Source organism: Streptomyces sp. NPDC002054, from assembly GCF_040296685.1.
In the GTDB taxonomy this organism is placed as follows: domain Bacteria; phylum Actinomycetota; class Actinomycetes; order Streptomycetales; family Streptomycetaceae; genus Streptomyces.
This window is the reverse complement of sequence record NZ_JBEOXT010000008.1, coordinates 170050-226154: the sequence shown is the minus strand read 5'-3', so window position 1 is coordinate 226154 and position 56105 is coordinate 170050. Positions and strand designations below refer to the sequence as shown.

Sequence of the window (56105 nt, the reverse complement as noted above, 5' to 3'; positions counted from 1 at the left end):
GGGCTTGGGCTTCGGGGTCGGAGTCGGAGTGGGCTTGGGCTTCGGGGTCGGGGTCGGCTTGGGCGTCGGGGTCGGTGTGGGGGTTGGCGTCGGCGTCGGCTTCGGTGTGGGGGTGGGCGTCGGGGTCGGCTTGGGGGTGGGCTTTGGCTTGGGCTTCGGCTTTGAGGGTGGGGTCGGCGTGTTCGGGACCTCGTAGGTGCCCTTGTCGTAGTACGCGAACCAGGACTTCACCGTCAGCAGGTATTCCGTCGACCGGTTGTAGGAGAGGATCGCCCGGTCCAGGTCGGCGCCCACCCGCAGGTCACGGCTGCCGGCGCACAGATAGCGCCCGGCCGCCAGTGCCGCGTCGTACACGTTGTTGGGGTTGCGGCGGCCGTCGCCGTCCGCGTCCTGACCCCAGGCCGCCCAGGTGGACGGGATGAACTGCATCGGCCCGACCGCCCGGTCGTGGACCGTGTCGCCGTCGTAGGCCCCGCCGTCCGTGTCGCTGATGTTCGCGAAGCCGTTGCCGTTCAGGACGGGGCCCAGGATCGGGGTCAGGGTGGTGCCCGCGGCGTCCACCCGGCCGCCGCGGGCCTGGCCCGACTCGACCTTGCCGATGCCCGCGAGGAGTTGCCAGCGCAGCCCGCACCCGGGGTCGGTCGCCGTGACCGTCTTCTCCGCCTTCCGGTAGGCGGCGAGGACGGTGGCGGGTATCCCCCGGGCCCCCTCCCCCACACCGGTGAGGACCACCGGCTGCGTCCGCGGCGCGCCGCCCGCCCCGCCCGCCGGTGCCGGGCTCGGCGTGAGCGTGGGCGTGGGTGTGGGGGCCGGGGCCGGGGCCGGCGGTGCGTCGTCCAGGACCACGGCCGGTGGTTCGGGGCTGACCAGCGGCGGGAGTTCGGTGAAGTAGGCGGAGTCGCCGCCGTAGCCGCCGCGGCCGTCGGCGGCGGGTACCGGTGGGGCCGCCGCCCGGGCGGTCCGCCCGGTGCCGCCGCCGGTCGCCTGGGATGCCGTCAGCACGGCGCCCACGAGTGCGGCGGCCACGGCGGCCACCCCGCCCCTGCGCAGCCCGCGCCCGAACCGAGCCGTCCTGGTCATAACGAACCCCTCCCCCTCGACTCCCCCTCGATGTCCGCGTGACCCTATGTCAGCAAGGCGCCAGAGGAAACGTTCTGGCCTGCGCGTTCACCGTTTTTCCACGAGTCGGGAACCGGCCCGCATACTGGGCGCGTCCGTCAAGAGGGAAAGAGGTTCCATGCCGTTCACTCTCAGCCATGCCGCTGCCGTACTGCCGGGAATCCGGCGGAACGGACACGGCCGGGGCCCCTTCCTGGCCTCGGCGTTGGTCATGGGATCGTTCGCGCCCGACATGACCTACTTCGCGGCGAGTGTGATCCCCGGAGCGATGGGGTTCGGCTCTGTGACCCACTCCCTGGCCGGGGTGCTGACGATCGATGCGGTCATCACGGCCGCGCTGGTCGGCAGCTGGCTGCTGTTGCGCGAGCCGATGACCGCCCTGCTGCCCGCCGCCTGGCGCGGGCGGGCGTACGCACTGCTGCGCGGGGCGCGGTGGCCGGGCGGACGTCCGCCGGTCCGGCTCGCCGCCGCCTTCTACCTCTCGGCGGTGACCGGTTCGCTGACGCATGTGGGGTGGGACGCCTTCACCCACCTCGACCGGTACGGGACGAACGCCCTGCCCTGGCTGTCCGGCTACTACGGGGGCTTCCCCCTCTATACGTATCTGCAGTACGGCAGTTCCGTGCTGGCGGCCGGCGCACTGCTGTGGTTCCTGGGCTCGGCACTGCGCCGGCTGCCGGCCGGGGCGGCACCCGCTTCGGTTCCGGTGGCGGGCCGGGCCGACCGGGTGGCCGCGCTCGTGCTGGTGGGCGGGAGCGTGGCGGCCGGGGTGACCTTCCGCGTGCTGCGCTGGTACACGCACTTCGACCGGATCCACACCCCGCTCGACATCGTCCCGACCGTCTGCTTCGGCGCGGGCAGCGGGCTGATGGCAGGGCTCGTGCTGTACGCCGCCCTGTTCCGGCTGCGCCACCGCGGGCGGGACCAGGACCAGGACCCGGGCCAACAGCACCCGGCCCGGGAGCGTACGCAGACGCCCGGGTCGCCCGCCCCCGCCGGCCGGCGGTAGGGGCGGGGCGCCCGGGCGTCCGTACGTCATCTCAGTGCGCGGCGGACTCCCAGTCCGCGCCCACGCCCACCGAGACGTCGAGCGGGGCGCGCAGGTCGACGGCGGCGGCCATCTCCCGGCGGACCAGCTTCTCGACCTTCGCCCGCTCGCCGGGGGCGATCTCCAGCACGATTTCGTCGTGCACCTGGAGCAGCATCCGGGACTTCAGCCCCGCCTCCGCCACGGCCTTGTCCACGCGGAGCATCGCCACCTTGACGATGTCGGCGGCGGTGCCCTGGATGGGGGCGTTCAGCGCCATCCGCTCGGCCGCCTCACGGCGCTGCCGGTTGTCGCTGTTGAGGTCGGGCAGGTACCGGCGGCGGCCGAAGACGGTGGCCGTGTAGCCGGTGGCGCGGGCCTCGTCGACCACGCGCTGGAGGTAGTCCCGGACCCCGCCGAACCGCTCGAAGAAGGTGTCCATCAAACCGCGCGCCTCGGCGGGCTCGATGTTCAGCTGCTGCGCGAGGCCGAAGGCGGACAGCCCGTACGCCAGGCCGTACGACATCGCCTTGATCTTGCGGCGCATTTCGGCGTCGACCGCGGACCGCTCCACGCCGAACACCTGGGAGGCGACGGTGGTGTGCAGGTCCTCCCCGGAGAGGAAGGCCTCGGTCAGGCCTTCGTCCTCGGAGAGGTGGGCCATGACGCGCAGCTCGATCTGGCTGTAGTCGGCGGTCATCAGGGACTCGAAGCCCTCGCCGACGACGAATCCGCGGCGGATGGCCCGGCCCTCGTCGGTGCGCACCGGCACGTTCTGCAGGTTGGGGTCGGTGGAGGACAGGCGTCCGGTCGCGGCCACGGTCTGGCTGAAGGTGGTGTGCACCCGGCCGTCCGCGGCGATCGTCTTGACCAGGCCCTCCACGGTGACCCGCAGCTTCGCCTGCTCCCGGTGCCTGAGCATGATCACCGGAAGTTCGTGGTCGGTCTGGGTGGCCAGCCAGGCCAGCGCGTCCGCGTCGGTGGTGTAACCGGTCTTGGTCTTCTTGGTCTTGGGCAGGTCCAGCTCGCCGAAGAAGACCTCCTGGAGCTGCTTGGGCGAGCCGAGGTTGAACTCGTGGCCCACCGCCGCGTGCGCCTCCTTCACCGCCTGCTGCACGGCGCCCGCGAACTGCTGCTCCATGGCCTCCAGGTGGTCGCGGTCGGCGGCGATGCCGTTCCGCTCCATCCGGGCCAGCAGCTCGGAGGTGGGCAGTTCCATGTCGTGGAGCAGGGCGGTGGCGCCGACCTCCTCCAGCTTCTCCGTGAAGGCCTCGCCCAGGTCCAGGACGGCGCGGGCCTGCGCCATCAGGGCCTCGGCCTCGGCGGTCTCGTCCGCACCGAAGGCCAGCTGGCCGTCGGCGGCCGGCGGCTGGAGCTCCCGGCCGAGGTATTCCACCGACAGCACGTCCAGGGCGAAGGAGCGGCGGCCCGGCTTGACCAGGTAGGCGGCGAGGGCGGTGTCCATGGTGACCCCGGCCAGGGCGGTCCAGCCGTGCTCCGGGAAGACGCGCCACAGGCTCTTCGCGTTGTGGACCACCTTCGGCCGGGAGGCGTCGGCGAGCCAGCCGGTGAAGGCCCGCTCGTCGGCCTCGTCCAGCTCGGCCGGCTGGAACCAGCAGGCCGCGCCGTCGGCGGCGGCCAGCGCGATCTCGGCGACGCTGCCGGTGCCCAGCATCCAGCTGTCCACCGTGGAGATCCCGAGCGGGCCGCCGGCGTGCGCCTCGAGCCAGGGCGCCAGCTCGCCCGCGGACAGCACGGACCCGTCCAGCTCCACCCCGGCGGCCGGCTCCGGCGCCGCCGCCTGCTCGGCGCCCGGGTCCACCGCCAGCAGCCGCTCGCGCAGCGAGGCGTTGCGGATCTCCAGCACGTCCAGCACCCCGGTCACGGCCGAGCGGTCGTACGGCAGCCGCTCCAGGTCGGCGGGGGTCCGGCCGAGCTCCACGTCCTTGACCATCTCGGTCAGGACCCGGTTCAGCTTCACCGCCTCCAGGTGGTCCCGGAGGTTCTGCCCGGCCTTGCCCTTGACCTCCTCGGCGCGCTCCACGAGCTCCGCGAAGGACCCGAACTGGTTGATCCACTTCGCCGCGGTCTTCTCGCCGACGCCCGGGATGCCGGGCAGGTTGTCGGACGGGTCCCCGCGCAGCGCCGCGAAGTCCGGGTACTGCTGCGGGGTCAGCCCGTACTTCTCCTCGACCTTCTCCGGGGTGAACCGGGTGAGCTCGGAGACGCCCTTGGTCGGGTACAGGACCGTGGTGTGCTCGGACACCAGCTGGAAGGAGTCCCGGTCGCCGGTGACGATCAGCACGTCAAAGCCGAGGGCCTCGGCCTGGGTGGCCAGCGTGGCGATGACGTCGTCGGCCTCGAAGCCGTCCACCGCGAACCGGGGCACGGCCATCGCGTCGAGCAGCTCGCCGATCAGCTCGACCTGCCCCTTGAACTCGTCGGGGGTCTTGGAGCGGTTCGCCTTGTACTCGGGGAACTCCGTCGAGCGCCAGGTCTTGCGGGACACGTCGAAGGCCACCGCGAAATGCGTGGGCGCCTCGTCGCGCAGCGTGTTCGCCAGCATCGACGCGAAGCCGTAGATGGCATTGGTCGGCTGGCCGCCCGCGGTGGTGAAATTCTCCGCGGGCAGCGCGAAGAACGCCCGGTACGCCAGGGAGTGCCCGTCCATGAGCATCAGGCGGGGGCGGTCCGCTGCGGTCGTCTGGTCGGTCTTCTTCGATGCTGAATCTGCCACGCCCCCGATCCTAGGCGCCCCCACCGACAATTCCTCCGTCGGCGATGTCCGCGGGGCGTGACAGGATCGGTGTCCACGACAGGACTGCTCAAAGGGGAGCGACATGGCCGCCAAGCCGCCCGCAGGTGATCCGGTACAGGACGCGCCGCAGGTCGCGCCGCCCCAGCATGCCGCGGCAGGCCTGCCCGCCATCGGCCACACCCTGAAGATCGCCCAGGCCCAGATGGGTGTGCGCCGGACCGCGCAGACCCTCCTCAAGGTCAACCAGAAGAACGGCTTCGACTGCCCCGGCTGCGCCTGGCCCGAGGGCGACAAGCGGCACACCGCGGAATTCTGCGAGAACGGCGCGAAGGCGGTCGCCGAGGAAGCCACGCTCCGCCGGGTCACCCCGGACTTCTTCGCCGCGCACCCGCTGGCCGACCTCTCAACCCGCTCCGGCTACTGGCTGGGCCAGCAGGGCCGGATCACCCAGCCGATGTACCTCCCCGCGGGCGCCGACCGGTACGAGGCGGTCACCTGGGAGCGGGCCTTCGAGATCATCGCGGAGGAGCTGACCGCCCTCGGCTCCCCCGACGAGGCCCTCTTCTACACCTCGGGCCGCACCAGCAACGAGGCCGCGTTCCTCTTCCAGCTCTTCGCCCGCGAGTTCGGCACCAACAACCTGCCGGACTGCTCCAACATGTGCCACGAGTCCTCGGGCTCCGCGCTCACCGAGACCATCGGCATCGGCAAGGGCAGCGTCTCCCTGGAGGACCTGCACCGCGCCGACCTGATCATCGTCGCCGGGCAGAACCCGGGCACCAACCACCCGCGCATGCTGTCCGCGCTGGAGCAGGCCAAGAACGCCGGCGCGAAGATCATCTCGGTGAATCCGCTGCCCGAGGCCGGCATGGAGCGCTTCAAGAACCCGCAGACCCCGCTGGGCATGCTCAAGGGCACCCCCCTCAACGACCTCTTCCTGCAGATCCGCATCGGCGGCGACCAGGCCCTCTTCCGCCTCCTGAACAAGCTCGTCATCGAGGCCGAGGGGGCCATGGACGAGGAGTTCATCCGGGAACACACCCACGGGTTCGAGGAGTTGGCAGCCGCCGCCAAGGACGCCGACTGGGCCGAGACCCTCACCGCCACCGGCCTGACCCGGCCCGAGATCGAACGCGCCCTGGCCATGATCCTCGCCTCCAAGCGGACCATCGTCTGCTGGGCCATGGGCCTCACCCAGCACAAGCACGGCGTCGCCACCATCCGCGAGGTCGTCAACCTGCTGCTGCTCCGCGGCAACATCGGCCGCCCCGGCGCCGGCGTCTGCCCGGTCCGCGGCCACTCCAACGTCCAGGGCGACCGCACCATGGGCATCTTCGAACGCCCCGCCCCCGCCTTCCTCGACGCCCTCGACCGGGAATTCGGCATCACCTCGCCCCGGCACCACGGCTACGACGTGGTCCGCTCCATCGAGGCCCTGCGCGACGGCAAGGCCAAGGTCCTCTTCGCGATGGGCGGCAACTTCGTCGGCGCCACCCCCGACACCGAGGTCACCGAGGCCGCGATCCGCCGCGCCGCCCTGACCGTGCACGTCTCCACCAAGCTGAACCGCTCGCACGCGGTCACCGGCCGGCGCGCCCTGATCCTGCCGACCCTGGGCCGTACCGACAAGGACGTACAGGCCTCCGGCAAGCAGTTCGTCACGGTCGAGGACTCCATGAGCATGGTCCATTCCTCCCGCGGCAACCTCACCCCCGCCTCCCCGCACCTGCTCTCCGAGCCGGCCATCGTCGCCCGGATGGCGCGCGCCGTCCTCGGCACCGCCTCCCGGACCCCCTGGGAGGAGTTCGAGCGGGACTACGCGGCCATCCGCGACCGGATCTCCCGGGTGGTCCCGGGCTTCGAGGACTTCAACACCAAGATCGCCCGCCCCGGCGGTTTCACCCTCCCGCACGCCCCGCGCGACGAGCGCCGCTTCCCGACGAAGACCGGCAAGGCGAACTTCACCGCCGCCCCCGTCGAGTACCCCGAGGTCCCCGAGGGCCGGCTGCTGCTCCAGACCCTGCGCAGCCACGACCAGTACAACACCACCATCTACGGGCTCGACGACCGCTACCGGGGCATCACCGGCGGTCGCCGGGTGGTCCTCGTCCACCCGGCCGACGCGGCCGAACTGGGCCTCGCCGACGGCTCGTACACCGATCTGGTGAGCGAGTGGAAGGACAGCGTGGAGCGGCGGGCGCCCGGCTTCCGGGTGGTGCACTACCCGACCGCCCGGGGCTGCGCGGCGGCGTACTACCCGGAGACCAACGTGCTGGTGCCGCTGGACTCGACAGCGGACGTCAGCAACACCCCGGCGAGCAAGTCCGTGATCATCCGCTTCGAACCGGCCGCCTCCAACCCCACCCCCGAGCAAGCGCTCGCTCAGTAGGCTGGTAAGAAGACTGCGTTAACGATCGTTGACGCAACCAGAAACGGAGACGGCCCATGGGCGAGCAGCACGCGGTGAAGTTCCCGCAGGAGGTCCTCGACGAGTACGCAGCCCTGGGCATCGACCTGCCCTCGCTGTTCTCGGCGGGCCACCTCGGCGAGCGGATGGACATCCGCATCCTGGAGGCCGCGCCCGAGCGCGTGGTCGGCACCATGCCGGTCGAGGGCAACACCCAGCCCTACGGCCTCCTGCACGGCGGCGCCTCCGCCGTACTCGCCGAGACCCTCGGCTCGGTCGGCGCCATGCTGCACGGCGGCCACACCAAGATCGCGGTCGGCGTGGACCTGAACTGCACCCACCACCGGGGCGCCCGCTCCGGCCTGGTCACCGGCACCGCCACGCCCGTCCACCGCGGACGCTCCACCGCCACGTACGAGATCGTCATCACCGACGAGCAGGACAAGCGGATCTGCACCGCCCGCCTCACCTGCCTGCTGCGCGACATCAACGAGTAACAGCCGGGAAACGAACGACTGTTGTCACCGCGCCGGTGGCGGTCTAGCGTGCCCGCATGGGTACGGGACCGGCACCGGCGCGGGGCTCGACGGCGGCCCGCGCGGCATGCGCGGCAGCCGCCCTCACCGTTCCCCCGACCGGCGGGCCCTGGGGATGAGCCACACAGGCAGCGGCGGCACGGGCGGCCCCGACGCGGGCGACGCAGGCAGCTCCGGCACGGGTGGCATCGGGCCGATCGAGCCCGGTGAGGGGACCGCGGAGCGGCTGGTCCCGCTCCCCCGTCCGCCCCGCGCCCTCGCCTTCCTGTCCCCCTCCCGCCGCCGCCTCGTCCTGCCGGTCGCCTTCGTCGCCGCCTCGGCCGGTGGGCTCGCCGGTTACCTCTGGGCCCGGCCCGCGCCCGCCCCGCCCGCCGAGCCGTTACCCCCGGCAGCACCCTCCCAGCGGGTCTCGCTCCGGTATGGGGACCCGGTGGCCGCGACCTCCGCCGACACCGCCTTCGCCTTCACCGTCCGTATCCGTACCTCCGGCGGGCCGCCCGTGACCGTGGAGGCCATCAGCCAGCCCTCCCGAGCACTGGGCGTGACGATCCGCCCCACCCTGCCCGTGGTCGTGGCCACCGGCGAGGCCCGGGAAGTGATCGTCGAGATTCGAGTGGCCGATTGCGTGCATGTAGCACGGAATTCCGGGCTCCCATTTCTGGAAGTAACCCTGAGTAATGAGCGCCAGAAAGAGGCGCACAGTTACATCCTCGGTGACCGGTATGCGGCGGACCTTTCCGCCGCCCTGACCACGGCGTGTCCCGCAGATCGAGACCGACCCCTACCCGAGAAGTCATGACCAAAACCCGCCAGACGCCTGGGATGTCAGGACTAAAACCAGCCGACACTCATGCCCGTCTCACTATGCAGACACGACGAACCGCCCGGAATTCCCCCGTTCCACCCCCACAGATCCGCTATGTATTACGCCGTGGCATAACAAGAGAGTCACATCATTGGCCTGAGCCCTCCATATCCTCCGGTCCGCCGCCTAGAGTCACGGCCAGTCACCGCGACCACCGGCGGATTCCTTCCAGTTCGGTTTCCCGCGATCGACTCGGTGCGTCCCAGGGGGGACGCCGTGCCTGGAAAGGACTGCTCGTGCGTCAACGTAAGCTCATTGCCGTGACCGCCGCACTCGCCGCGGGAGCCCTCACGCTCACCGCCTGTGGATCGCGCGACGAGGGCAACAAGGCCGGCGACAGCGCCGGCGACGTCACGGTCGTCATCGGCGTAGACGCCCCGCTGACCGGTGACCTCTCCGCCCTCGGCCTCGGCATCAAGAACTCCGCCGACCTCGCAGCCCGCACGGCCAACGAGAAGAAGTACGTCAAGGGCGTCACCTTCAAGATCGAGGCCCTCGACGACCAGGCGCAGGCCTCCTCCGGCCAGCAGAACGCCACCAAGCTCGTCGCCAACAAGGACGTCCTCGGCGTCGTCGGCCCGCTGAACTCCTCGGTCTCCGAGTCCATGCAGAAGGTCTTCGACGACGCGAAGCTGGCCCAGATCTCCCCGGCCAACACCAGCCCGTCCCTGACCCAGGGCCCCAAGTGGGCCGAGGGCCAGAAGACCCGCTCCTACAAGAGCTACTTCCGCACCGCCACCACGGACGCCATCCAGGGCCCGTTCGCGGCGCAGTACCTCTTCAACAAGGCGGGCAAGAAGAAGGTCTTCATCATCGATGACAAGAAGACCTACGGCGCAGGCCTCGCCGGCACCTTCAAGGGCGAGTTCACCAAGCTCGGCGGCGCCGTCGCCGGCGAGGGCCACATCGACCCGGAGAGCAAGGACTTCTCCGCGATCGTGACCCAGGTCAAGAGCTCCGGCGCCGACGTCGTCTACTACGGCGGCGAGTACCCGGCGGCCGGCCCGCTCAGCAAGCAGATCAAGGCGGCCGGCGCCAACATCCCGCTGGTCGGCGGCGACGGCATCTACGACAAGAAGTACGTCGAGCTGGCCGGCGCCGGCGCGGCCGGCGACCTCGCCACCTCCGTCGGTGCCCCGGTCGAGACCCTCCCCTCGGCCAAGGACTTCATCGCCAACTACGAGAAGGCCAACTTCAAGGACCCGTTCGCGGCCTACGGCGGCTACTCCTACGACTCCGCCTGGGCGGTCATCGAGGCCGTCAAGAAGGTCGTCGAAGGCAACGGCGGCAAGCTCCCCGACGGCGCCCGCGCCAAGGTCCTCGAGGCCGTCCAGGGCGTCTCCTTCGAGGGCGTGACCGGCAAGGTCTCCTTCGACGAGTTCGGCGACGCCACCAACAAGCAGCTCACCGTCTACAAGGTCGAGGGCACCGAGTGGAAGTCCGTCGAGTCCGGAACCTACGGCGGCTGACCCCCACCCGCTAGCCCACTGAGCGGCTGGCACCCCACCCACACCTGCCGCGCGGGGCGCGCAACATCAAGCGCCCCGCGCGGTGTCACATCCGTCGAAAGACTCGGAGGACTGCGGTGCACGAACTGCCGCAACAGCTGGTCAACGGCCTGCTACTGGGATCCATGTACGGGCTCGTCGCCATCGGCTACACGATGGTCTATGGCATCGTCCAGCTCATCAACTTCGCCCACGGCGAGATCTTCATGGTCGGAGGATTCGGAGCCCTCACGGTCTGGCTGATGCTTCCGGGCGGCACCACCATGTGGGTCGCACTGCCGCTCATGCTCATAGGCGCCATCATCGTCGCCACCCTCATAGCCGTCGGAGCAGAACGCTTCGCCTACCGGCCACTCCGCAGCGCGCCACGGCTCGCACCACTCATCACCGCCATCGGCCTCTCCATCGTCCTCCAGCAGGCCGTATGGGCCTGGTACCCCGACGCGCGGTCCTCCATCGTCTTCCCCGAGATCCCCGGCGGCCCCTTCCACCTCGGCAGCATCACCATCCAGACCGGTGACCTCTTCCTGCTGATCGCCGCCCCCATCTCCATGGCGTTCCTCGGCTTCTTCGTCAAGAAGACCCGCACCGGCCGCGGCATGCAGGCCACCGCCCAGGACCCGGACACCGCAAAGCTCATGGGCATCAACACCGACCGCATCATCACGGTCGCGTTCGCCCTCGGCGCGGCCTTCGCCGCCGTCGGAGCCGTCGCCTACGGCCTCAAGTACGGCGAGGTCAACTACCGGATGGGCTTCATCCTCGGCCTCAAGGCCTTCACCGCCGCCGTTCTCGGCGGCATCGGGAACATCTACGGCGCGATGATCGGCGGCCTGGTCCTCGGCCTCGCCGAGACCCTCACCACCGTCTACATCGACGAGATTCCCGGCATGTCGCAGCTCGGCGGACAGTCCTGGGGCAACACCTGGGCGTTCGTCCTCCTCATCCTCGTGCTCCTCTTCCGGCCACAAGGCCTGCTGGGTGAGCGCGTGGCGGACAGGGCGTGAGAACCATGACGACCATCACCGCGGACACCGCAAAGACCACCACGGCAGACGACAAGGGCTTCATCGGCATCCCCGAGAAGACGGCCCGCGCCCTCGCCACCGCAGGCGGCCTCCTCACCGTCGCCTCCTGCTTCCTCTCCTGGACGTGGACCGCCGCCTTCCCCGGCGACCTCACCGTCTACGGATACCCCGGCGGCCTCCAGTGGCTCGTCCTCGTCGGCGGCGCCCTCACCACCCTCTTCGGCCTCGCCTCCTACGGAGTCAAGGGCCTGGGCTGGCTCGCCCCCGCCGGCACCGACGCGGCCATCCGGCTCTCCGCCCTCGCCGCGTTCGCCACCGCCTGGTACACGATCATCGCCATCGTGCTCAAGCTCGGCGCCCTCGTCGACCTCGAGCCCGGCGGCGCCGTCGTCGCCCTCACCACCCTCATCACCCTCCTCGGCGCCCTCGCCCTGCCCTTCAAGCGCCCCGCGCTCGAAGCGGCCGACCCCGACGACGGCCCCTGGGACCAGTTCAAGCACGGCGCCGCCAACCGGTGGACCACCGCCAAGGCCGCCTTCGCCGCCGGCACCCCCACCCCGGCCCGCGCCCTCCCCGCCTCCGTCGAGATCCTGATCATCGCCGCCGTCCTGGCCTTCGGCCTCGGCGTCTTCACGTACGGCATCACCACCCCGTACCAGGAACTCTTCATCGGCTTCCTCATCACCGCAGGCTTCGGCTTCGCCGCCCTCAACAAGGCCGGCCTCGTCGCCCGCTTCACCACCCTCACCACCAAGCACCGCAACGTCGCCCTCATCGGCGCCTTCGTCGCGGCAGCCGCCTTCCCCCTCACCCAGACCGACGACCAGTACGCGACCCTCGGCGTCAACATCCTCATCTTCGCCACCGTCGCCCTCGGCCTGAACATCGTCGTCGGCCTCACCGGCCTCCTCGACCTCGGCTACGTCGCCTTCCTCGGCGTCGGCGCCTACACCGCGGCCCTGGTCTCCGGCTCCCCCAACTCCCCCTTCGGCGTGCACTTCCCCTTCTGGGCCGCACTCCTCATCGGCGCCGCCGCCTCCATGGTCTTCGGCGTCCTCATCGGCGCCCCCACCCTGCGCCTCCGCGGCGACTACCTGGCCATCGTCACCCTCGGCTTCGGAGAGATCTTCCGCATCTCGATGAACAACCTCGACGGTGTCTCCGGCCCCGACGTCACCAACGGCCCCAACGGCATCGCCGGCATCCCCAACATCAACCTCTTCGGCTTCGACTTCGGCGCCCCCCACACCCTCGCCGGATTCACCATCGGCCGCTTCGCCAACTACTTCCTGCTGATGCTCCTGATCACCCTCCTGGTGGTCCTGGTCTTCCGCCGGAGCGCCGAATCCCGCATCGGCCGCGCCTGGGTCGCCATCCGCGAAGACGAAACCGCCGCCGAAGCCATGGGCATCAACGGCTTCCGCGTCAAGCTCATCGCCTTCGCCCTCGGCGCCACCCTCGCCGGCTTCGCCGGAGCCGTCCAGGCACACGTCAACTACACGGTCACCCCCGACCAGTACGTGTTCGCCAACGCCGTCCCGCCGAACTCCGCCTTCCTGCTCGCCGCAGTCGTCCTCGGCGGCATGGGCACCATCTCCGGACCCCTCGTCGGCGGAGCACTGCTCTTCCTGCTCCCCAACAAGCTCCAGTCGCTCGGCGAGTTCCAGCTCCTCGCCTTCGGTATCGCGCTCGTCATCCTGATGCGCCTGCGCCCCGAGGGCCTCATCCCCAACCGGCGCAACCAGCTCGAGCTCCACAAGGACCTCGAAGCGCCCACAGTCCTCGGCAAGACAGGGGCCTGACCCATGACGACCACCACGACCGAAACGGTCCTGGACGCCCGCGGCGTCACCATGCGCTTCGGCGGCCTCACCGCCGTCAAGAACGTCGACCTCACCGTCAACAGCGGCGAGATCGTCGGCCTCATCGGCCCCAACGGCGCCGGCAAGACCACCTTCTTCAACTGCCTCACCGGCCTCTACATCCCCACCGAGGGCGAAGTCCGGTACAAGGGCACGGTCCTGCCCCCCAAGTCCTTCAAGGTCACCGCGGCCGGCATCGCCCGCACCTTCCAGAACATCCGTCTCTTCAACAACATGACGGTCCTGGAAAACGTGCTCGTCGGACGCCACACCCGCACCCGCGAAGGCCTCTGGTCCGCCCTCCTGCGCCTGCCCGGCTTCCACAAAGAAGAAGCCGCCAGCCGCGACAAGGCCATGGAGCTCCTCGACTTCATCGGCCTCGCCGACAAGGCCGAGCACCTCGCCCGCAACCTGCCGTACGGCGACCAGCGCAAGCTCGAAATCGCCCGCGCCCTCGCCAGCGACCCCGGCCTCATCCTCCTGGACGAGCCCACCGCCGGCATGAACCCGCAGGAAACCCGGGCCACCGAAGAACTCATCTTCGCCATCCGGGACCAGGGCATCGCCGTCCTCGTCATCGAGCACGACATGCGCTTCATCTTCAACCTCTGCGACCGCGTCGCCTGCCTCGTCCAGGGCGAAAAGCTCATCGAAGGCACCGCCACCGAGGTCCAGAGCGACGAGCGCGTCGTCGCCGCCTACCTCGGCGAACCCTTCGAAGGCGCCCCCGGCGCCGAAGAAGCCGCCGAGGTCGAAGCCGCGGAGATCGAAGCCGCCGAAGCCATCGCCGAGGAGTCCGCCCCCGCGGACACCGCGGACGACACCCCGGCGGACGCCCCGGCGGACACCGCGGCGGACAGCACCACCAGCACGGACGGAGAGGCCAAGTGACCGCACTCCTGGAGGTCGAGGACCTCCGCGTCGCCTACGGCAAGATCGAAGCCGTCAAGGGCATCTCCTTCAAGGTCGAAGCCGGCCAGGTCGTCACCCTCATCGGCACCAACGGCGCAGGCAAGACCACCACCCTGCGGACCCTCTCCGGCCTGATCAAGCCCAAGGGCGGCCAGATCAAGTTCAACGGCCGGTCCCTCAAGAAGGTCCCCGCCCACCAGATCGTCTCGCTCGGACTCGCCCACTCCCCCGAGGGGCGGCACATCTTCCCGCGCATGACGATCGAGGACAACCTGCTCCTCGGCGCCTTCCTCCGCAAGGACAAGGACGGCATCAACCGGGACGTCCAGCGCGCCTACGATCTCTTCCCGATCCTGGGCGAGCGCCGCAAGCAGGCGGCCGGCACCCTCTCGGGCGGCGAGCAGCAGATGCTGGCCATGGGCCGTGCGCTCATGTCCCAGCCGAAGCTGCTGATGCTCGACGAGCCCTCCATGGGCCTGTCCCCGCTGATGATGCAGAAGATCATGGCGACCATCAGCGAACTCAAGGCCTCCGGGACCACCATCCTGCTGGTCGAGCAGAACGCGCAGGCCGCGCTCTCGCTGGCCGACCAGGGCCACGTCATGGAGATCGGCAAGGTCGTCCTGTCCGGCCAGGGCCGCGACCTCCTCACCAACGAGGACGTCCGCAAGGCCTACCTCGGCGAGGACTGACCTCCCGCCGCCCAGGCCGCCGCACGACTGAGGCCCGGCTCCCTCGGGGGAGCCGGGCCTCGCGCGTTGCCCAAGGTCACCCCTTGGCGGCGTTCTTCTTCTCCTCGGCGTCCTCGATGACGGCCTCGGCCACCTGCTGCATGGACATCCGCCGGTCCATGGACGTCTTCTGGATCCACCGGAACGCGGCCGGCTCGGTCAGCCCGTACTGCGTCTGCAGCACGCTCTTCGCCCGGTCGACCAGCTTCCGCGTCTCCAGCCGCTGCGAGAGGTCGGCGACCTCCTTCTCCAGCGCCTTCAGCTCCGAGAACCGCGACACCGCCATCTCGATGGCGGGCACGACATCGCTCTTGCTGAACGGCTTCACCAGGTACGCCATGGCACCGGCGTCCCGGGCCCGCTCGACGAGGTCGCGCTGCGAGAACGCGGTGAGCATGAGGACGGGGGCGATGGACTCCTCGGCGATCTTCTCGGCCGCGGAGATCCCGTCGAGGACGGGCATCTTCACATCGAGGATCACCAGATCGGGCCGGTGCTCCCGCGCCAGCTCCACGGCCGTCTGCCCATCGCCGGCCTCACCGACGACGGAGTAGCCCTCCTCCTCCAGCATCTCCTTGAGGTCGAGCCGGATGAGCGCCTCGTCCTCGGCGATGACGACGCGGGTCGTCAGCGGGGGGACATGCGACTGGTCGGCGTCGGGCGTGGGGGTCTCGGGGGCGGTCACTCGGGCTCCTCGTTCAGGGCAGGTGCTGCTACATGAGCCTACCTAGCTCCTGTATGTTTGGAGCACGGAGGGTGTTGTGTACCCTTCGTTTCGAAGGGGCCCCGGTAGCCCAGCGGTAGAGGCCATGGATTCAAAACCCATACAGCGTCGGTTCGAATCCGACCCGGGGTACTTCTCCTTCGATTTCAAGGATCTGCGCCCGATTGGGGATCTTCACTCGTCACGGTGAACAGATCTTCGAGGCCCCCGCGTGAGAGCGAATCCCGGGCGAGCCTTCGAGCATGGAGCAGCACAATCCTTCGGTACGCGAGGAAGCCCTCGCCCTCCTCCGCCGAGGCGTCCCCAACCGCACGGTGGCCGAACGTCTCAACGTGCCTCGCGGCACGGTCGGGTGGTGGCGCCATCAGGACCGCAAGGCCCGCGGCGAAACGTACGTCCGGCCCCACGACTGCCCGAGGTGCACGGGCGGCGAGTTCGACCACGCCGCCTACGCGTACCTTCTCGGGCTGTACCTCGGCGACGGCCACATCATCTCGAAGCGGAAGCAGCACCACCTCTCCATCTACTGCACCCGCTCCTGGCCCGGCCTCGTCGACCAAGCCGAACGGGCGATGCATCGCGTGATGGCCATGCCTGCGGTGAACAGACGGATCAACAAGGGCTGCGTGGAGGTCAAGTCCTATACGCAGCACTGGACCTGCATGTTTCCGCAGCACGGGCCGGGCAAGAAGCACGAGCGGCGCATCGCGCTCGAGCCATGGCAGCAGGAGATCGTGGACGCCCACCCCTGGGAGTTCATCCGGGGGCTGATCCATTCCGACGGGTGTCGGATCACCAACTGGACCGTCCGCAACGGCAAGCGCTACGAGTACCCCCGGTACTTCTTCACCAACAAGTCCGACGACATCCGGAAGCTCTGCACGGACACGCTCACCGCGGTCGGCGTCCAGTGGACGGTCCTGGCCAGGGGTAGCGACCCCTTCAATGTGAGCGTCGCTCGCAAAGACTCGGTCGCCCTTATGGACACCCACGTCGGCCCCAAGCACTGAGCCCGGGGCCCGGATGGGTCAGCGGAGCGTGTCGCCGATGTGGTGGACGCGGACCAGGTTTGTGGAGCCGGGGACGCCGGGCGGGGAGCCGGCGGTGATGACGACCACGTCGCCCGGGACGCAGCGGCCGATCCGCAGGAGTTCCTCGTCGACCTGGGCGACCATCGCGTCGGTGGAGTCCACGTGCGGCCCGAGGAAGGTTTCCACGCCCCAAGTGAGGTTGAGCTGGGAGCGGGTGGCCGGCTCGGGGGTGAAGGCCAGGAGGGGGATCGGTGAGCGGTAGCGGGAGAGTCGGCGGACGGTGTCGCCGCTCTGGGTGAAGGCGACCAGGAATTTCGCGCCGAGGAAGTCGCCCATTTCGGCCGCGGCGCGGGCGACCGCCCCGCCCTGGGTCCGGGGCTTGTTCCGTTCGGTGAGCGGCGGGAGGCCCTTGGCGAGGATGTCCTCTTCGGCGGCGGCCACGATGCGGGACATGGTGCGGACGGTTTCGACGGGGTGTTTGCCGACGCTGGTTTCGCCCGAAAGCATGACGGCGTCGGTGCCGTCGATGATGGCGTTGGCGACGTCGGAGGCTTCGGCGCGGGTGGGGCGGGAGTTGTCGATCATCGAGTCGAGCATCTGGGTGGCGACGATGACGGGTTTGGCGTTGCGCTTGGCGAGCTTGATGGCGCGCTTTTGGACGATGGGGACGAGTTCGAGGGGCATTTCGACGCCGAGGTCGCCGCGGGCGACCATGATGCCGTCGAAGGCGGCGACGATCTCGTCGATGTTCTCGACGGCCTGGGGCTTTTCGATCTTGGCGATGACGGGGAGGCGGCGGCCTTCCTCGGCCATGATGCGGTGGACGTCGGTGATGTCGTCGGCGCTGCGTACGAAGGAGAGGGCGATCACGTCGGCGCCGGTGCGCAGGGCCCAGCGGAGGTCTTCGACGTCCTTGGTGGAGAGGGCGGGGACGGAGACGGCGACGCCGGGGAGGTTGAGGCCTTTGTGGTCGGAGACCATGCCGCCTTCGATGACGGTGGTGTGGACGCGGGGGCCTTCGATGGCGGTGACCTGGAGGGTGACGCGGCCGTCGTCGACGAGGATGCGTTCGCCGGTGGTGACGTCGTCGGCGAGGCCGTCGTAGGTGGTGCCGCAGATGTGGCGGTCGCCTTCGATGTCTTCGACGGTGATGGTGAACTCGTCGCCGCGTTCAAGGAGTACGGGGCCTTCGCGGAAGCGGCCGAGTCGGATCTTCGGGCCTTGAAGGTCGGCGAGGATGCCGACGCTGTGGCCGGTCTCGTCGGAGGCCTTTCGCACGCGCTGGTAGCGCTCCTCGTGTTCGGCGTAGGTGCCGTGGCTGAGGTTGAGGCGGGCGATGTCCATTCCGGCTTCGACCAGGGCCTTGATCTGGTCGTATGAGGCGGTGGCGGGGCCCAGGGTACATACGATTTTTGCTCGGCGCATGGGGCCGAGGGTATGCCCTACCGGGCGGTAGGAAATGGGGTGCGGGTGTCCGTCCAACAACCTTTGGGCGAAAGCTTGTTGACATGTATTGAATGGGCGCGGGGGTGCTCTGATGAGCACCCCCGGGCGGTGTGTCAGAGCTGTGGCGGGGTCATGGTGAAGCGGGCGTTGACCTGGGCGTAGACGGTCTGGCGCTGGGGTTCGAGGTCGAGCGGGGGTGCGGCGGCTTCTTCGGTGGCTCCGTAGGCCATGGAGCGGAGCATGCCGCCTTGGGCGGCCATGGCGACGGGGGCGGCGTTCTCGGCGCCGAGGTCGGCGAGTTCGACGAGGGCGGCGAGGCGGGCGCCGAGGGCTTCGGCGTATTCGCGGGCGCGTTGGACGGCTTCGAGGACGGCTTGGCGGCGGGCTTGGCCGTGGGCGGGCGAGTCGGGGCGCAGGGCCCACCAGGGGCCGTCGATGCGGGTGAGGTCGAGGTCGGCGAGGCGGGTGGTGAGTTCGCCGAGGGCGGTGAAGTCGTTGAGTTCGGCGGTGATGTGGACGCGTCCGTGGTAGGCGCGGATGCGTTCGCCGCGGCCGTGGCGGGTGAGTTCGGGGGTGATGGAGAAGGCTCCCGTTTCGAGCTTTTCCACGGGGTCGCCGTAGCTCTTGATGAGGTCGAGGACGGCGTTGTTGCGGCGGGTGAGGTCTTCGAGGGCGGTACGGCGGTCGGTGCCGCGGGCGCTGACGCTGATGCCGATGCGGGCGATTTCGGGGTCGACTTCGAGGTGGGCCTCGCCGCGGACGGCGACGCGGGGCACTTCGGGGGTTCCGTAGGGCTGGGCGGGCGCTGCGTCTGAGGTCATGAACATCACTCTCGCACTGTCACTCGTTGGGGGGCAGAATCTACGCGCGTTGTTCAGTGTTCACGCCTCAAAGGGGAGATGGCATGGCGTTCGATCGCAGGACGTTTCTGGGGACCACGGCCGCCACGGGTGCGGCCGTTGCGCTGGCGGGGGGCGCGGCTGCGCCGGCTGCCGCTGCCGCCACCGCGCACGGTGGCAGGCCGCCGCGGAGGTACTCGTTCACGGTGATGGGTACGACCGATCTGCACGGGAATGTCTTCAACTGGGACTACTTCACGGACAAAGAGTTCGACGACAAGGCGCACAACGACGTCGGTCTGGCGAAGATCTCGACGCTGGTGGAGCAGGTGCGTGCGGAGAAGGGGCGGCGGAATACGCTGCTGATCGATGCGGGTGACACGATCCAGGGCACCCAGTTGTCGTACTACTACGCGAAGGTGGATCCGATCACGGCGCGGCGTGGTCCGGTGCATCCGATGGCGCAGGCGATGAATGCGATCGGCTATGACGCGGCGGCGTTGGGGAACCACGAGTTCAATTACGGCATTCCGGTGTTGCGGAAGTTCGAGGAGCAGTGTGATTTCCCGCTGCTGGGGGCGAATGCGCTGGATGCGAAGACGGCGCGGCCGGCGTTTCCGCCGTACAGCATGCACCGGCTGCGGACGCCGTGCGGGCGGGATGTGAAGGTGGCGGTGCTGGGTCTGACGAATCCGGGGATTGCGATCTGGGACAAGGCGAATGTTCAGGGGAAGATGACTTTCCCGGGGCTGGAGGAGCAGGCGGCGAAGTATGTGCCGCGGCTTCGGTCGCTGGGCGCTGATGTGGTGATCGTGTCGGCGCATTCGGGTTCGAGCGGGACGTCTTCGTACGGGGATCAGCTGCCGTATGTGGAGAATGCGGCGGGTCTGGTCGCGGAGCAGGTGCCGGGGATCGACGCGATCCTGGTGGGGCATGCGCACACGGAGATTCCCGAGTACCGGGTGAAGAACAAGGCGACGGGCAAGGATGTGGTGCTGTCGGAGCCGTTGAAGTGGGGGCAGCGGCTGACGCTGTTCGATTTCGAGCTGGTGTGGTCGCAGGGCCGGTGGACGGTGGAGCGGGTGTCGGCGAAGGTGCTGAACTCGAACACGGTCGCGGAGGACCCGAAGATCACGCGGTTGTTGTCGGACGAGCACCACAAGGTGGTGGCGTACGTGAACCAGGTGATCGGGACGTCCACGCAGGCGATGGTGTCGGCCGAGGGTCCGGTCAAGGACGTGGCGATCATCGATCTGATCAACCATGTGCAGGCGGAGACGGTGAAGGGGGCGCTGGCCGGTTCGGAGTGGGCGGCGCTGCCGGTGCTGTCGCAGGCGTCGTGTTTCTCGCGGACGGCGGCGATTCCGGCGGGGCAGGTGACGATCCGGGATGCGGCGGGCCTGTATCCGTTCGAGAACACGCTGGAGGCGCGGCTGCTGACGGGTGCCCAGCTGAAGGACTATCTGGAGTATTCGGCTCGGTATTTCGTGCGGACGGCGCCGGATGTTCCGGTGGATCCGGCGAAGCTGACGAACGCGGAGGGCACGCCGGACTACAACTATGACGCGGTGTACGGGCTGACGTACGAGATCGACATTGCGCAGCCGGTGGGGTCGCGGATCACCGGGTTGTCGTTCCGGGGCGGTCCGGTGGATCCGGCGGCGCAGTTCGTGCTGGCGGTGAACAACTACCGGGCGTCCGGTGGCGGGGCGTTCCCGCATGTGGCGGGGGCCCGGCAGTTGTGGGCGAACTCGGATGAAATCCGTAACACGATCATTCAGTGGGTGAAGGCGAAGGGGACGGTGGATCCGGCGCAGTTCGCTTCGGTGGACTGGCGGCTGACGCGGGCCGGGGTGCCGGTCTTCTAGGTCCTGTCGGTCCTGTCGGTTCTGTCCGTCCGGGATCAGAAGTGTTCGACGAGTGGGAGCAGTTCGCCGGCTGCCGGTGGGCGGTGCTGTTCCCGCTGGTCGAGGCCGAAGGTGGTGAAGGCGGTGCGGGCCGGCTGGGGGTAGGGGTCTTTGCCGGTGAGGGTGTTGAGGATGGCTGCGCTGCGCCAGGCGGCGAGGCCGAGGTCGGGGGCGCCGACGCCGTGGGTGTGGCGTTCGCCGTTCTGGACGAAGACGGATCCGGTGACGGCGGGGTCGAGGATCATGCGGTGGTTGCGATCGATGCGGGGGCGGTCGGCGGAGTCCCTGCGGAGGTAGGGGTCGAGGCCGGCCAGCAGCGGGCTGAGCGGTCGTTCCCGGTAGCCGGTGGCGAGGACCACGGCGTCGGTGGTGAGCCGGGAGCGGGTGCCCTGCTGGGTGTGTTCGAGGTGGAGTTCGACCTTGGTGGTGGCGAGGCGGCCGGCGGTGCGGACGGTGACGCCGGGGGTGAGGACGGCGTCGGGCCAACCGCCGTGGAGGGTGCGGCGGTAGAGCTCCTCGTGGATGGCGGCGATGGTGTCGGCGTCGATGCCCTTGTGGAGTTGCCATTGGGCGGGGACGAGCTGGTCGCGGACGGGTTCGGGGAGGGCGTGGAAGTAGTGGGTGTAGTCGGGGGTGAAGTGTTCGAGGCCGAGCTTGGAGTACTCCATGGGGGCGAAGGAGGGGGTGCGGGCGAGCCAGGTGAGGCGTTCGCGGCCGGCGGGGCGGGAGCGGAGCAGGTCGAGGAAGATCTCGGCGCCGGACTGGCCTGATCCGATGACGGTGACGTGTTCGGCGCCGAGGATGCGGGCGCGGTTGTCGAGGTATTCGGCGGAGTGGATGACGGGGACGGTGGGGGCTTCGGCGAGGGGGCGGAGCGGCTCGGGGATGTAGGGGGCGGTGCCGACTCCGAGGGCGAGGTGGCGGGTGTGGGTGCGGCCGAGGGCTTCGGCTTCGCCGTCGGCGTCGAGTTGGGTGAAGTCGACTTCGAAGACGTCGTGTTCGGGGTTCCAGCGGACGGCGTCGACCTGGTGGCCGAAGTGGAGTCCGGGGAGCCGGTCGGCGACCCAGCGGCAGTAGGCGTCGTATTCGGCGCGCTGGATGTGGAAGTGCTCGGCGAAGTAGAAGGGGAAGAGGCGTTCCTTGTGCTTCAGGTAGTTGAGGAAGGTCCAGGGGCTGGTGGGGTCGGCGAGGGTGACGAGGTCGGCGAGGAAGGGGACCTGGAGGGTGGCTCCGTCGATGAGGAGTCCGGGGTGCCAGCGGAAGTGGCGGGACTGGTCGTAGAAGGCGGTGTCGAGGCCGCTGCCTGACCATTCGCGCTGCTGGAGGCCGTGGGCGAGGGCGGCGAGGGAGAGGTTGAAAGGGCCGATGCCGATTCCGACGAGGTCGTGGGGTGCATCGAGCTGGGCGGTCATCGGTGGGTACCTTCCGCTTCCGGGACGTGTCCCAGGACGCGCACCAGCGTGTCCAGGTCCGCTGCCGTGGTGTGGGGGTTGAGGAGGGTGGCCTTGAGCCAGAGGCGGCCGTCGGCGGTGGCCCGGCCGAGGACGGCGTGGCCGCCGTGGAGGAGGCTGCGGCGGAGGGCGGCGAGGTCTTCGTCGCGGGCGCCGGCGGGCCGGAAGAGGACGGTGCTGAGGGTGGGCGCCGAGTGGAGTTCGAAGCGGGGGTCGGCTTCGAGGAGTCGGGCGAGCCGGCGGGCGGCTTCGAGGGTGCTGTCGATGAGCTGGGCGAGGCCGTTCCGGCCGAGGGCGCGGAAGGTGGCCGCGATCTTGAGGGCGTCGGCGCGGCGGGTGGTGCGCAGGGAGCGGCCGAGGAGGTCGGGGAGGCCGGCTTCGGTGTCGTCGGTGGCGTTGAGGTAGTCGGCCTGGTGGGCGAGGGGGGCGAGGAGTGTGTCCTCGGGGACCGCGAGGAGTCCGGCGGCGATCGGCTGCCAGCCGAGTTTGTGCAGGTCGAGGGTGAGCGAGCGGGCGCGTTCGATGCCGTGCAGGGGGGTGCGGTGGCGGGGGTCCGAGCTGAGGGCGAGGGCTCCGCCGTATGCGGCGTCGATGTGGAGGTCGGCGTGGTGCCGGTCGCATACGTCGGCGAGGGCGTCGAGGGGGTCGATGAGGCCGGCGTCGGTGGTGCCGGCGGTGGCGGTGACGAGGGTGGGGCCGGGGTGGCCGGCGAGGGCCTGCTCGGTGAGGGCCCGGTCGAGGGTGGCGGGGTCGAGGATGCCGGTGGGGGTGGGGAGGGTGCGGGGGGTGGGGAGGCCGAGGAGCCAGGCGGCGCGGGGGATGGAGTGGTGGGCGTTGGCGCCGTGCAGCACGGTGAGGGCGGGGCCGTGGCGTTCCCGGGCGAGGAGCAGGGCGAGCTGGTTGGACTCGGTGCCGCCGGTGGTGAGGAGGGCGTCGGCGGTGGGGTGGCCGGGGTAGAGGGCGGCGGCGAGGGCGCGGGTGAGGCGGGCTTCCAGGGTGGAGGCGGCGGGGGCCTGGTCCCAGGAGTCGAGGGAGGCGTTGAGGACGGAGGCGGCGAGGTCCGCGGCGGCGGCGAGGGCGAGGGGCGGGGTGTGCAGGTGGGCTGCGCAGAGGGGGTCGGCGGGGTCGGCGGAGCCGGCGGCGAGGGCGTGGACGAGGGTGCTGAGGGCTTCGGCGGTGCCGGTGCCGGTGGTGGGGAGCGGGTCGCCGAGCGCGGCGATGCGGTCGGTGACGGCTTGGGGGCCGCCGGCGGGGAGGGGGCCGTGGCGGTCGCGGGCGCCGGCGTGGAGGGCGTCGAGGACGGTGTCGAGGAGGGGGCGCAGGGCGGCAGGGCCTTGGGCTCCGCCGGCGAGGGGTGGGAGCGGGCCGTTGTGCGCTGGCATGGGGTCGTCCTCGGGGGCGGGCGGGGTGGGGTGGGGGCCCCGTTTGGTGCAACGAGTGGGTGGGGGTGGAGGTAACCGCGGGTTCCGGCCATCCGGTCGGCCCCGGCGGGGGTCCCGCTGCGCGGAGCCCTCCCCCACCCCGCCCCTTCCCGAAACCGGGGACTCCGCCCCCGGCCCCCCGAACCGCCAGGGCTCCGCCCGGCGGCCCTTACCGGGGCACACCCCGGGCCTGTGCCGGGGCGCGCCCCGGTGGCCCACCCCGGGCTCCGCCCGGAACCGACACGGGGCTCCGCCCCGCACCCCGGTGCGCGCCCGGCCCCCGCCCGGTGGCCCACCCCGGGCTCCGCCCGGAAACCCAATGCGGGGCTTCGCCCCCCGACCTCGGTGGGCACCTGGCGGCCCTTACCGGGGCTCCGCCCCGGGCCTGTGCCCGGGCTCCGCCCGGAACCGATGCGGGGCTCCGCCCCGGACCCCGGTGGGTGCTCGGGCTTCCGCCCAGCGCCCTTTCCGGGGGCTCCGCCCGGGGCCTGTCCCGAGCTTCGCCCGGAAACCCGATGGGGGCTCGGCCCCCGACCCCGGTGGGCGCCCGGCAGCCTTACCGGGGCGCGCCCGCCCCGGGCCAGCGCCGGGGCTCCGCCCGGCGGCCCACCCCGGGCTCCGCCCGGAACCGATACGGGGCTCCGCCCCGGACCCCGCGGGCTGCCCGGGCTCCGGCCCGCAGCCCTCGCAGGAGGCGGGCCCCGCCCCGGGCCAGCGCCCGGCCCCCGCCTGGCGGCCCGTGCCGGGCTCCGCCCGGGACCGATGCGGGGCTCCGCCCCGGGCCCCGCGGGTTGCACGGGCTGCGCCCGGCAAGCCTTCTGGGGCTTCGCCCCGGAACCGAGAGCGGGGCTTCGCCCCGGCCCCCCCCCCCAGGGGTCAGCGGCGGGTACGCATGGCGCGGGTGAGGTCGTCCAGGTGGTCGGTGAGTTTGCGGCGGAGGAGGGGGAGGACGTCGTCCTGCTTCAGGCAGGTGCGGGCCAGCTGGAGGTTGTCCTCGTCGATGGCGTATGCCGGGAACGCGTGGCGGCCCGCCGCTTCGGCGATGGCGGGGCCGCGGCGGGCGGCGAGGGCGACCGCGTCGGGGTAGAAGCGGGGGACGTAGGAGCGGACGAGGTCGGACTGTTCGGGCTGCCAGAAGCCCTGGGCGGTGGCGGCGAACAGGTAGTTGGACAGGGTGTCGTCGTGGAACATGCGGTTCCAGGCGGCGGCCTTGGCCGCCTCGTCGGGCAGGGCGGCCCGGCAGCGGGCCGCGCCTTCCTGGCCGGTGGCGCTGGGGTCGGCGGCGAGGGCTTCGGCGATGTCGGGTTCGCCGATCGCGCCGAGGACGGCGAGCCGGGCGAGGATGCGCCAGCGCAGCTCGGGGTCGAGTTCGGGGCCGCCGGTGACGGTGCCGTCGGCCAGCCAGGCGGCGATGGTGTCGGGCTGGGTGGCGCTGTCGATGAAGGTGCGGACCGCGGCGAGGCGGAGCCCCGGTTCGGTGCCGGAGGTGGTGGCCGTGCTGGTCCAGTCCTCCGAGGTCAGGCCTTCCGTACGGCGGATCAGGGCGCGGGCGATGGAAGTGATGAGGGTCAGCGCCGCCGGGCGGTCGGTGGCGGGGAGGTAGCGGTCGGCGATCTGGGTGCGGGCGAAGCCGAGGACGCCCTGGACGATGGCGAGGTCGGTCTCCGCCGGGAGGTGCGCGTGGGCGGTCTCCAGGTAGGCGGCGGGGTCGAGTTCGCCGTCGCGGACCATGTCACGGAGGGCGTTCCACACGACGGCGCGGGTGAGCGGGTCGGGGATGGCCGAGAGCGAGCGCAGGGCCGTTTCTGCGGAGGTCTCGTCGAAGCGGATCTTGGCGTAGCCGAGGTCGCCGTCGTTGAGGAGGAGGAGTGCGGGGCGGGGTCCGGCGGCGGAGATGATCTCGTCGGAGGGGACGTCGAGGTCGAGGTGCTCGCGGAGTTCCAGCCTGGCGTCGGGGGTGCGGTCGTACAGGCCGGCGGTGATGCGGTGCGGCCGGCTGCCGTTGCGGTCGACGGTGAGGGTCCAGCCTCCGGTGCTCTCCTGGACCCGGGGGGTGAGGGTGTCGATGCCGGTGGTGCGGAGCCAGGTCTCGGCCCAGGCGTGGACGTCGCGGTCGGTGTGGGCGGCCAGCGAGTCGACGAAGTCGGCGAGGGAGGCGTTGGCGAATTTGTGGCGGGCGAAGTGGGTGTTGATGCCGGCCAGGAAGTCCTTCTCGCCGAGCCAGGCGACGAGCTGGCGGAGCGCGGAGGCGCCCTTGGCGTAGGAGATGCCGTCGAAGTTGAGGAGGGCGGCGGCGGTGTCGGGGACTCCGTCGGGGTCGGGGGCGACGGGGTGGGTGGAGGGCCGCTGGTCGGCGTCGTATCCCCAGGCCTTGCGGGTGATGCCGAATTCGGTCCAGGCGCCGGTGAAGCGGGTGGCTTCGGCGGCGGTCTGGTAGCCCATGTATTCGGCGAAGGACTCGTTCAGCCAGATGTCGTCCCACCAGCGGAGGGTGACGAGGTCGCCGAACCACATGTGGGCCATTTCGTGGGAGATGACCATGGCGCGGGTCTGGCGCTCGGTGTCGGTGACGGCCGAGCGGAAGATGAACTCGTCGCGGAAGGTGACGAGGCCGGGGTTTTCCATGGCGCCGGCGTTGAATTCGGGGACGAAGGCCTGGTCGTAGGAGTCGAAGGGGTAGGGCTCGGTGAATTTCTGCTGGTAGCGGTCGAAGCAGGCCTTGGTGACGGTGAGGATTTCCTCGGCGTCGGTGTCCAGGTGGGGGGCCAGGGACTGGCGGCAGTGGATGCCGAAGGGCAGTCCGGCGTGTTCGGTGGTCACCGAGTGCCAGGGGCCGGCGGCGACGGCGGCCAGGTAGGTGGAGATGACGGGGGTGGCGGCGGACTGCCAGATGCCGGCGCCGTCGGTGTCGCGGGTGCCGGTGTGTTCGGTGATGCCGTTGGCGAGGACGGTCCAGCCGGCCGGGGCGGTGACGGTGAACTCGAAGACGGCCTTGAGGTCGGGCTGGTCGAAGGCGGCGAACACGCGCTGGACGTCGTCCATGAACATCTGGGTGTAGACGTACGTCCGGTCGTCCGCCGGGTCGGTGAAGCGGTGCATGCCCTCGCCGGTGTGCGAGTAGCGCATGCGGGTGTCGACGCGCAGCTCGTGCGGGCCCTCGGTGAGGCCGGTGAGGGGCAGCCGGTTGTCGGTGAGGGTCGCCGGGTCGACGGGGTTGCCGTCGAGGGTGGCGGAGCGCAGCTCTTCGGGTTTCAGTTCGACGAAGGTGTCGCCCGCTGCGCGTGTGGTGAAGCGGATGACGGTGGTGGAGTCGAAGGTCGTGTCTCCGCCGGTCAGGTCGAGGGTGACCGTGTAGCGGTGGACGTCGAGGAGCTGAGCACGGTGGTGCGCTTCGTTGCGCGTCAGTACGGGCATGGGGCCCATGCTGCCCGACGGAGCGGCCGGGCCACAGGGGCCTCCGGACGCCTTATTCTTCGCCCGCAGCGATCGTCTCGTGGTGGCGGATGACCTCGGCGATGATGAAGTTCAGGAGCTTCTCGGCGAAGGCCGGGTCGAGTTTGGCGTTCTCGGCGAGCTGGCGCAGCCGGGCGATCTGGCGGGCCTCGCGGCCGGGGTCGGCGGGGGGCAGCTGGTGCCGGGCCTTGAGGTGGCCGACCTGCTGGGTGCACTTGAAGCGTTCGGCGAGCATGTAGACCACGGCCGCGTCGATGTTGTCGATGCTGTCCCGGAGGCGGGCCAGTTCGGCGACCACCTCGGGGGCGGTCAGGTCCTCGGCGGTGAGGGCCTCGGCAATCACGTCGTCGCTGCTGTTCATGGTTCCCGAGCTTACGTGGCCGGGCCGGGGGGTTTCGTGTCCGGCCGGTCTGTGAGACGGCTTCCTCGAGCGGTGGGCGAGGCGGGCTCTTGGCCGGTCAGGGCCGTCCGGGGCGGCTGTCCCCGTGGTCGTCCGTACGGGCGTCCCGGCGGTCAGGTGAGTGGGAGGACGGCCGTGACCGTCCAGCCGCCTTCGGGGGTCGGGCCGGCCGTGAGGGAGCCGCCCATGGCCTCGGCGCGTTCGGTCATGCCTGCCAGGCCGTAGCCGCCGCCGCGGGCCTGGTCGGAGAGGCGGGCCGGGCGACCGCCGTCGTCGGCGATGCGTACCTCCAGGCCGGCCGGGACGGTGCGCAGGCCGATCCGGACGGCGGTGGCGGTGGCGGCGTGCTTGGCGATGTTGGTGAGGGCTTCGAGGACGATGCGGTGGGCGGTGGCGGCGACCTCGGCGGGCAGTCGGGCGTCCAGGCCGTTCTCGATGGAGAGGACCACGGGCGGGCCGGTGGCGGAGAACCGTTCGGCGAGCTCGCGGAGCTCCTGGAGGCCGGCGACGGGGGCGGTGCCGGCCGGGCCCTCCTCTTCGCGGAGGACCTTGACCAGGCGGCGCATGGAGCCGAGTGCCTCGTCTCCGGCCCGTTCGATGCGGGCGAAGATCGCGTCGGCGCGGGCGGGGTCCGGGTCGGCGGCCACCTGGGTGAAGCGGGCGGCGCGGGCCTCGACGACGATGCCGGTGACGTGGTGGGCGACCAGGTCGTGGAGCTCGCGGGCCAGCTCCAGGCGTTCGGCGGTGCGTACGGCGTGGAGATCGCGGACGCGCTGGGCGGCCTGGAGCCGCAGGAGGAGGGAGTAGCCGCCGACGACCACGGTGAGGACGGAGAAGAGGAGGGAGAAGCGGCCGGGGTCGACGTCGCGGACGGGTACGGCCATGCAGCCGAGGCCGAGGAGCGGGCCGAGGACGGCGGCGGTGCGGGTGGGGGCGCGCAGCAGGACTCCGCTGAGGAGGACGAGGAGGGCGACGGCCTCGCCGATGCCCCAGACCACGATGGGGCGGTTGGTGAGGATGAGGGTGAGGGTGGTGGTCCAGGTGACGGCGGCGGCGAAGGCGGCCCGGCGGATCAGGGACAGCCCCGGCCAGGGAACGGCGCTGAGGCAGACGAGGAGGCCGGAGGTCCAGACGACGGCGTGGGGGAAGGTCGGCTGGCGGGCGAGGAGGATGCCTTCGAGGGTGACCAGGCCGAGGAGGACCGCGGTGAGGGCGACGCGGGCGCACGTGGCGGCGCGGGGGTGGCGTCGGGCCCAGCCGGCGAGGGGGCTCATGGGATCGCGGGGCTCAGCGGGCTGATCGGGTTCATCGGGCTCATGGGGCTCATGGGCTCAGAGGGTGGTCGCGGCCAGGCCGCTCTCCCAGGCCCAGGCGGCGATCTCGACGCGGTTGCGGGCGCCGAGTTTGACCTGCACGTTGGCCAGGTGGGTCTTGACGGTGGAGAGCGAGACGTACAGCTCCCCGGCGATCTCGGCGTTGGTGAGGCCGCGGGCGAGGCAGCGTACGACCTCGCGCTCGCGTTCCGTGAGGGGTTCGGCGGGGTGTCGGGCGGCGGCGGCCGGAGTGCGGGGGGCCATCTCGCGGAGCAGGCGGACGGTGATGGCCGGTGACACCAGGGAGTCGCCGACGGCGGCGGCCCGGACCGCTTCAACCAGCATGGCCGGGCTGGCGTCCTTCAGGAGGAAGCCGGAGGCTCCGCCGTGGAGCGCCGCGTGGACGTACTCGTCGAGGTCGAAGGTGGTGACGATGACGATGCGGGGTGTGCTGCTGCGGCCGGCGAGGCGGCGGGTGACTTCGAGGCCGTCCAGTTTCGGCATGCGGATGTCGAGGAGGAGGACGTCCGGCCGGTGTTCCTCGACGGCGGCGAGAGCGGCCTCGCCGTCCACGACGTCGGCGAGGACGGTGATGTCGGGCTGGCTCTCCAGGATCATCCGGAAGCCGGTTCTGACCATGGCCTGGTCGTCCGCGATGACCACGCTGATCGTCATGCGCTGCCTGCCCCACTGTCGCCCGGTGCCTCTGGATCCTTCGGATCCTTCCCATGGGACCGGGCCTGGGTGTGGCCCGCAACCGCGGAGCGGGATGCCTCGTCTTTCCGGCCGGTCCGGGACCGGTCGGAAAGACGAGGCGGGTGTGCCGTTACAGCGTGGCCGCGGCGTTCTTGATGGCGGTGGCGAAGGTGGACACCTCGGTGTAGACGCCGGGGTAGTCGGGGCGGGCGCAGCCGATGCCCCAGCTGACGATGCCGACCTGGATCCAGGCGCCGGCGTTGTCGCGGCGGAACATGGGGCCGCCGGAGTCGCCCTGGCAGGTGTCGACGCCGCCCTGGTCGAGCAGGCCGGCGCAGATCTCCTCGCCGGGGATGATGTCGCCGCTGTAGGCGGCCTGGCAGTCGGCGTCGGAGACGAAGGGCACGGTGGCCTTCAACAGGTAGCGCTGCTGGCCGCCGCCCTCGCGGGCAGCTCCCCAGCCGGCGACGGTGAAGGTGCCGTTGTTGTACTGGGTGGTCTCGGCGATCTTGAGGGTGGGCAGGTTGATCGGCTGGGCGAGTTTGATGAGGGCCCAGTCCTTGCCGGAGCCGTTGTAGCCGGGGGCGCGGAGCACCTTGGTGGACTTGACCTTGATGGCGCTCCCGCTGTTGAGGTCCACGACGCCGGCGGTGGCGGTGATGGAGGTGTTGTTGCCGCTGGCGCCGACGCAGTGGGCTGCGGTGAGGACGATCTGCTGGGTGTAGAGGGCGCCGCCACAGCCCATGGAGAGGCGGACCATGAAGGGGAACTCGCCCTGGGCGGCGCGGGTGCCGCCGACGACCGGGGCGGTACCGGCGCTGGCGGTGCCGGGCTGGAGGCTGACGGCGGCCAGGGCTATGGCGCCGGCGGCGAGGGAACGCTTGAGGAAGCGGGTGTAGGACACGGTGAACACGCTGCCTTTCGTGGGGGGTTGGGCCGTGCGGTTCGTGCGTGTGCACGTCATCGGGTGAATGACGTTTCTGACGGGTCCATGTCACAACAACCGGCGGTGCGCCAACAAGACGGTGTTTTTGGCCAATCTCCGGCAAGGTTTCCGGTCCGGGGGGCGGCATGACGCAGAACCGCGGGCGGAACAGCCCTGTCGAGCACGGGTTTCCGCATCTGGCGACCGTCCGGGCGGCCCTCACCGCCCTGCACCGGCGGCTGTCCCGGGACGGCATCCAGGCCTACGCCACCGGATTCGCCCCGGCCGACGCCGCCTTCACCGACTCCGACGACCTGTACCTGGGCGCCCAGCGGGTGGCCGCCGCGGTCGTCCGCCACCTGCAGCTGCCCGATGCCCGGATGGTCATCGCCTACCGGTCCATGGCGGAGGCCGCCACCGTCGAACTCACCGCCGGCCCCGAGTACTTCATCGAGGTCAACGACCGGTTCCGGACCCACCGGCGGGATCTCGCCGCGGCCCTCGCCCACGAGGTCACCCACGTGCTGCTGCACCGGCTGGGCCTGCACTTCCCCGGCACCGGCACCGGCACCGGCGCCGACGCCGACGCCGATGGCACCCCGGCCGACGAGATCCTCACCGACACCGCCGCCGCCTACCTGGGGGCCGGCTGGCTGCTGCTCGACGCCTACCGGGAGGACGCCCTCGGCCACCAGAAGCTCGGCTACCTCACCCCGGAGGAGTTCGGGTACGTCCTCGCCAAGCGGGCCGCGTTCTTCGGGCCCGCCGCCGACCCGTCCGTGCTGTTCACCAGCCCGCAGGCGTACGAGGCGTACGTCCGCGGAGCCGCCCTCGCGCGGCGGGACCGGCAGCGGCCCCCGCTGGCCGCGGCCGGCCCGGTGGCGCGCCGGCGGTACGCGCGGGCCCGGCGGGCCGGGGCGGCGGCAGCCCCGGATGGGGCGCCGTACCGCTTCGAGGGCGCCGGGGCTGAGCTGCGGGTCAGCTTCCCCTGCCCGGTGTGCGAGCAGCGGGTCCGGGTCCCGGTCCGCGGGCGGCTCCGGGCCCGCTGCGCGCTCTGCGGCACCGTCCTGGACTGCGACACCTGAACGGCCGGAAACCCCCGCCTGCTTCGGTTCAGCGAAGGGGCGCAGTGGGTAGAAGACCCGCATCGCACAGATCAGGCATCGGACCCGACCCCTCGCCAGGGGGCCGGGCCCGAGTCGTTTCCTGCGGGTTGGCTACGTGCGGGCGAGGGCGCGGCGGGGCAGCGTGAGGCAGAGGACGGCGCAGAGGACGAAGCCCGCCGTCACCCAGGGCATCGCCGCGGCCATCGCACGGCTCGGCCCGCCCTCCCCCAGCGCCCCGAAGAACACCGTGCCGATCACCGCCGCCCCCAGCGCCCCGCCGAACTGCTGGGCGGTGGAGAAGATCCCGGACGCGCCGCCCGCGATCTCCGCGGGCACGGCCGAGAGCACCACGTTGACCAGCGGGACCACCAGGAAGCCGAGCCCGGCACCGGCGATCAGCAGGCCGGGGACCAGCGGCCAGGCGCCGGTGTGGGTGGCGTCGCCGGACCGGGTGACGGCGTACCAGACCCCGGCGAAGCCACCCGCCATCAGCAGGGCGCCGGCGGCGAGGACCAGGCGTCCATGGCGGGCGGCGAGGGTATCGGCGACGGGTGCGGTGAGGAAGCCGCCGACCGAGAAGGCGACGGTGACCAGCCCGGCCTGCATCGGGGTGTAGCCCTCGCCGCCCTGCAGCCAGAGCGCGAAGATCAGGAAGAAGCCCTGCATGCCGACGGCGAAGAGCAGTTGGACGGCGAGGCCCAGCGAGAAGGCCGGCAGGCGGAAGGCCCGGGCGGGCAGCAGCGGGGCGATGGCGCCGCCGCGCCGGCGGGCCTCCAGGACGCCGAGCCCGGTGACGGCCAGCACGCCGGCGGCCAGGCACAGCCAGCCCCACAGCGGCCAGCCGTTGGACTGCCCCTGGACGAGCGGGAGCACGATGGCCACGAGTCCGGCGGCAAGGACCAGGCTGCCGAGGAGGTCGGGGCGGCCGGCGCCGCGCTCACGGGTGGCGGGGACCAGGACCGCGCCGGCGACCAGCGTCAGGAGGGCCACCGGCACATTGACGAGGAACACCGACCGCCAGCCCCAGCCGAACAGGTCCGCGTCGGTGAGCAGGCCGCCGAGCAGCAGGCCGATGGCGGAGGCGAAGCCGGCGACGGCCCCGTACAGGCCGAAGACGGCCCCGCGTTCCCTGCCGTGGAAGAGGGTCCGGAAGGAGCCGAGGACCTGCGGCATCAGCAGGGCGGCGGTGATCCCCTGGAGGGCCCGGGCGGCGATCAGCTGCCCGGGGCTCTGGGCTATGCCGCAGGCGAGGCCGGCCAGTCCGAAGCCGGCGGTGCCGGCCAGGAAGAGCGCCTTGCGGCCGTACCGGTCGCCGAGGTGGCCGGAGACGATCAGGGTGGCGGCGAAGCCGAGCAGGTAGGCGGAGACGATCCACTGCAGGGCGCTTTCGGAGGCGTGCAGCTCGCGGCCCATGGAGGGCAGGGCGACGTTGACGATGGTGACGTCGAGCAGGTCCATGAGCGCGGCGACCATCATGACGACGGCGGCGGCCCAGCGGCGCGGGTGTGCGGACACAGGATGCGATGAGGGCATGGCGGGCTCCCAAAGTCTTTCGTTCGGACGAACGAAAGACTGACACCCACCCTTCCCTGATCGCAAGTCTTTCGTTCGGGCGAACTAAATACTTGGTACGATGGCCCCATGAGCGAAGAAGCGCAGGCGCACCGGGCCGCGGTACTGGAGGAGCTCAACCGGGCCGGCCGGGAGACCAGCGCGGTGACGGTCATGTTCCACACTGCGGTGGCCGAGCGGCGCGGCCTCGGCGCGACCGAGACCAAGACCCTCGACCTGCTCCAGCGCAACGGCCCGCTCACCGCCAAGGAGCTCGCCCAGCACTCGGGCCTGGCCCCGGCCTCGGTGACGGGCCTGGTGGACCGGCTGGAGCAGAAGGGCTACGTGCGCCGGGTCAAGCACCCGACGGACAAGCGCCGGGTGCTGGTCGAGGTCCGGCCGGAGAAGATGCACGAGCTGGCCCCGGTGTACGCGGACTGGGCCCGCGAAGTCGCGGAGCTGTGCGAGGAGTTCACCACGGAGGAGCTGGAGACGGTGATCCGCTTCTTCCGCGGCTCCAACGAACGCCAGCTCCGCGCGGCAGCCCGCCTCTCGGAGTCCTGACCCCGCCCCCCGGACAGGGCCTAGCGCGCCCCGTACACCGGCAGCGGGGGCTCTGCGTCCGCCAGCAGTTTCAGCGTGACCTCGCCCGCCTCCGCCGGGGTCCAGCGGGAGCCGCGGTCCGCCGTCGGGCCCGGGTGCCAGCCCTGCATCACCGTGATCCGGCCGCCCTCCGTCTCGAAGACCCGCCCCGTGACCCCGGCCGAGGCCGCGGAGCCCAGCCAGACGACCAGGGGCGAGACGTTCTCCGGGGCCATCGCGTCGAAGGCGCCGTCCGCCGGCGCCGCCATCGTCTCCGCGAAGGTCCGCTCGGTCATCCGGGTGCGGGCGGCCGGGGCGATCGCGTTGACCTGGACCCCGTACCGGCCCATCTCGGCAGCCGCCACCAGGGTCAGCCCCACGATGCCGGCCTTCGCCGCGCTGTAGTTGCCCTGCCCCACCGAGCCCAGCAGGCCCGCCCCCGAGGAGGTGTTGACCACCCGGGCCGCCGCCTCGCGCCCCGCCTTCGCCTCGGACCGCCACCAGGCCGCCGCCTCCCGAAGCGGCAGGAAGTGCCCCTTGAGGTGGACCCGCATCACCGCGTCCCAGTCGTCCTCGTCCAGGTTGACGAGCATCCGGTCGCGCAGGAACCCCGCGTTGTTGACCAGGGTGTCCAGCCGGCCGTACGTGTCGACCGCGCAGGCGATCAGCGAGGCCGCGCCCGCGCCGGTGGCGATGTCCCCGCCGTGCGCCACGGCCGAGCCGCCCGCCGCGAGGATCTCCGCCACCACCTCCTGGGCCGGGCCGCCGGAGGAGCCGCCCCCGTCCGGGCCCACCCCCAGGTCGTTGACCACGACCTGGGCGCCCTCGGCCGCGAACGCCTTCGCATGGGCCCGGCCCAGCCCCCGGCCCGCACCCGTCACGATCACGACCCGGCCTTCGCACATTCCCGCTGGAGTCTCGGTCATCTCAGCTCTCCTTGTTGACAGTTGCCGCATCCAGAAACGCGGGGCGCTCCCCGCCCCCGTGCACCAGCAGGCTCGCCCCGCTCACGTACCCCGCCCGGTCCGAGGCCAGGAACACCGCCGCCGCGCCCACATCGGCCGGCTCGGCCAGCCGGCCCAGCGGGACCGTCGCCCCGACCGCGGCGATCCCGGCCTCGTCCCCGTAGTGGAGGTGGGCGAGTTCGGTCCGCACCATGCCGAGGACCAGCGTGTTCACCCGTACCTCGGGGGCCCATTCGACGGCCATCGAGCGGGCCAGGTTCTCCAGACCCGCCTTGGCCGCCCCGTACGCCGCCGTGCCCGGCGAGGGGCGGGTGCCGCTGACGCTGCCGACCATCAGCACCGAGCCGCGGGCCGCCCGTAGGTGCCCGAACGCCGCCAGCGAGGCGGTCAGCGGCGCGAGCAGATTGAGTTCCACCACCCGCGCATGGCGTTCCGCCTCGCCCTCGCCCAGCAGCCGGTACGGGGTCCCGCCCGCGTTGTTGACCAGGCAGTCGAGCCGTCCGTACGCCGCGCCGACCGCGTCGAAGAACTCCTGCACGGCGGCCGGGTTCCGCAGGTCGACCTCCCGGTAGGCGGCCTTCCGGCCCGCCGCGGACACCGGTTCCGCCGGCGGTCTGCGGGCGCAGACGACGACTTCCGCGCCGGCTGCGAGGAACGACCGGGCGATGCCGGCGCCGACCCCCCGGGTGCCGCCGGTGACGACAACGACCCTCCCGTCGAGCTCCATGGGCTGCTACCTTCCTCACCTAACAAATGTTTGGTGGAAAGGTAGCTGATCCTCTCATGGGTGTCTCCACCTCAAGCCCCGACAAGGGCATCGCACTGGTCACGGTCGACTTCCCACCCGTCAACGCCCTTCCCGTCCAGGGCTGGTACGAGCTCGCCGACGCCCTGCGCGCCGCCGGCCGCGACCCCGGGACCCGGTGTGTGGTCCTGGCCGCCGAGGGCCGCGGCTTCAATGCCGGCGTCGACATCAAGGAGATGCAGCGCGACACCGGCCACGGCGCCCTGATCGGCGCCAACCGGGGCTGCTACGAGGCCTTCGCCGCCGTGTACGAATGCGAGGTGCCCGTGGTGGCGGCCGTCAACGGCTTCTGCCTGGGCGGCGGGATCGGCCTGGCCGGCAACGCCGACGCGATCGTGGCCGACGAGGACGCCACCTTCGGACTGCCGGAACTGGACCGCGGCGCCCTCGGTGCCGCCACCCATCTGGCCCGGCTGGTCCCCCAGCACCTGATGCGCGCCCTCTACTACACCTCCCGCACCGCGACCGCCGCCGAACTGCACGCCCACGGCTCGGTCTGGAAGGTCGTCCCGCGCGGGGAACTGCGCGCCGCGGCCCTCGAACTGGCCGCCGAGATCGCGCGCAAGGACGGCTACCTGATCCGCCTGGCCAAGGCCGCCATCAACGGCATCGACCCCGTCGACGTGCGCCGCAGCTACCGCTTCGAGCAGGGCTTCACCTTCGAGGCCAACCTCAGCGGGGTCGCCGACCGGGTCCGGGACACCTTCGGGAAGGAACCGCGTTCATGACCGACAAGAGCATGACGTGCGAGGACGTGGTCGGGCAGCTGCACAGCGGGATGACCCTCGGCATCGGCGGCTGGGGTTCGCGCCGCAAGCCGATGGCCCTGGTGCGGGCACTGCTCCGGTCCGAGATCACCGATCTCACCGTGATCTCGTACGGCGGCCCGGACATCGGCCTGCTGGCCGCCGCCGGCCGCATCCGCAAGCTGGTCGCCCCCTTCGCCACCCTCGACTCCATCCCCCTGGAACCCCATTTCCGGGCCGCCCGCGAGCAGGGCACCCTCCAACTCACCGAGCTCGACGAGGCCATGTTCATGTGGGGCCTGCACGCCGCCGCCAACCGGCTGCCCTTCCTGCCCGTCCGGGCCGGCCTCGGCTCCGACCTCATGCGGGTCAACCCGGAGCTGCGCACCGTCACCTCCCCCTACGCCGACGGCGAGGAGTTCGTCGCCGTCCCCGCCCTGCGCATGGACGCCGCCCTGGTCCACCTCAACCGCGCCGACCGCCTCGGCAACGCCCGGTATCTGGGCCCCGACCCCTACTTCGACGACCTGTTCTGCGAGGCCGCCGACGCCGCGTACGTCTCCTGCGAGCAGCTGGTCGAGACCGCCGAACTCGCCAAGGCCGGGCCCCCGCAGTCCCTCCTCGTCAGCCGCCACTGCGTGACCGGCGTGGTGGAGACCCCGAACGGCGCCCACTTCACCTCCTGCACTCCCGACTACGAACGTGACGAGGCCTTCCAGAAGCTGTACGCCACCACCCCCTGGCCCGAGTTCGCCGCCCGCTTCCTGTCCGGAGCGGGCGAGCGCGACTACCAATCCGCCGTCCGCGCCTGGCACGAGGAGCAGCAGTGATCACCCGCCCCGAATACTGTGTGATCGCCTGCGCCGAGGCCTGGCGCGACAACGGCGAGGTGCTGGCCAGCCCGATGGGCCTCATCCCGGCCTTCGGGGCCCGGCTCGCCAAGCGCACCTTCTCCCCCGATCTGCTGCTGACCGACGGCGAGGCCATGCTGGTCGGTCTGGACGGCACCGTCGAGGGCTGGCTGCCCTACCGCCGCCACCTGACGATGGTGACCGGCGGCCGGCGGCACGTGATGATGGGCGCCAGCCAGATCGACCGGTACGGCAACCAGAACATCTCCTGCATCGGCGACTGGCAGCGGCCGACCCGCCAGCTCCTGGGCGTGCGCGGGGCACCCGTCAACACCCTCAACAACCCGGTCAGTTACTGGGTGCCGAAGCATTCCACCCGGGTGTTCGTGGAACGCGTGGACATGGTCAGCGGGGTCGGGTACGACCGGGCCGCCGCGGCCGGGCCGTCCGCCGCCCGCTACCACCGGCTGCCCCGGGTGGTGTCCGACCTGGGCGTGTTCGACTTCGCCACCCCCGACCACCGGATGCGGCTGGCCTCCCTGCATCCCGGGGTCACCGTGGAGCAGGTCCGGGCGGCCACCGGGTTCGAGCTGGAGGTCGCGGCGGAGGTCCCGTACACCCGGGAGCCCACGGCCGCGGAGCTGCGGCTGATCCGCGAGGTGATCGACCCCAAGGGCCTGCGGGACCGCGAAGTCCGGGCCGCCTGATGGAGACGGCACTCACGAAGCTGGTCGGGGTCCGGTATCCGATCGTGCAGACCGGAATGGGCTGGGTCGCCGGTCCCCGGCTGGTGTCGGCGACGGCGAACGCCGGGGCGCTGGGCATCCTGGCCTCGGCCACCATGACCCTGGAGCAGCTGCGGTCGGCGGTGCGCGAGGTCAAGTCCCGTACGGAGCAGCCCTTCGGGGTCAATCTGCGGGCGGACGCCGGGGACGCGGCCGAGCGGGCGCGGCTGATCGTCGACGAGGGCGTGCGGGTGGCCTCCTTCGCGCTGGCGCCGTCCTGGGAGCTGATCGCCCGGCTCAAGGACGCAGGCGTGGTGGTGATCCCGTCCATCGGGGCCCGCCGGCATGCCGAGAAGGTGGCGGGCTGGGGCGCCGACGCGGTGATCGTGCAGGGCGGCGAGGGCGGCGGTCACACCGGGGACGTGGCCACCACCGTGCTCCTCCCCCAGGTCGTGGACGCCGTGGACATCCCGGTGGTCGCCGCGGGCGGCTTCCACGACGGCCGCGGCCTGGTCGCCGCCCTCGCCTACGGCGCGGCCGGGGTCGCCATGGGCACCCGGTTCCTGCTGACCTCCGACTCCACCGTCCCGGACCCGGTCAAGGCGCGGTATCTGGCGGCCGGGGTCAAGGACGTCACCGTCACCACGGCGGTGGACGGGCTGCCGCACCGGATGCTCCGTACCCCGCTGGTCGATTCCCTGGAGCGGGCGGGTCGCGCCGGGGCGCTGGTCCGGGCGGTCCGGCATGCGGCCGGGTTCCGGAAGGTCTCCGGCCTGTCCTGGGCGCAGCTGGTCCGGGACGGGCTGGCGATGAAACACGGCAAGGACCTGTCCTGGAGCCAGGTCCTGCTCGCCGCCAACACCCCCATGCTCCTGAAGGCGTCCATGGTCGAGGGCCGTACGGACCTCGGTGTCATGGCATCCGGCCAGGTCGCGGGCGTGATCGAGGATCTCCCGTCGTGCGCGGAGCTCGTGGACCGCGTCATGGCCGAGGCACACGCAGTACTGCACTCGCTCCGCACCCTGCCTCCACCAGGGTGATCCCCCTTCTCCGCAAGGAGTCGTCAAAGATGAGCCGTGCCCGAATCCGCCTGGCGACCGCGGTGATGCTCTCCGCGCTCGCCATCGGGACTCTTCCCGCCGCTGCGCACGCCGAGCAGGCGCCTCTCGGCCCGGCCGCCTCCGCGGCCCGGCAGCACCGCCCCCACCCCCAGGCCCACCCCCAGGCGGAAACGATTCGTCAGATCCCTCTCCAGGGCGCGGTCAACGTCCGTGACCTGGGCGGCTACCGCACCTACACGGGCGGGCAGGTCCGCCAGGGGCTGGTCTACCGCTCCGATGCACTGAGCAAGCTGACCGCTGCGGACCTCACCACGGTCTCCGGTCTGGGCCTCACCAAGGTCGTGGACTTCCGGATCCCCATGGAGCTCCAGTACGACGGCGCCGACCGGCTGCCGTCCGGGCTCACTCCCACCTCGCGCCCGGTCAGCGACCTCGGCCTGTACGGCACCCTGGTCGGCGCGATCGGCAGCGGCGACCCGGTGAAGCAGGAACAGATGCTCGGCGGCGGACGCGCCGAGGCCTACATGCGCGACATCTACCGCACCTTCGTGACCAGCCCCGAGAACCGGGCGCAGTTCGCGGCGACACTGCGGGAGACCGCGGACGGCCGGCAGGGTCCGATGCTCTACCACTGCACCTCCGGCAAGGACCGGACGGGCTGGCTGAGTTACGTGCTGCTGCGGGCGCTCGGTGTCCCGCAGAGCTCGGCCGAGCGCGACTACCTGGCGTCGAACACCTTCCGCGGGGCCTACGACGCGCAGGTCCGGGCCGGGCTGAAGCAGTCGGGGCGGATGCAGAACCCCGATCTGCTGATTCCGCTGCAGGAGGTGCGGCAGGACTATCTGGATGCGGCGACGGCGCAGCTGGAGGCGGAGTACGGGAGCTTCTACGGGTACCTGACAAAGGGGCTCGGACTGAGCCTGCGGGACCTGGTGAAGCTCCAGGACAAGCTGGTGCGCTGACCCGCCACCGCTGACCCGCCACCGCTGACCCGACCCGCGACCGGGGGCCGGCCGGCCGTCAGTCGGCCGGCTTCCCGGGGCTCAGGCGCTGCACCACCTCCGCCAGGTCCTCGCACACCTGCTCGATCTTCAGGCGGATGCCGTTCTGCTCAGTGACGAGCGCGGCCAGCAGCAGTCCGGTCAGGGCCGCCGCCCCGTTCAGGGCCTGCAGGTTGACCATGATCTCCAGGAGCGTGTGCTGGGCGAACGGCCCGGCGTGGTCGGTCGCCGCCGAGATGGCCAGTAGGGACACGAGCAGGGTGCACGGAGCGCTGCCGGCGAGCTGGAACCGTACGGCCGCCCAGATCAGCAGCGGGAAGACGAGGAACAGCAGGGAGAGGGAGGTCCGGGTGGCGAACAGGGTGACGGGGACGGCGATGGCCGCCAGGGCCACCGCCTCGGCCACCCGGTAGGGGTCCCGGGGCATCCGGGCCCGGCGCAGGACGAGCAGCAGCGGGGTCACCACCAGTACGCCCATCGCGTCTCCGGCCCACCAGGCCGCCCAGACCGGCCAGAACTCGGACAGCGGCAGGTCGCCGGTGAGCACCAGGGTGGCGGTCCCGATGGTCGCGCTGATCAGCATCGGCAGCAGACCGCCCAGGAACACCAGCGCCAGCCCGTCCCGCAGCCGGTCGATCCCGGTGTGGAACCCGACCCGGCGGAGCAGCAGGTACCCGACCACCGGAGCGAGGGTGTTGCCCACCAGGATGGGGGCGTCGTCGAAGCCGAAGCTGCTGATCCGCTCGATGGTGAGGTAGGTGCCCAGCGCGATCCCCGGCCAGACCCGGAGCCCCATCCAGAGCAGGCAGGCCAGGGCGACGCCGGTGGGCGGCCACAGGGGCGTGACCACGGCGCCCTCCACCACCACCTGCTGCCGCAGGCCCAGCCGCCCGGTCCCGTAGTAGGCCACGGCGACGACCAGGATCCCGAGGAGGGTCGGGAGCACACGGCGCCATTCCTGGGTGGGCATCCCAGCATCAGACAACAGCCCGCGCGCCCGGCGGAGCGCGACACGCGCTACCGGAGCGGCGGGCCCGGTGCGTCGTGGCGCAGGACGAGCACCGCGGCGTCGTCCGCGTGGCCGGTGGAATCGGCCACCTTCATCACCTCGGCGGCCAGCTCGTCCGGATCGGCGTCGGCAGCGTCCCGGACCAGGCGGGCCACCCGTTCCAGGCCGACCTCGATCGGGACCGAGGGCCCCTCGACCACCCCGTCGGTGACCAGCACGATAACTCCCGCCTCGGTCAGCCGGCGCCGGGTCACCGCGTATTCCGACCCGGGCAGCATGCCCAGGGGCAGACCGCCCTCGTCCTCGGAAATGCCGTACCGGCCGTCGACCGTGGCCCAGATGGTGGGCACATGGCCGGCCCGCGCGCTCTCGACCTCCCAGGTCTCCGGAAGGATGCGGAGCAGGCTGCAGGTGGCGAAGAGCCGGGAGTCCATCGAGAGCAGGACGTCATTGGCCGTGCGCAGCACCTCGCCCGGATCGGTGACGATGGCGGCCACCGCGCGCAGACCCATCCGGACCTGCCCCATGAAGGCCGCCGCCTCCACATCGTGTCCCTGTACGTCGCCGATGGAGAAGGCCAGCCCGCCTTCCGGGAGCGAGAATCCGTCGTACCAGTCGCCGCCGATGTCCAGCCCGTCGCGGGCGGGCGCGTACCGGGCCGCGGCCCGCAGCCCCGGCAGGACGGGCAGTGCCGACGGCAGCATCTCGCGCTGGAGGGCCTCGGCCAGTTCCACCCGGGCATGGTGCAGCTCCGCGCCCTCCCGCGCCTGGGCGGTGAGCCGTCCGAGCGTGCTGAGGAGCTCGGCGCTGGCACCGCCGGGGGCACGGCGCCGGGTCACGGACCGCTCCGCGCTACATCCATGTGCCTCTGCCTCCGCCGGCGGGCCTGGGCGTGCGCAAGACCCGCGCCCATCATATTTCCGGTCCGCCGCGTGCGCGCAGGTACGAGGACGTACGCGAACGGCCGCCGCCCCGGGTGAGGGGGCGGCGGCCGTGGTGCTGCGGGGGGGGGTGCGGGTCAGGCGCCCGGGCTGCGGCGGCCGGGGCGGCCGGAGCCGATGCGGCTGCGCGAGGAGGCGCCGGCCGCGCCACCGGAGGCGCCGCCGCCCTGGGTGCCGCCGGAGCGGCGGCCCTGGGCCGAGCCGCCCTGGCCGGAGCCGTTGCGGCGGCCCTGGGCCGGAGCCTGGTCACCGGCGGTACGACGGGCCTGGCCCGCGCCGGACCGGCCGCCCTGACCGGAGCCCTGCTCGGCGCCGGAGCGGCGCGCCTGGCCGGAGCCGGCGGCGGCCGGACCCGCGCCGCGGCGGCGCGACGGCCGGCCGGAGCCGGCCTTCGCCTGCTTCGGCGGGGTCGGCTGCGGGACGTCCAGGACGATCGGGACGCCGGAGGGCTCCCGGGCGCCGGTCAGGCGGGTGAGCTCCTCGTCCGAGGACTTGATCTCGGCCGTGCGCGGGCGGATCCCCGCGTCCGACATCAGCCGGGTCATCTCGCGCTTCTGCTCCGGCAGGACCAGGGTGACCACGCTGCCCGACTCGCCCGCCCGAGCGGTCCGGCCGCCCCGGTGCAGGTAGTCCTTGTGGTCGGTGGGCGGGTCCACGTTCACGACCAGGTCCAGGTCGTCGATGTGGATGCCGCGGGCCGCGACGTTGGTGGCGACCAGCGCGGTGACCTCGCCCGTCTTGAACCAGTCCAGGGTGCGGTTGCGCTGCGGCTGCGACCGGCCGCCGTGCAGGCCGGAGGCCCGTACACCGCTGGCCAGGAGCTTCTTGACCATGCGGTCCACCGCCCGCTTGGTGTCCAGGAAGAGGATCACCCGGCCGTCACGCGCGGCTATCTTCGTCGCCACGGCCTTCTTGTCGGTCTCGTCCAGCACGTACAGGACGTGGTGCTCCATGGTGGTCACCGCGCCGGCCGACGGGTCGACCGAGTGCGTGACCGGGTCGGTCAGGAACATCTTGACGAGCTTGTCGATGTTCTTGTCCAGGGTCGCGGAGAACAGCAGCCGCTGGCCGCCCTCCTCCACCTGCTTCAGCAGCTTGGTGACCTGCGGCAGGAAGCCCATGTCGGTCATCTGGTCGGCCTCGTCCAGGACGGTGACCGACACCCGCTCCAGGGTGACGTCGCCCCGGTCGATCAGGTCGGCGAGCCGTCCGGGCGTGGCGACCAGCACCTCGGCGCCGCGCTTGAGGGCGCTCGCCTGCCGGTTCAGCGACATGCCGCCGACCACCGTGGTGATCCGCAGCCGCAGGCCGTTGGCGTAGGGGGTCAGGGCGTCCGTGACCTGCTGCGCGAGTTCGCGGGTCGGTACGAGGACCAGGGCGAGGGGGGCCTTGGGCTCGGCCCGGCGGCCGGCCGTACGGGCCAGCAGGGCGAGGCCGAAGGCCAGGGTCTTGCCGGAGCCGGTGCGTCCGCGGCCGAGCAGGTCCCGGCCGGCGAGGGAGTTCGGGAGGGTGGCTGCCTGGATCGGGAACGGGGCGGTGACGCCCTGCTCGGCGAGGGTCTTCAGGAGCGCCTCGGGCATGTCGAGGTCCTCGAACGCGGCCACGGGCGGCAGCCCGGGCGTCAGCGTCTCGGGCATCGTGAACTCCTGCGGCCGGGCGGGCTGCGCGGAGGTGCCCTTCCCGCCCTTCGACCGGCCCGCGCCGGCCTTCGGACGTCCCTGGTCAGCGCCGCGGCCCCGAACGGGACGTCGGCCGGAACGCGCGGAGCTGGAGCTGGAGCTGGTCATGCGGGGGAGCCCTTCTGAAACCGGCAGGTGAAACAGTCAGTCAAGACAGCAGACAAGCCGGGGCCCGCATCGTGGCGATGCGGACCCCGGCCGTGCGACAGGTGTCAGGCAGGCAGGATGTTCTCGGCCTGCGGGCCCTTCTGGCCCTGCGTGACGTCGAAGGTCACCTTCTGGCCCTCCTGGAGCTCACGGAAGCCCTGGGTGGCGATGTTGGAGTAGTGGGCGAACACGTCCGGGCCGCCACCCTCCTGCTCGATGAAGCCGAAGCCCTTTTCCGAGTTGAACCACTTCACGGTGCCGTTGGCCATAGCAATCTCCTGATAGATACGTGGGGTCCCATCCGGAGATGCCGGAAAACAAAATGCGCCTGAGGATCATTCCGTCAGGCGCACATAACGTTCATGGGTACCACAACTGCAATGCACCTAAGCTAGCACACCTCGGTCGGGAACCCCGCGCACCGACCCCCTAGAGGCGTTCGATGATCGTGACGTTGGCCTGGCCGCCGCCCTCGCACATCGTCTGGAGGCCGTAGCGCCCGCCCGTGCGTTCCAGTTCGTGGAGCAGGGTCGCCATCAGCTTCACGCCCGTCGCGCCCAGCGGGTGGCCCAGGGCTATCGCGCCGCCGTTGACGTTGACCCTGGCCGGGTCGGCGCCGGTTTCCTTCAGCCAGGCCAGCACCACCGGGGCGAACGCCTCGTTGATCTCGACCAGGTCGATGTCCCCGATCGTCATGCCGGTCTTCTTCAGCGCGTACGCCGTCGCCGGTATCGGCGCCGACAGCATGCGGATCGGGTCCTCGCCGCGCACCGACAGGTGGTGGATGCGGGCCCGCGGGGTCAGCCCGTGTTCGCGGACCGCCCGCTCCGAGGCCAGCAGCATGGCCGCCGCGCCGTCCGAGACCTGGGAGGAGACCGCCGCCGTGATGGTGCCGCCCTCCATCACCGGTGCCAGGGCCGCCATCTTCTCCAGGGTGGTGTCCCGGCGCGGGCCCTCGTCCACCCGGACCTCGCCCCACGGCACCGTCTCGCGGTCGAAGCGGCCCTCGTCGATGGCCCGGACCGCCCGCCGGTGGGAGCGGAGGGCGAACTCCTCCATGTCCGTGCGCGAGATGCCCCACTTCTCGGCGATCAGCTGTGCCCCGTGGAACTGGTTGACCGGGGCGTCCCCGTACCGGGCCCGCCAGCCTTCCGAGCCCAGGTAGGGGCCTTCCGTGAGGCCCAGCGGCTCGGCCGCCTGCCGCGAGGCGAAGGCGATCGGGATCATCGTCATATTCTGGGTGCCGCCCGCGACCACCAGGTCCTGGGTGCCGGACAGGACGCCCTGCGCCGCGAAGTGGACCGCCTGCTGCGAGGAACCGCACTGCCGGTCGATGGTGACCCCCGGCACCTCCTCCGGCAGTCCCGCCGCCAGCCAGGCCGTCCGCGCGATGTCGCCCGCCTGCGGGCCCACCGTGTCGAGGCAGCCGAACACCACGTCCTCGACGGCGGCCGGGTCCACGCCCGAGCGTTCGACCAGCGCCTTCAGGACGTGCGCGCCGAGGTCCGCCGGGTGGACCCCGGCCAGGCCTCCCTTGCGCCGGCCGACGGGGGTGCGTACCGCTTCGACGATGTAGGCCTCGGGCATGGCGACTGCTCCTTCACGGGTCAGGTACGTACGGCGATGCCGTCCAGCACCATCGACAGGTACTGGCGGGCGATCTCCTCGGGGCTGTGCTGTCCGCCCGGCCGGTACCAGGAGGCCGCGACCCACACCGTGTCGCGCACGAAGCGGTAGGTGAGGCGGATGTCCAGGTCGGCCCGGAAGACCTTGGCGGCGACCCCGCGCTCCAGCGTCCCCAGCCAGGCCTTCTCGAACTTGACCTGAGAGTCGGAGAGGTAGTGGAAGCGGGGCTGCGAGGACAGGGTGCGGGATTCCTTCTGGTAGATGGCGACGGCGGCGCGGTGCCGGTCGATCTCCCGGAAGGATTCGGTGACGAGGGCCTCGATGGTCTCCCTGGGGCCGAGCCCGGCTTCGAGCACCGAGTCGTAGCCCTCCCACAGTTCGTTCAGGAAGGCGGAGAGGATCTCGTCGAGCATCGATTCCTTGGAATCGAAGTGGTAGTAGAGACTGCCGGCCAGCATGCCGGCCGCGTCGGCGATCTTGCGGACGGTGGTGGCGTTGTAGCCCTGCGCGGCGAACACCTCGGCGGCGGTGTCGAGGAGTTCCCGCCGCCGCTCGGGCGAGGCGGTCACCTGGGGCTTCTTCTTGTTCGTTGGCACCCGGCCATTGTGCTAGGCGTGCTGGCTGCTGACGGAGACGGTCTCGCCGGTCATGTACGAGGAGTAGCCGCTGGCGAGGAAGACGATCACGTTGGCGACCTCCCAGGGTTCGGCGTACCGGCCGAAGGCCTCACGGGCCGTGAGTTGTTCCAGCAGTTCCGCGCTGGTGACCTTCACCAGGTGCGGGTGCATGGCCAGGCTGGGCGCGACCGCGTTGATGCGGACGCCCAACTCGGCGGCCTCCAGGGCCGCGCAGCGGGTGAGGGCCATCACCCCGGCCTTGGCGGCGGCGTAGTGCGCCTGGCCGGTCTGGGCCCGCCAGCCGATGACGGAGGCGTTGTTGACGACGACCCCGCCGGTGCCGGTCCGCCGGAAGGAGCGCAGGGCGGCGCGGGTGCAGCGGAAGGTGCCGTTCAGGGTGACGTCGAGGACCCTGGACCACTGTTCGTCGGTCATGTCGACGAGGGCGGCGGTCCCGCCGAGTCCGGCGTTGTTGACCACGATGTCGAGGGCTCCGTGGGTCTGCTCGGCCAGCGCGAACAGGGCCTGGACCTGGTCCTCGTCGGTGACGTCGCAGGGCAGGGCGGTGATCCGGCCGGCGCCGAACTCGGCGGCGAGGGCCTGCTCGGTCTCCTTCAGCCGGCGGGCGTGCGCGTCACTGATGACGATCCGGGCGCCTTCTTCCAGGAAGCGGCGGGCGGTGGCGCCGCCGATGCCGGCGCCGGCTGCCGCGGTGATGACGGCCGACCGGTCGCGCAGCAGGCCGTGTCCGGGGATGTAGTCCGGCTCGTTCACGCCCGTGCCTCCTGGTGGGTGCGGAACTCCTCGACGCTGCTCATGGCCGTACGTTAACCTACCTAACACTTGTTAGGGAAGGAACATCCGATGGACCTGACCCACACACCGGCGGCCGAGGCCCTGCGGGCACAGGCCCGGGACTGGCTGCGCGCGCACGTCCCGGCCGCCCCGCTGCCCTCGCTGGAGACGGCGGAGGGCTTCGCGGCGCACCGCGCGTGGGAGGCGGAGCTGTATGCCGGCCGCTGGTCGGTGGTGTCCTGGCCGGCCGAGTACGGTGGCCGGGGCGCGGACATCTTCGGCTGGCTGCTGTTCGAGGAGGAGTACTACGCGGCCGGGGCCCCCGGCCGGGTCTCCCAGAACGGCATCAACCTGCTCGCCCCGACCCTCTTCGACCACGGCACCCCGGAGCAGCGGGCCCGGGTGCTGCCGTCCATGGCGAGCGGCGAGGTCATCTGGGCGCAGGCCTGGTCGGAGCCGGAGGCCGGCTCCGACCTCGCCTCCCTGACCTCGAAGGCGGTACGGACCGAGGGCGGCTGGCTGCTGTCCGGGCAGAAGACCTGGTCCTCCCGGGCCGCCTTCGCCGACCGCGCCTTCGGCCTCTTCCGCACCGACCCCGAAGCCGCCCGGCCCCACCAGGGGCTCACCTACCTGATGTTCGACCTGCGGGCGCCCGGGGTGACGGTCCGGCCCATCGGCCGGCTCGACGGCAAGCCGGCCTTCGCCGAGCTCTTCCTCGACGAGGTGTTCGTCCCGGACGAGGACGTGATCGGGGAACCGGGCCAGGGCTGGCGGATCGCCATGTCCACCACCGGCAACGAACGGGGGCTGACCCTGCGCTCCCCAGGGCGGTTCCTGGCGGCGGCGGACCGGCTGGCCGCGCTCTGGCGGGCCACCGCCGACCCCGCAGACACCGCGCTGCGCGACCGGGTCGCCGACGCGGTGGCCGGGGCCCGCGCCTACGAGCTGTTCACCTGGGCGAACGCCTCCCGCTTCGCGGCGGGGGAGGTGATCGGCGCGGAGTCCAGCCTGAACAAGGTGTTCTGGTCGGAGTACGACATCGCGCTCCACGAGACGGCCCTGGACCTGCTCGGCCCGGAGGCCGAACGGGCCGACGGGGAGTGGGCCGAGCCGTGGATCTTCTCCCTGGCCGGGCCGATCTACGCCGGGACGAACGAGATCCAGCGCGACATCATCGCCGAGCGGCTGCTCGGCCTTCCGAAGGGCCGCCGCTGATGCGCTTCCTGCCGACCGGGGAACAGGCCGAGTTCGCCCGTACGCTGCACCGGCTGCTCGGCGCCGCCGACCTGCCGGCGGCGGTCCGCTCCTGGGCCGCCGGCGAACCGGCGCCGGGGCTGGAGGTGTGGCGGAAGCTGGCCGGCACCGGGCTGTTCGCCCTGCCGGTGCCCGAGGCGTACGAGGGGCTCGGCCCGCTCCCGGTGGAACTGGCCCTGGCCTTTGTGGAACTGGGCCGGGCCGGGATGCCGGGGCCGGTGGTGGAGACCGCGGCGGCGGCCGTGCTGATCGCGGAGCTGGGTGACGATGTGCTGGCCGCGCGGTTCCTGCCGGCCCTGGCGGCGGGCGAGGCGGTGGCCACGCTGACCCTGCCGGGCGGCGGCCCGTACGCACTGGACGCGGAGGCGGCCGGGTTCCGGTTCGCGGTCTGGGGTGACGAACTCCGGCTGTCGCCGGGCCCCGGGCCGGTGCTGCCCTCGACGGACCCGGCCCGGCGGCTGTCGGTCCTGCCGGCCGGGGGCGAACTGCTGGCGGCCGGGCCGCGGGTGCTCGCCGCGGCCGGGGCCGCGCTGTGCTGGGCCAGGCTGCTGACCGCCGCGCAGTGCCTGGGAGTCGGGGAGGCGCTGCTGACGCGTACGGTCGACTACGTGAAGCAGCGCACCCAGTTCGGCGCGCCCGTCGGCGGCTTCCAGGCGGTGAAGCACCGGCTGGCGGACACCCTGCTGGGCCTGGAGTTCGCCAGGCCGCTGGTGTGGGCGGGGGCGCTGCGCCTGGACCGGGGGGATGTGGCGGCGGCGAAGCTGGCGGCGGGCGGGGCGGCGTACCGGGCGGCGGCCACGGCACTGCAACTGCACGGCGCGGTGGGCTACACGGAGGAACTGGACCTCTCCCTCTGGCTCCGCAAGGCCCGCCCCCTCCGCGACGCCTGGGGCACCCCTTCGGCCTGCCGCGCCGAACTCCTGCTTGGATTGCCCCGCGGCCGGTGATCGGCGGTCGGCGGTCGGCGGTCGGCGGTCGGCGGTCGGCGGTCGGCGGTCGGCGGTCGGCGGTCGGCGGTCACGAGAACGGGAAGTCGCGGGATGCGTGTGGCGGTGTCGGTCTACGGGTCGCGCGGGAGCGTCGAACCGATGGTGGGACTCGCGGTGCGGCTGCGGGAACTCGGCGCGGAGGTGCGGGTGTGCGCGCCGCCGGACGAGGAGTTCGCGGAGCGGCTGGCCGAGGTGGGCGGGGCGATGGTGCCGACCGGCCGGTACGCCCGCTGGTGACCTCGGTGACGCCGGGGTCGGCGGTGGGTCTGGCGCAGCGTGCGGCCGAGTTGACGGCCGCGCAGTTCGACACGGTCGCCGCGGTGGCCGAGGGGTGTGATGCGCTGGTGGCGACCGGCCCGTTGCCGGTCACGGCCGGCGCGCGTTCGGTGGCCGAGAAGCTGGGCATCCGCTACGTGCATGTGAGCCACCAGCCGGTCAGTCTGCCGTCGCCGTACCGCCGGCCGCCCGCGCGGCGGGGCCGGCCGCTGCCACCTGAGATGACCGACAACCGGGCGCTGTGGGACCTGGACGCCCGGATCGCGAACGAGATGTTCGGCGAGATGCTCAACACCCGGCGGGCGACGGCCGGCCTGCCGCCGGTGGACGAGGTCCGCGACTACGCCTTCACCGACCGCCCGTGGCTGGCCACGGACCCGGTCCTGGACCCGTGGCGGCCGACGGACCTCGGCGTGGTGCAGACCGGTGCGTGGGTCCTGCCGGACGACCGCCCGCTGCCGGCCGGGCTGGCGGCGTTCCTGGACGCCGGCCCGCCGCCGGTGTACGTGGGCTTCGGCAGCACGCTCGTGGGCGCCCCGGACGTCGTCGCCCGGGCGGCCGTCGAGGCGGTCCGCGGGCAGGGCTGCCGCGTGGTCGTCTCCCGCGGCTGGGCCGGCCTGGCCCCGATCGACGACGCCGAGGACTGCTTCGCCGTGGGCGAGGTCAACCACCAGGCGCTGTTCCGCCGGACGGCTGCCGTGGTGCACCACGGCAGCGCGGGCACGACGGCCACCGCCACCGCGGCCGGTGTGCCGCAGGTGGTGGTGCCCCAGGGGGCGGACCAGCCGTACTGGGCCGGCCGGGTGGTCGGCCTGGGCCTCGGCGCGGCCCACGACGGCCCGACCCCGACCGCCGGGTCCCTGTCGGCCGCCCTCGGGACGGCCCTGGCCCCCGGGACCCGGGCCCGGGCAGCCGCCGTGGCCGGCACCATCCGCACCGACGGGGCGGAGGTTGCGGCGCGGCTGCTGCTCGACGCCGCCGACCGGTAGAGGCGTACTACTCCGGCGGCCTGAGGGGAAGGCAGGATGGGGGGATGACGAGGCCCTCCAGCGAGATCCGCGCCCGGTCCTTCAGCCAGGCCGCCGGCCGCTACGGCACCTACCGGCCTCCCTACCCCGCGGCCCTCTTCGACACCCTGGAGAAGGTGTCCGGACGATCGCTGCGCGAGGCCCGTATCGCCGATGTCGGCGCCGGCACCGGCATCGCCACCGCCCAGCTGCGGGACCGCGGGGCCCGGGTGCTGGGGATCGAGCCCGGCGAGGGCATGGCGCTGGAGTTCCGGCGGCGGCTGCCCGGCGTGCCGGTGGTGCGGGGTGACGGCAACCGGCTGCCGTTGCGGGCCGGTTCGCTGGACTTCCTGACGTACGCGCAGTCCTTCCACTGGACCGACCCGGCCCGGTCCGTCCCGGAGGCGGCCCGGGTGCTGTGCCCCGGCGGCGCGCTCGCGCTGTTCTGGAACGAACCGGACGTGTCGGTGCCGTGGATCGCGGAGCAGAACGACCGGCTGACGGCCCGCTTCGGCGAGGGCTGGTACATCGCCGACCACAGCGTGCCCGGCACCGATCTCGGCCTCGGCTTCACCGACCACACCCTCACCTGGTCCCGTCGCATCCCGATCGGCACCCACCTGGCCAAGCTGTCCACGCACTCGCTGTTCCTGACCGTGGGCCCCGAGGGCGAGGAGTTCCTCGCGGCGGAACGGGCGGTGCTGGCCGCCCGGTTCCCCTCCGGCGAGGTCGAGGAGCAGTACTCGGTGGTCCTGCGGATCGCCGTCCGCCGGCCGGACTAGGCGGTCAGGCGGCGCAGCAGAGTGCGGCGGGGCCGGCCGGGGCGGGGGTGCGGGTCAGGGGGGTGGGCACGGGGCGGGTGGTGTGGGGGGTGGTCGCGGTCTGCGCGCCGCGGTTGCGTGCGAAGACGACCAGGCGCAGCACCACGAACCGTGCGACGCCGGCGAGTGCGGAGGCGGACAGGTAGACGACCTGCTGGAGCACCGCGCCGGGTGCCGCCACCAGCTGCTGCAGGACGAACATCGCCGCGCAGGTGACCGCGTACGCGGCTGCCGCGGACCCGGCCGACTGGGCGTGCTGGCGCCAGGTGGCGCGCCCGCCCGCGCCAAAGGTGAAGCGGGCGTGCAGCTCGGTGGCCAGGACCGTGGAGACCACGGTGATCACGGCGTTGGCCAGGACCCAGGGGATCCAGGAGGCCAGGGCCGCCACGGCGAAGCTGGAGGCGAGCCCCACACCGCCGCCGCAGAGCACGAACCGGGCGAAGGCGGTGAAGGCGCCGGGTGCCACCTGCTCCCGGCTCTGTGCTGTCTCCATGATCCGACCCCCGTCGACGACTCCCGCATTCCCCATGGCGCCATCATGGCACACGCATGGCGCCATGGCGAGCCAAATGTGGCACCACCTGGTTTCTGGTGGCGCCATGATGCTGCCGGGGTCGCAAACGTGCAGGTCAGCGAAACTCGTGGACGAGCTCGATCCGGCCGACGATGTGCGCGTTGAACTCGCCCAACTCCTCCGCCGGCACCCACAGCTCGAGGATCGTCCGCCCGCCGGCCTGCTGGACCGGATAGCGGGAGACAAAGGCGGAGTCCACCTCGAAGCGGGTCACGAAGCCCGCGCCGTCGTGCTTGACGTTCCAGTCGCGGGCGATGCGGATCGCGTAGTCCTCGTTGAGGACCGGGTAGAAGATCGGCTGCTCGGGGAGCCGGGGCGGCCAGGCCCGCCAGTCGAGCTCGCGGACCAGGTCCAGCTCGACGGGACCGGTGGGGCGCCAGAGGGTCGTGGTGGGCTGGGTGGTCGTGGTGATCATGGGGCGCGAGCCTAGGTGGCGCCGGGGTGGCCGGGCCAGCCGGTTTTGCGGGGGCGCCGCGGGGGCGGTCAGGGGGAGCTCGATTCGGACACTCGCGTGCGCCCCCGGAAACAGATCCGGCCAGCGGGGCATCCCCGGAATCCGGACGCTCTATTTCACCGGACGTTGAACCAGGTCAGCCCGGTGGGCAAAAGTTGCACTTTGCACCACCAGGCATCCGCCAGGCTTCGTTCCGGCCAACTTGAATTGCGCCCTTACCGCCGCGAAGCGGCCTCAATAGACTCACTACCGCTCACATGCGATAGGCATCCGCTTATCGGTTCTCTCTTCCTTATTGGAGGAATTATGGGCGAGTCCGTGAACGAACAGACCATCATCGACGACATCGAGTCCCTCGACAGCCTGGAAGTTCTCGAGGCCGAGGACCTGGACGAGGGCGTGGCCTTCCACGCGTTCCGCTTCAAGAACTGACCCGATCATCGCCGGCCCCGGTGCGGTTCGCCACCCGGGGCCGGAGGTGCGCCGCCTCACCCGAAAGGCTTCCCGTTCCCGGTGAGAATATATCTTCAGCTGCTCGGCCACCGGCGGTTCGCAGCGCTTTGTTTCGGGCAGGCGGTTTCCCTGCTCGGCGATGCACTTTTCCCGATTATCGTGGTGGTTTCCGCTGCGCAGGCGGGAACTCCGGCGGAAACGATCGGCGCCGCATTTGCCGCGCGATTCCTTGCGCTCGGTGGCGTGGTGTTGTTCAGCGGCGCCGTGCTGGACCGTATTGATCCGGTCATCGCCGCGGTGAGCGCTGATGCGACCCGGGTGGGCGCGCTGATCGCGCTGGCTTTGTTCTGGGACGGGAACCTGGACGCACTGGTCCTGGCCGTGGCCGTGGTCATCGGACTCTGCGAGGCGGTCAGCGAGCCGGCCCTGCTCGTCATCGCCCCCCGCATCCTTCCCCACAACCCGGACCCCCACCCCCGCTCGGCGGAAGCGGAAGCCGCCGAGGAGAGCCGGATCACCGCCGCCTACGGGCTGCTCGAAGGTATGCGGAACCTCTCCGGCATCGTCGGCCCGACCTTCGCCGCCGCGCTGATCGCCCTGTTCAGCCCCTCCGTGGGCGCCCTGGCCGCCGCCCTCGCCTTCGGCCTCTCCGCCGCGGCCACCCGCTGGGCCGGCGGCCGGTACAGCGCCGCCCGGCGGGCCGAGGAGAAGGCCACCACGGAGCAGGGCGCGGACAGCGCAGAGGGCGGCGAACAGGAAGGCGACGAGCCGCTGTTGCGGTCCGCGCTCGGCGGACTGGGCGTGCTCTGGCGGATCCGCTGGCTGCGCTACGTCCAGGTGCTGGCCGTCGTCCACGTCCTGCTCGCCGTCGGCCCCTGGATGGTCGCCCTGCCGGTGCTCATCATCGAGCGGCAGCACTCCGCCACCGTCTACGCCCTCGTCCTCGGCTCCTTCGCCGCCGGCACCGTCACCGGGGCCTTCCTCGGCGGCCGGATCCGCGGCAGCCGGCGCGGCCTGGTCGCGCTGGCGCTGCTCGCCCTGTTCGGCCTGACCGCCCTGGCGCCCGTACTGACCGGGTCGGTGCTGCTGCTGATGGCCGCGTTCGTGGTAGGCGGGGTCGGCCAACAGGCCTTCGACGTGGTGAAGATGGCCGGCCTGCGCCGGGAGGTGCCGGAGCGGCTGCACGGCCGGGCCTTCTCCGCCGACTTCTTCTTCTCCTTCGCCTCCCTCCCCCTCGGCCAGCTGCTGGGCGCGGCCCTGCTGCGGTTCTTCGAGGTCGAAGCGATCATGCTGTGGGCCGGCGGGCTGGTGATCGTGACCACCGTTCTGACGATGCTCAGCAAGGACGCCCGGCGCTTCACCTCGGGGTCCGCCCCGGCGGCCGGCGACGGAGTCCCGGACCAGCGGGGGCCCGGCCGGGCCGATCCCGCGGAACAGGGCGAGAATGCCGGGACACGTTGACCTGTTCGAGGAACACGGCGAGGTGGCCGCCCTCTGGCCGGAGGGCCGCTACCGGGACCGCACCGTCGTGTGCTTCGACCGCCACCTCGACCTCAAACCGCTCGCCCCGGGCGGCGAGGCCGCCCTGCTGCGGGCCGTCGCGGACGGCGGGGACCCGGCCGGTCTGCTGCGGAGGCTTCCGGTGCGCGGGGTGCCCGGCGCATTCGGGCTGGACGACTTCTGGTCGGCCGCGGCAATCGCGGGCGGTCTCACCGACCTCGTCTGGGTGCCCAGCTGGACCTCCCACGAGGGCTGGGCGCGGACCGCGGTGGACTCCGTCTCTCTGATCGCCACCGGGGGCGCCCCGGTCTTCCCGCACACCACGGACTGCTGTCTGACCGTGCGGCTGTGCGGGGTACGGCTGGCCGTGGTGCCCCCCGATCTGCTGCCCCGGCATCTGGCGGCGCATGTCACCGGGGACGTGGTGGCGGACATCGACCTGGACTGGCTGATGGACGAGCACGGGCGGGCCGACCACTCGGTGGCGGAGCTGGCCGCGCTGGTCGCCGTCTGCGGCGGTGAGCTGTCGGCGATGACCTGGTCCACCCGATCGGGTTTCCTGCCGCAGGAGTTCCGCCGGGTCGGCACCGATGTCGCCGCCCGCCTCGGCCTGAACGCCCGCGCCTCCTCCTTCCTGCCGTCGACTCCGTGGCCGGAGGACCTGCTGCTGACCGTCCACCGGGGCGGACCGCTGCCGGAGGGCCCGGCGGCCGGGCCCGGCGGGCCGCCGGAGGCCGCCGGAGTGACCGTGGCCCTGCGCGGGCTGGCGCTCGCCGCCGAGGACCCGGGCGGGGCGGAGGAGTACTACGGGCGGGCCGCGGCCGGCGGATACCGGTCGAGCTGGCTCGCGTACAAGATCGGGATAGCCCACTACGCCCGGGGCGGCCACCGCACGGCCCGGGACTGGCTGCGCGAGGCGATCGCCGTTGACGGCCGGGACACCCTCGCGATGCATGCCCGGATCATGGCGGTACGGGCCACCGCGCGGCTGGACGGCAGCAGTGCGGCCCTCGCCGAACTGCAGGGCCTGGCCAAGGAGTTGCCGCTGCGGGCCGGGGTGTGGCGCACCCTGCACGTGCTCGCGCGGCAGTGCGGGGACACCGCGACCGCGACCGAGGCGGCCGGCCGTCTGGCCCTGCTGGACCGGCTGACCGGGCCCGCGCCCGGAATACCGCCTGGGGAGCCGGTATGAGCGCCAGCGGCCCGGGTCACGGCAGTGACGTGCTGCTGGTGATGCCGCCGGTGAGCGAGGCCGTGCAGTTCCCCTACCTCGCCCTGCCCCAGCTCGCCGCCGCCTGGAGCGCCCGCGGCTACCGGCCGGTCTGCCGCGACCTGAACCTGGAGTACCGCACCGCGGTGCTCCGCCGGCGGTCGGCCGTCGAGGCGCTGCCACCGGCCGGCCCCGGCTCCGGTTCCGGCTCCGGCTCCGCCAAGGAGGCCTTCCGCCGGATCAGCGAGCGCTACCGGGAGGACCACGGCCAGCGGCTGCTCGACCGGTCCCGCGACCGGACCTCCGGCTTCGACCAGGAGGTGGCCATCCGTGCCGTCGTCCGGTACGTCACCCAGCAGGCCACCGAGGACGGCTGGATGGTGCCCGGCCCCTTCCCGCTGTCCCGGATGGACCGGCTCGTCGAGGCCGGCAGCACCGGCTGGTCGGCGCGCTGGGGCGCGGCGCGGCTGGCGGAGCTGCTGGACCGGCACCGGCCCCGGGTACTGGCCTTCTCCATCCCCTTCTTCAGCCAGCTGGTGCCCACCCTCGCCCTGTGCACCCTGCTCAAGGGGCAGCGCCCGGACCTGCGGATCATGGTCGGCGGGCCGACCGTACAGATGTGGGCGCGGATGCTGCGCCGCACCGTGGCGGCGGCCCGGCACGTGGACCACTGGTGCCTGGGCCACGGCGAGGACTACCTCGGACGGATCCTCGACGGTCCGGACTCCCCCATTGCGGAGCCCGGCCTCGCGGACGGCTTCGTGCTGAACGAGCAGCCCATGCCGGACTTCGGCCAGTTCGACTTCGCCGACTACAGCAACCAGGCCCACCAGTTCCCCTACCGGCTGACCGTCGGCTGCTTCTGGGGCAAGTGCACCTTCTGCTCGTACGGCAACCGCTACCACGACGCCCGGGCCTTCCAGCAGGTCTCCCCGGAGGTGGCGGCCGGCCATCTGGTCGAACTGGCCGCCCGGCTGGGGATCACCGATGTGGCGGTCACC

Annotated in this window: 48 protein-coding genes, 1 tRNA gene and 1 pseudogene (2 of these 50 only partly in view); 26 read left to right on the top strand and 24 right to left on the bottom strand. The window is 71.9% G+C overall.

Going from position 1 to position 56105, the window contains the following annotated elements; translation table 11 throughout:
* On the bottom strand, positions 1-1080 hold the 5' portion of the coding sequence (locus ABT123_RS10270) for a lytic transglycosylase domain-containing protein (protein ID WP_351311725.1). The gene continues 141 nt to the left of window position 1, outside the view; only the first 1080 of its 1221 coding nucleotides appear in the window; the start codon lies at positions 1078-1080; its stop codon lies off the left edge, out of view.
* 157 nt (positions 1081-1237) lie between these two features.
* Between ABT123_RS10270 and ABT123_RS10265 the strand changes: the two genes are divergently transcribed.
* Positions 1238-2128, top strand: coding sequence for a DUF4184 family protein (locus ABT123_RS10265; protein WP_351311723.1), 891 nt, complete (start codon positions 1238-1240; stop codon positions 2126-2128).
* A gap of 31 nt (positions 2129-2159) precedes the next feature.
* Here ABT123_RS10265 and polA read toward each other — a convergent pair whose 3' ends face one another.
* Entirely contained in the window at positions 2160-4883 is a 2724-nt protein-coding gene (gene polA, locus ABT123_RS10260; RefSeq protein WP_351311722.1) for a DNA polymerase I, read from the bottom strand.
* 103 nt (positions 4884-4986) lie between these two features.
* Here polA and ABT123_RS10255 point away from each other — a divergent pair, with 103 nt between their 5' ends.
* From ABT123_RS10255 to ABT123_RS10220, 8 genes are all read left to right on the top strand, one after another.
* Positions 4987-7293, top strand: coding sequence for an FdhF/YdeP family oxidoreductase (locus ABT123_RS10255; protein ID WP_351311720.1), 2307 nt, complete (start codon positions 4987-4989; stop codon positions 7291-7293).
* A 56-nt stretch (positions 7294-7349) separates the two neighbouring features.
* Complete coding sequence (locus ABT123_RS10250) at positions 7350-7808, top strand: PaaI family thioesterase (RefSeq protein WP_351311718.1); 459 nt, start codon at positions 7350-7352, stop codon at positions 7806-7808.
* A gap of 154 nt (positions 7809-7962) precedes the next feature.
* Complete coding sequence (locus ABT123_RS10245; protein WP_351311716.1) at positions 7963-8646, top strand: Tat pathway signal sequence domain protein; 684 nt, start codon at positions 7963-7965, stop codon at positions 8644-8646.
* A 302-nt stretch (positions 8647-8948) separates the two neighbouring features.
* Complete coding sequence (locus ABT123_RS10240; protein WP_351311714.1) at positions 8949-10181, top strand: branched-chain amino acid ABC transporter substrate-binding protein; 1233 nt, start codon at positions 8949-8951, stop codon at positions 10179-10181.
* Between the two features lie 116 nt (positions 10182-10297).
* The gene (locus tag ABT123_RS10235) at positions 10298-11227 is read left to right on the top strand and encodes a branched-chain amino acid ABC transporter permease (protein WP_351311712.1); all 930 of its coding nucleotides are present in this window, start codon (positions 10298-10300) and stop codon (positions 11225-11227) included.
* Positions 11228-11232: 5 nt separating this feature from the next.
* The gene (locus ABT123_RS10230; RefSeq protein WP_351311710.1) at positions 11233-13050 is read left to right on the top strand and encodes a branched-chain amino acid ABC transporter permease; all 1818 of its coding nucleotides are present in this window, start codon (positions 11233-11235) and stop codon (positions 13048-13050) included.
* Between the two features lie 3 nt (positions 13051-13053).
* Complete coding sequence (locus tag ABT123_RS10225; protein WP_351311708.1) at positions 13054-14001, top strand: ABC transporter ATP-binding protein; 948 nt, start codon at positions 13054-13056, stop codon at positions 13999-14001.
* Positions 13998-14714: an ABC transporter ATP-binding protein gene (locus ABT123_RS10220; RefSeq protein ID WP_351311706.1), complete on the top strand. Its 717-nt coding sequence runs from the start codon at positions 13998-14000 to the stop codon at positions 14712-14714. The genes ABT123_RS10225 and ABT123_RS10220 overlap by 4 nt, the downstream gene beginning before the upstream one ends.
* 76 nt (positions 14715-14790) lie before the next feature.
* On the opposite strand, the gene ABT123_RS10215 is transcribed toward ABT123_RS10220, so the two are convergent.
* Positions 14791-15438: an ANTAR domain-containing response regulator gene (locus ABT123_RS10215; protein ID WP_351311704.1), complete on the bottom strand. Its 648-nt coding sequence runs from the start codon at positions 15436-15438 to the stop codon at positions 14791-14793.
* 98 nt (positions 15439-15536) lie between these two features.
* Between ABT123_RS10215 and ABT123_RS10210 the strand changes: the two genes are divergently transcribed.
* Both ABT123_RS10210 and ABT123_RS10205 read left to right on the top strand, forming a co-directional pair.
* Positions 15537-15609: transfer RNA gene (locus tag ABT123_RS10210), tRNA-Leu, on the top strand.
* 110 nt (positions 15610-15719) lie between these two features.
* Positions 15720-16487, top strand: coding sequence for a helix-turn-helix domain-containing protein (locus tag ABT123_RS10205; RefSeq protein ID WP_351311702.1), 768 nt, complete (start codon positions 15720-15722; stop codon positions 16485-16487).
* Positions 16488-16505: 18 nt separating this feature from the next.
* Here the strand turns inward: ABT123_RS10205 and pyk are convergent, their stop codons facing one another.
* Positions 16506-17933 carry a pyruvate kinase gene (gene pyk, locus ABT123_RS10200; RefSeq protein ID WP_351311700.1) on the bottom strand — a complete coding sequence of 476 codons (1428 nt, stop codon included), beginning with the start codon at positions 17931-17933 and terminating at the stop codon, positions 16506-16508.
* Between the two features lie 134 nt (positions 17934-18067).
* Positions 18068-18775, bottom strand: a complete 708-nt coding sequence (locus ABT123_RS10195) for an SIMPL domain-containing protein (RefSeq protein ID WP_351311698.1) — start codon at positions 18773-18775, stop codon at positions 18068-18070.
* Positions 18776-18858: 83 nt separating this feature from the next.
* Between ABT123_RS10195 and ABT123_RS10190 the strand changes: the two genes are divergently transcribed.
* Positions 18859-20661, top strand: a complete 1803-nt coding sequence (locus ABT123_RS10190) for a bifunctional metallophosphatase/5'-nucleotidase (RefSeq protein WP_351311696.1) — start codon at positions 18859-18861, stop codon at positions 20659-20661.
* Between the two features lie 35 nt (positions 20662-20696).
* On the opposite strand, the gene ABT123_RS10185 is transcribed toward ABT123_RS10190, so the two are convergent.
* From ABT123_RS10185 to ABT123_RS10155, 7 genes are all read right to left on the bottom strand, one after another.
* Complete coding sequence (locus ABT123_RS10185; RefSeq protein ID WP_351311694.1) at positions 20697-22112, bottom strand: lysine N(6)-hydroxylase/L-ornithine N(5)-oxygenase family protein; 1416 nt, start codon at positions 22110-22112, stop codon at positions 20697-20699.
* Entirely contained in the window at positions 22109-23533 is a 1425-nt protein-coding gene (locus ABT123_RS10180) for a pyridoxal phosphate-dependent decarboxylase family protein (RefSeq protein WP_351311692.1), read from the bottom strand. The genes ABT123_RS10185 and ABT123_RS10180 overlap by 4 nt, the downstream gene beginning before the upstream one ends.
* A gap of 915 nt (positions 23534-24448) precedes the next feature.
* Positions 24449-26986, bottom strand: coding sequence for an aminopeptidase N (gene pepN / locus ABT123_RS10175; RefSeq protein ID WP_351311690.1), 2538 nt, complete (start codon positions 26984-26986; stop codon positions 24449-24451).
* Between the two features lie 52 nt (positions 26987-27038).
* Positions 27039-27386, bottom strand: a complete 348-nt coding sequence (locus tag ABT123_RS10170; protein WP_223837906.1) for a chorismate mutase — start codon at positions 27384-27386, stop codon at positions 27039-27041.
* 152 nt (positions 27387-27538) lie between these two features.
* On the bottom strand, positions 27539-28699 hold the full coding sequence (locus ABT123_RS10165; RefSeq protein ID WP_351311688.1) for a sensor histidine kinase: 1161 nt from the start codon (positions 28697-28699) through the stop codon (positions 27539-27541).
* 57 nt (positions 28700-28756) lie between these two features.
* The gene (locus tag ABT123_RS10160) at positions 28757-29413 is read right to left on the bottom strand and encodes a response regulator (protein ID WP_351311686.1); all 657 of its coding nucleotides are present in this window, start codon (positions 29411-29413) and stop codon (positions 28757-28759) included.
* A gap of 151 nt (positions 29414-29564) precedes the next feature.
* On the bottom strand, positions 29565-30398 hold the full coding sequence (locus ABT123_RS10155; protein WP_502970920.1) for a serine protease: 834 nt from the start codon (positions 30396-30398) through the stop codon (positions 29565-29567).
* 107 nt (positions 30399-30505) lie between these two features.
* On the opposite strand from ABT123_RS10155, the gene ABT123_RS10150 reads away from it, so the two are divergent.
* Positions 30506-31444 (top strand): hypothetical protein, encoded by a 939-nt coding sequence (locus ABT123_RS10150; protein ID WP_351311684.1) that lies wholly within the window; start codon positions 30506-30508, stop codon positions 31442-31444.
* A 132-nt stretch (positions 31445-31576) separates the two neighbouring features.
* On the opposite strand, the gene ABT123_RS10145 is transcribed toward ABT123_RS10150, so the two are convergent.
* Complete coding sequence (locus ABT123_RS10145) at positions 31577-32998, bottom strand: MFS transporter (protein WP_351311682.1); 1422 nt, start codon at positions 32996-32998, stop codon at positions 31577-31579.
* Between the two features lie 108 nt (positions 32999-33106).
* On the opposite strand from ABT123_RS10145, the gene ABT123_RS10140 reads away from it, so the two are divergent.
* Positions 33107-33580, top strand: a complete 474-nt coding sequence (locus ABT123_RS10140; RefSeq protein ID WP_351311680.1) for a MarR family winged helix-turn-helix transcriptional regulator — start codon at positions 33107-33109, stop codon at positions 33578-33580.
* A 20-nt stretch (positions 33581-33600) separates the two neighbouring features.
* On the opposite strand, the gene ABT123_RS10135 is transcribed toward ABT123_RS10140, so the two are convergent.
* Together ABT123_RS10135 and ABT123_RS10130 are read right to left on the bottom strand one after the other, a co-directional pair.
* Complete coding sequence (locus ABT123_RS10135; RefSeq protein ID WP_351311678.1) at positions 33601-34524, bottom strand: SDR family oxidoreductase; 924 nt, start codon at positions 34522-34524, stop codon at positions 33601-33603.
* Between the two features lies 1 nt (position 34525).
* On the bottom strand, positions 34526-35290 hold the full coding sequence (locus ABT123_RS10130) for an SDR family oxidoreductase (RefSeq protein WP_351311677.1): 765 nt from the start codon (positions 35288-35290) through the stop codon (positions 34526-34528).
* A 56-nt stretch (positions 35291-35346) separates the two neighbouring features.
* On the opposite strand from ABT123_RS10130, the gene ABT123_RS10125 reads away from it, so the two are divergent.
* The 5 genes from ABT123_RS10125 to ABT123_RS10105 are packed head-to-tail and all read left to right on the top strand — an operon-like array spanning position 35347 to position 39713.
* The gene (locus ABT123_RS10125) at positions 35347-36096 is read left to right on the top strand and encodes an enoyl-CoA hydratase family protein (RefSeq protein WP_351311675.1); all 750 of its coding nucleotides are present in this window, start codon (positions 35347-35349) and stop codon (positions 36094-36096) included.
* Positions 36093-36944, top strand: coding sequence for a CoA transferase subunit A (locus ABT123_RS10120; RefSeq protein WP_351311673.1), 852 nt, complete (start codon positions 36093-36095; stop codon positions 36942-36944). Before ABT123_RS10125 ends, ABT123_RS10120 begins: the two co-directional genes overlap by 4 nt.
* Positions 36941-37672, top strand: a complete 732-nt coding sequence (locus ABT123_RS10115) for a CoA-transferase subunit beta (protein ID WP_351311671.1) — start codon at positions 36941-36943, stop codon at positions 37670-37672. Before ABT123_RS10120 ends, ABT123_RS10115 begins: the two co-directional genes overlap by 4 nt.
* On the top strand, positions 37672-38730 hold the full coding sequence (locus ABT123_RS10110) for an NAD(P)H-dependent flavin oxidoreductase (RefSeq protein WP_351311669.1): 1059 nt from the start codon (positions 37672-37674) through the stop codon (positions 38728-38730). Before ABT123_RS10115 ends, ABT123_RS10110 begins: the two co-directional genes overlap by 1 nt.
* Before the next feature lie 29 nt (positions 38731-38759).
* The gene (locus ABT123_RS10105; RefSeq protein ID WP_351311667.1) at positions 38760-39713 is read left to right on the top strand and encodes a tyrosine-protein phosphatase; all 954 of its coding nucleotides are present in this window, start codon (positions 38760-38762) and stop codon (positions 39711-39713) included.
* Positions 39714-39771: 58 nt separating this feature from the next.
* On the opposite strand, the gene ABT123_RS10100 is transcribed toward ABT123_RS10105, so the two are convergent.
* The 7 genes from ABT123_RS10100 to ABT123_RS10070 all read right to left on the bottom strand — a co-directional run bounded on the left by ABT123_RS10100 (position 39772) and on the right by ABT123_RS10070 (position 46545).
* Complete coding sequence (locus tag ABT123_RS10100; RefSeq protein ID WP_351311665.1) at positions 39772-40722, bottom strand: MASE1 domain-containing protein; 951 nt, start codon at positions 40720-40722, stop codon at positions 39772-39774.
* Between the two features lie 47 nt (positions 40723-40769).
* Positions 40770-41600 carry a PP2C family protein-serine/threonine phosphatase gene (locus ABT123_RS10095; RefSeq protein ID WP_351311663.1) on the bottom strand — a complete coding sequence of 277 codons (831 nt, stop codon included), beginning with the start codon at positions 41598-41600 and terminating at the stop codon, positions 40770-40772.
* 179 nt (positions 41601-41779) lie between these two features.
* Entirely contained in the window at positions 41780-43489 is a 1710-nt protein-coding gene (locus ABT123_RS10090; protein ID WP_351311661.1) for a DEAD/DEAH box helicase, read from the bottom strand.
* A 104-nt stretch (positions 43490-43593) separates the two neighbouring features.
* A complete protein-coding gene (locus tag ABT123_RS10085) occupies positions 43594-43797 on the bottom strand; it encodes a cold-shock protein (RefSeq protein WP_150210372.1) in 204 nt (67 codons plus the stop codon).
* A 160-nt stretch (positions 43798-43957) separates the two neighbouring features.
* Positions 43958-45115 carry an acetyl-CoA C-acetyltransferase gene (locus ABT123_RS10080; RefSeq protein ID WP_351311659.1) on the bottom strand — a complete coding sequence of 386 codons (1158 nt, stop codon included), beginning with the start codon at positions 45113-45115 and terminating at the stop codon, positions 43958-43960.
* 20 nt (positions 45116-45135) lie between these two features.
* Entirely contained in the window at positions 45136-45750 is a 615-nt protein-coding gene (locus tag ABT123_RS10075; RefSeq protein ID WP_351311657.1) for a TetR/AcrR family transcriptional regulator, read from the bottom strand.
* Between the two features lie 12 nt (positions 45751-45762).
* Positions 45763-46545 carry an SDR family oxidoreductase gene (locus ABT123_RS10070; RefSeq protein ID WP_351311655.1) on the bottom strand — a complete coding sequence of 261 codons (783 nt, stop codon included), beginning with the start codon at positions 46543-46545 and terminating at the stop codon, positions 45763-45765.
* A gap of 90 nt (positions 46546-46635) precedes the next feature.
* Here ABT123_RS10070 and ABT123_RS10065 point away from each other — a divergent pair, with 90 nt between their 5' ends.
* From ABT123_RS10065 to ABT123_RS10050, 4 genes and pseudogenes are all read left to right on the top strand, one after another.
* Positions 46636-47781, top strand: coding sequence for an acyl-CoA dehydrogenase family protein (locus tag ABT123_RS10065; protein ID WP_351311653.1), 1146 nt, complete (start codon positions 46636-46638; stop codon positions 47779-47781).
* Positions 47781-48767 (top strand): acyl-CoA dehydrogenase family protein, encoded by a 987-nt coding sequence (locus ABT123_RS10060; protein WP_351311651.1) that lies wholly within the window; start codon positions 47781-47783, stop codon positions 48765-48767. Before ABT123_RS10065 ends, ABT123_RS10060 begins: the two co-directional genes overlap by 1 nt.
* Positions 48768-48860: 93 nt before the next feature.
* Positions 48861-50074: pseudogene (locus ABT123_RS10055) on the top strand (glycosyltransferase).
* Between the two features lie 44 nt (positions 50075-50118).
* A complete protein-coding gene (locus ABT123_RS10050; RefSeq protein WP_351311649.1) occupies positions 50119-50874 on the top strand; it encodes a class I SAM-dependent methyltransferase in 756 nt (251 codons plus the stop codon).
* A 4-nt stretch (positions 50875-50878) separates the two neighbouring features.
* Here ABT123_RS10050 and ABT123_RS10045 read toward each other — a convergent pair whose 3' ends face one another.
* Positions 50879-51406, bottom strand: a complete 528-nt coding sequence (locus ABT123_RS10045; RefSeq protein WP_351311647.1) for a GtrA family protein — start codon at positions 51404-51406, stop codon at positions 50879-50881.
* 136 nt (positions 51407-51542) lie between these two features.
* Positions 51543-51902: a hypothetical protein gene (locus ABT123_RS10040; protein WP_351311645.1), complete on the bottom strand. Its 360-nt coding sequence runs from the start codon at positions 51900-51902 to the stop codon at positions 51543-51545.
* Between the two features lie 552 nt (positions 51903-52454).
* Between ABT123_RS10040 and ABT123_RS10035 the strand changes: the two genes are divergently transcribed.
* The 3 genes in view from ABT123_RS10035 to ABT123_RS10025 are tightly spaced (each overlapping or abutting the next) and all read left to right on the top strand, a layout consistent with a single transcriptional unit that may run on beyond the window.
* Positions 52455-53855, top strand: a complete 1401-nt coding sequence (locus ABT123_RS10035) for an MFS transporter (RefSeq protein WP_351311643.1) — start codon at positions 52455-52457, stop codon at positions 53853-53855.
* The gene (locus tag ABT123_RS10030; protein WP_351311641.1) at positions 53839-55086 is read left to right on the top strand and encodes a tetratricopeptide repeat protein; all 1248 of its coding nucleotides are present in this window, start codon (positions 53839-53841) and stop codon (positions 55084-55086) included. Before ABT123_RS10035 ends, ABT123_RS10030 begins: the two co-directional genes overlap by 17 nt.
* Positions 55083-56105 carry the 5' portion of a B12-binding domain-containing radical SAM protein gene (locus tag ABT123_RS10025; protein WP_351311639.1) on the top strand. Its footprint extends 888 nt past the window's final position, so only the first 1023 of its 1911 coding nucleotides appear in the window; it begins with the start codon at positions 55083-55085; its stop codon lies beyond the right edge, outside the window. Before ABT123_RS10030 ends, ABT123_RS10025 begins: the two co-directional genes overlap by 4 nt.

Excerpts from the sequence above, each read along its gene's own strand:
- ABT123_RS10265 (WP_351311723.1), top strand. The coding sequence starts at position 1,238 with ATGCCGTTCACTCTCAGCCATGCCGCTGCCGTACTGCCGGGAATCCGG.
- ABT123_RS10255 (WP_351311720.1), top strand. The coding sequence starts at position 4,987 with ATGGCCGCCAAGCCGCCCGCAGGTGATCCGGTACAGGACGCGCCGCAG.
- ABT123_RS10250 (WP_351311718.1), top strand. The coding sequence starts at position 7,350 with ATGGGCGAGCAGCACGCGGTGAAGTTCCCGCAGGAGGTCCTCGACGAG.
- ABT123_RS10245 (WP_351311716.1), top strand. The coding sequence starts at position 7,963 with ATGAGCCACACAGGCAGCGGCGGCACGGGCGGCCCCGACGCGGGCGAC.
- ABT123_RS10230 (WP_351311710.1), top strand. The coding sequence starts at position 11,233 with ATGACGACCATCACCGCGGACACCGCAAAGACCACCACGGCAGACGAC.
- ABT123_RS10225 (WP_351311708.1), top strand. The coding sequence starts at position 13,054 with ATGACGACCACCACGACCGAAACGGTCCTGGACGCCCGCGGCGTCACC.
- ABT123_RS10205 (WP_351311702.1), top strand. The coding sequence starts at position 15,720 with ATGGAGCAGCACAATCCTTCGGTACGCGAGGAAGCCCTCGCCCTCCTC.
- pyk (WP_351311700.1), bottom strand. The coding sequence starts at position 17,933 with ATGCGCCGAGCAAAAATCGTATGTACCCTGGGCCCCGCCACCGCCTCA.
- ABT123_RS10195 (WP_351311698.1), bottom strand. The coding sequence starts at position 18,775 with ATGACCTCAGACGCAGCGCCCGCCCAGCCCTACGGAACCCCCGAAGTG.
- ABT123_RS10190 (WP_351311696.1), top strand. The coding sequence starts at position 18,859 with ATGGCGTTCGATCGCAGGACGTTTCTGGGGACCACGGCCGCCACGGGT.
- ABT123_RS10185 (WP_351311694.1), bottom strand. The coding sequence starts at position 22,112 with ATGACCGCCCAGCTCGATGCACCCCACGACCTCGTCGGAATCGGCATC.
- ABT123_RS10180 (WP_351311692.1), bottom strand. The coding sequence starts at position 23,533 with ATGCCAGCGCACAACGGCCCGCTCCCACCCCTCGCCGGCGGAGCCCAA.
- pepN (WP_351311690.1), bottom strand. The coding sequence starts at position 26,986 with ATGCCCGTACTGACGCGCAACGAAGCGCACCACCGTGCTCAGCTCCTC.
- ABT123_RS10170 (WP_223837906.1), bottom strand. The coding sequence starts at position 27,386 with ATGAACAGCAGCGACGACGTGATTGCCGAGGCCCTCACCGCCGAGGAC.
- ABT123_RS10165 (WP_351311688.1), bottom strand. The coding sequence starts at position 28,699 with ATGAGCCCCCTCGCCGGCTGGGCCCGACGCCACCCCCGCGCCGCCACG.
- ABT123_RS10160 (WP_351311686.1), bottom strand. The coding sequence starts at position 29,413 with ATGACGATCAGCGTGGTCATCGCGGACGACCAGGCCATGGTCAGAACC.
- ABT123_RS10155 (WP_502970920.1), bottom strand. The coding sequence starts at position 30,398 with ATGACGTGCACACGCACGAACCGCACGGCCCAACCCCCCACGAAAGGC.
- ABT123_RS10150 (WP_351311684.1), top strand. The coding sequence starts at position 30,506 with ATGACGCAGAACCGCGGGCGGAACAGCCCTGTCGAGCACGGGTTTCCG.
- ABT123_RS10145 (WP_351311682.1), bottom strand. The coding sequence starts at position 32,998 with ATGCCCTCATCGCATCCTGTGTCCGCACACCCGCGCCGCTGGGCCGCC.
- ABT123_RS10140 (WP_351311680.1), top strand. The coding sequence starts at position 33,107 with ATGAGCGAAGAAGCGCAGGCGCACCGGGCCGCGGTACTGGAGGAGCTC.
- ABT123_RS10135 (WP_351311678.1), bottom strand. The coding sequence starts at position 34,524 with ATGACCGAGACTCCAGCGGGAATGTGCGAAGGCCGGGTCGTGATCGTG.
- ABT123_RS10130 (WP_351311677.1), bottom strand. The coding sequence starts at position 35,290 with ATGGAGCTCGACGGGAGGGTCGTTGTCGTCACCGGCGGCACCCGGGGG.
- ABT123_RS10125 (WP_351311675.1), top strand. The coding sequence starts at position 35,347 with ATGGGTGTCTCCACCTCAAGCCCCGACAAGGGCATCGCACTGGTCACG.
- ABT123_RS10120 (WP_351311673.1), top strand. The coding sequence starts at position 36,093 with ATGACCGACAAGAGCATGACGTGCGAGGACGTGGTCGGGCAGCTGCAC.
- ABT123_RS10110 (WP_351311669.1), top strand. The coding sequence starts at position 37,672 with ATGGAGACGGCACTCACGAAGCTGGTCGGGGTCCGGTATCCGATCGTG.
- ABT123_RS10105 (WP_351311667.1), top strand. The coding sequence starts at position 38,760 with ATGAGCCGTGCCCGAATCCGCCTGGCGACCGCGGTGATGCTCTCCGCG.
- ABT123_RS10100 (WP_351311665.1), bottom strand. The coding sequence starts at position 40,722 with ATGCCCACCCAGGAATGGCGCCGTGTGCTCCCGACCCTCCTCGGGATC.
- ABT123_RS10090 (WP_351311661.1), bottom strand. The coding sequence starts at position 43,489 with ATGACCAGCTCCAGCTCCAGCTCCGCGCGTTCCGGCCGACGTCCCGTT.
- ABT123_RS10085 (WP_150210372.1), bottom strand. The coding sequence starts at position 43,797 with ATGGCCAACGGCACCGTGAAGTGGTTCAACTCGGAAAAGGGCTTCGGC.
- ABT123_RS10080 (WP_351311659.1), bottom strand. The coding sequence starts at position 45,115 with ATGCCCGAGGCCTACATCGTCGAAGCGGTACGCACCCCCGTCGGCCGG.
- ABT123_RS10065 (WP_351311653.1), top strand. The coding sequence starts at position 46,636 with ATGGACCTGACCCACACACCGGCGGCCGAGGCCCTGCGGGCACAGGCC.
- ABT123_RS10060 (WP_351311651.1), top strand. The coding sequence starts at position 47,781 with ATGCGCTTCCTGCCGACCGGGGAACAGGCCGAGTTCGCCCGTACGCTG.
- ABT123_RS10050 (WP_351311649.1), top strand. The coding sequence starts at position 50,119 with ATGACGAGGCCCTCCAGCGAGATCCGCGCCCGGTCCTTCAGCCAGGCC.
- ABT123_RS10045 (WP_351311647.1), bottom strand. The coding sequence starts at position 51,406 with ATGGAGACAGCACAGAGCCGGGAGCAGGTGGCACCCGGCGCCTTCACC.
- ABT123_RS10040 (WP_351311645.1), bottom strand. The coding sequence starts at position 51,902 with ATGATCACCACGACCACCCAGCCCACCACGACCCTCTGGCGCCCCACC.
- ABT123_RS10030 (WP_351311641.1), top strand. The coding sequence starts at position 53,839 with ATGCCGGGACACGTTGACCTGTTCGAGGAACACGGCGAGGTGGCCGCC.